Source organism: Pandoraea terrigena (assembly GCF_902459705.1).
GTDB classification, from domain to species: Bacteria; Pseudomonadota; Gammaproteobacteria; order Burkholderiales; family Burkholderiaceae; genus Pandoraea; species Pandoraea terrigena.
Window position 1 is genome coordinate 115,344 of the sequence record NZ_CABPRU010000013.1, and the last position, 43,456, is coordinate 158,799.

Consider the following 43,456-nt stretch of genomic DNA (forward strand, 5'->3'; position numbering starts at 1 on the left):
CTCGACGAAGTCCGTCTCGATGCGCAGCAGAAACACCGCCATGCCCGGGATCACGCACAAATACGACAGGAACACCGGCAGATCGTAGATCACCGATGCGCGCAGCGGGCCGATCACATCCTGCCCGGTCACCGGGTAGAACCAGAACATCAGCTTGTCGAGCCAGATGCCCAGGTTGAACAAGAGGCCCACGAACATCAACGACGGATACGAAAAGCGGCGCGCAAAGACCTGCCAGAGCAAGTAGTCATCCGTGCGGTAGTTCCGGTGAATCAGGCAGACCATGCCGAGCAGCAGGATCAGGTGACCGAAGACGAAACCGCCGAGCAGCCCTTCGAGCCCGTAGCGGTTGAGCAGCACCGCGCTCACCACCGTCACGCTGTAACCCACGAAGAAGATCGCCAGGACCGCACGATACTGCTTCACGCTGGTGAGAAACAGCACGCCGATCCAGATATTGCTCACGATCACGAAGCCCGTGAGCATCAACAGCCGATAGCCGGTCGACAAGCCGCGAAACACCGTCAACGCCAGGATCAACCCAATGACGCCCGTGCCGACTGTCGTCACCAGCGCCACCGCGTTGTAGTTCGGCAGCACCAGATCGGGACGCCGCTCGAACAGCCGGTCGCTCAGGAAGCGCGTAAACGAGAGCTGCAACACACCCGTCACGATCAGGCTGAACGCGATCAGATACGTTACCGAGACCTGGAACTGCACGATGAGGCCCGGCGGCTGCACCACCGCGAGGCTCATCAAGCCGATCAGCAGAATGCCGAGAATCGAGAGAATCAGCGGACCCGCGCTGATGACGCCCGCGTAGCCATAGGCCGCCAGCGTGCTGGTCAGCGTGTCGCGCCGGAGAATCTTGCGCAGTTCGAAGCCAATGCCAGCCATCAGTGGTCTCCCGCGATCGCCCCGGCAGCGGGACGCGCCAGCAGTGTCTCGTAAAGACTGCGGTAGGCGTCCTGCATCTGGGTGATCGTGTAATAGCGTTCGACACGCGCAATCGCCGCGCGCTGGGCTGCGTGCCAGGTGGCAGGCTCGAGCACGTCGAGCAGTGCCTGGGCGAATTGCTCCGGGTTGGCGATCTGCACGACCTTGCCGGCCGGCCCGAGGGCGCGATCCTCGTCGCCGAGTCCTTCGACCAGTTGGCGGCACGAGCCGACGTCGGTCGTCACCACGGGCACCCCGGCGGCATACGCCTCCAGCACCACCAGCGGCAACGCTTCGGAAATCGACGACAGCGCCATCACGCCGATCTGCGGCAGGATGTCCGGCACCTTCTGGAAACCCATGAACCGCAGGCTGTCTTCCATGCCCAGGCTCGCGGCAATGTCACGACACTCCTGTGCGTAGGCCGGATCTTCTTCCTCGGGGCCGACCACCCACCCTTGCAGCCCCGGCATCTGGCGGCTGGCGATGAAGATCGCACGAATGAAGGTCTTGATGTCCTTGATGGGCACCACCCGGCCGATCAACGCCACCACCGGCGGGATGCCCGCTGGACGCATCTCGCGCAGCGGTGCGAACGCGTCGACCGAAATGCCGTTGGGCGTGTTGCGGGTCTTGTGCTCGGGCGCGCCGTCGGCGATCTGGCGCAGACGATTGCCCTCGAAAAGCGCGGTGATCTCGTCGGCTGCCTCGTAGCACACGCGTCCCATCGCCTCGAAGAAGCGCACCCACAGGTTTTGGAAATAGCCGACCTGCGAGATGTCGCGCTCGAACAGCCCGCGGTTGTCGCGAATCCACTGGCTCTGCAGCAGATCTATCTTGCGCTCCTTGGTGTAGATGCCATGCTCGGAGACCAGCAGCGGACGCTGGTGCTTGAAGCGCAGCAACGCCCCCAGGAAGCCCGCGTATCCCGTGGAAACGGTGTGGTACACCTTGGCCGGAATCAACTGATCGCAAATGCGCGCGAGTTGCCACAGCGGCTTGTGCATGATCCGGACCGTCCAGAAATAGTCCGTGAACGATGGGTCCAGGCAATACGTCTTGTAGCGATCGGTGATCATGTCCCACGAGCGCCGGCTGTGCAGGAAGTTGGCCTCGCTGATCTCGCCGTCGTCGGCGAGCATCGGAATCACGTCGTGAATCAGCTTGCCAATGCCTTGCAGGTCGTCGCGGCGGCGCAGCATGTCATGCATCTTCTCCATCTTCTCGAACGCCTGTGCATCGCCCTCGGCGCTACGCACGGGCGCAGGCACGTCGAACTCATACAGATAATGCGCCTCGAAATGCACGATGTTGTCGTGCAGCGGATAGACCATGTCGCCGTAGTCCTCGCGACGGCTACCGATGAACACGACGGCAAACGTCAGGTCCGGGAACGCACGGATCATTTGATCCACCCACGACGACACTCCGCCCCGCACATACGGGTAAGTGCCTTCGAGCAGCAAAGCGATGTCGGCCGAGGCAGCGCGACGTTCGTTGGTACGCATTAGCGGGTCCAGAAACGCATGACGGGTTGCAGCATCGGGGTGGCCGTGCCATTCCCCAGGCCGGCGAGCATCTGCCCCACCCGTGCATATTGATGTTTGAGGAACGCGACTTCGGCAAGCCAGGGCACGAGCCGGTCCGCAGGAAATTGATGCAACTCGGCACGCTGCAGACAGTGTTCCGCTTGCTCCGGATCGTGACGCAGCAGCGCGCAACGGCCCAGCAGGTACCACATCACCGCGTCGTTCTCGCGATGCGCGAGCGCCTCGCGGGCAAAGCGCTCCACGCGCTCCATCGTGAACTGGTACACCTCGCCGCGCACGAGATCCTGGTAAATCAGTTCCCAGTACAACTCGGCGAGGCGGTGGCTCGCGTCGGCACGCTCATCGTCGTTGGCGGCACGCTCGTGCTGTGTGCGGGCCTCGAAAATACGATGCATGATCTGCTTTTCAATGCCGTCGACGATGCCGTACGCGAGCAACCGGATCTCTTCCACCGGATCGGCCAGCAAATCCCGCATGATCTCGCCGGTGGCGCGCGACGGCAGGGCCTGCACCGACACCAGCGCGGCTACGCGGTCTTCGCTGCTGCCCTGTGTGTTGCGCAAGCGCGCCCGCAGGCGCGCACCAGCGCCGTGCGTGACGCGCGAAACGAGGTAGGTCACGAACTCCGGCAGGTCGACCGCCCCGGCGCGCGCCATTTCTTTCGGTGCCGGGAACAGAACACTGATCGCCATCACGCCGAGAAACAGCAACAAGCCGCCCACCGGCATGAACAGGCTGATCGCCAAGCTGTGCCAGAACGCCCCGGTACGCCCGTGGTAATGCTCCGGCAGCACCGAACGTACGAACGTCGCCGTGAGCACTGCCGTGAGCAATTGCCATCCGAAGAAGACCACCAGCGGGTCGATCCGCCCGGCCGGCTCGAAGAGCGTGCGCACCGCCTGGGCCTGCGCGAGCAGGGCCAGGACACCAAGCGCGAGTGCCAGCAGTTTCTTAAGCATGATTGCGGCAGCGCTCCAGCAGTTTGCCCAGCCCTTCGCCCGGGGCGCGCTCGTCCACACTCGCCGAATGCACTGCCACGTGTCCGGACTGGAAATCCAGGCCGTATTGCTGACGCAGCGCATTCTCGATGCGGATCAGATATCCGTCGATGCCGTTATCGTCGGTGATCGGCATCAGCGCGATGGCGATCTGCTGACGCGGCGTCGACTGAATCCACAAGGCGTCGAGCGCCCGGCGCGAACGCACCGTCTGCTCGAACAGCGAGTCGCCGCTCGCGCCGCGCGGGAACACGAGCGCCACGAGCGAGGACTGGATGCCGCTCTGACGCTTCATGCGGGCAAGGCGTCCCAGCTCCAGCGCGAAGTCGTAAGGCACGCTCGGCACCTCGTCGCGCACGCTGGCCACCACGCCTTGCTGTGCCACCCCGTCGGCGTAATAGGCCAGCAGCACCAGCAACAATTGCAGGTTGTCGTGATTGAGCGCGAGGAACGACATACGGCGCACGATCAGCATGCCATTGAGGTTGCCCTCCGTGTCGGTGAGCGGCGCGCACACGATATACGCACTGCCCTCGCCCGCCGTCACGTCGTCACGCACGTGCGCGAGCGTGCGTTCGCGCAGACAGGTCTGAACGAGGGGATCACTCTCCACCGGGCTGAAGGCTTCGCCCACGCAGGCCACCGCCGTCGGCACCAGCCGCCCGAGGCGTACCGGGAACACAGACGCCACTTCGATCTGGCACGTCAGTGCGGCGAATTCGAGCATCGGCTGAGCGTTGGGCAACGGCTCGCCCGCAGCACTCGCCTCGTCCGAGGCCGTCAGTTCGCGCAGTCGCGTGATGGCGTCGCGCATCGTGCTCGGCTTGGTGAGCAGATCGCGCTCGAGCCGTTCGTGCGAGACACGCAACAGGTAATGGTTGTTCGTGATGGCGACGAGGCGATCGTTCAGATAGGTATTGATGCCCCGAGCCCGCGTGGCGCGGTTGCCCCAGATGTCGCAGAAGTGCCCGCCAACGACGATCATCGTGAAGCCGCCGACAAAGAACATCGCCGGGAACGGCTCGCCGTGCTGGCCGTACAGGCCGTACCAGACGCCGGCAAGCACGAGGCCCGCCACCACGCCGAGCAGCGCGCCGTAGCGCAGCGCCATGACCAGGGCGACCACCCACATCCACGGAAAGCCCAGCCCGATGAGCAGCGGATCGCCGGGGCGCAGCAGCCAGGCGATCGCCACGGCGAGCGCCATGCCGGTGATCACCTCGAAGACCGCTACCGGGCGCGTCACGGCTGGCGCGAGCAGGCGGCCATAGGTGCTCACATTGCCGAACGGCTCCGAGCGTCGCACCTGCTCCGGGCCACCGGGCTTCGCGTCAATTGCAGCGTCCTGTTGAGTCGCGGTTTTCACGATGCGCCCGTTACCGTTGCGCCAGCGGAGCCAGCAGATTGCGAATCAACGTCTGACCGACGCCGGCCAGGCTCGAGCGGCTCCAGCCGCTGCGGCTGCCGGTCGCGCTCCAGACAATGCTGCCGTTCGAGACATCGATGACGTCGAACGTCACCCCGGCCACCGGTTCGCCGTCGACACCGACCTTGTAGCGCCATTCGGTCACGGCCCCCGAGAGCGCATACTTCGCCCCGGTCTTGCGTGCCCATTCCAGCGCGCGCATGCGCGCCTGTGCGTTGTTGCCGCCGACGAGCGAATCACCGCCGTCCGGATCGCCGACATAGCGATGCAGATCGGTGAAGCCGTTCTGGATCAGAATACTTTGCGCAATGCTCTCGGCGCGCTGGCCGGCATCCGGCGTTTCCGTCGTGTTGGCGATCGGCAGGATCGCCCAGGCGGCCGTCTTCGGCAGATTCGGGGCGTCGCCGACATTCATCGTCGAACAGCCCGCCACCAGCGCAGTCAGGACGGCAGCGCCGGCCAAACGACGCCACAGCTTACTCACGATTGTCTTCATGGTCTTGCTCTCCCTTGCGGATGCGAAATTTCAGTAGAACAGCCGGTACGCGACGCCGACCTGCGTCGTGGCAACACCGGTGCCGTTGGTGATGTCGTGCGAGTAATACACGCGCGCGTGATCGTTGCCGAGGACCGACCCCGCCATGCCCACGTTGACCTGCGGTCCCCAGCCTTGCTGACTGTCGTGGATGTAGCCCACGTCAAGATACGGCCGCCATGCACGCCGGTATGCATTCTGGTAATCCTGCCCGAAGCCTGTCATGACGCCGTATTGAGTGGTCGTGATCGGCATGAACTCCGAGGCCACCGGCACCGTGCCGGCCGGCAGCAGCACGGCGAGCGACGGGATAGTGGCCGTGCCCGGCGTATAAATGCCCCGCTCGACCACGAGCCTGACGTTCACGTCCGGGTAGTCGATGCGCAACTTGTACCCCAATTCGCCGCCGAAACGCCAGCCGCGCCCCAGGTACGTGCGGTCCTGCGCATGGAAACGGTCGTACTCGGCGGTTGCCTGACCGTACCAGCGGCCATCGCCCGCCCACAGCATCTGCATACTGCCGAAGTCGCGCGTTCCGGCCACTTGCGTATTCGGCGCGATGTCGGTGAACTGGTTGTAGCCCGCCTGGAATGTCGTGGTCAGCGGCGTGTTGCGGTTGAACGCAGCCGACGCGAGCCCGGTGAAGAAGCTGTTCAACTCGCTGCGATGCCCCACCGTCAGCGCCAGATCCCGCTCGACGGTGCGATCGCGCACGGTGAAGTTGAAGATCCGGTCATGCGCCGGTACCCAGGCCAGCTGCGACGTGTCGATGGTCCGCTGATTGCGCTGGATCGCCTCGACCGTCACCCCGATGCGGCTGGTGAGGTTCAGGCTGCCGATCAGCGAACTTTCGAGATAGCTCAGCGGCGCCTGGCGCGAATAGAAAAGATCGAAGCCCGCATTCGAGCGATCGCGCAGGATCGTGTCCGTGAACGTCGTGTGCACGGCGTCGTTGTTCGGCGCGCCGTCGGCCGCGCGCCACGCGAGCGTCTCGGCCTGGGTCGAGCGTCCCAGTCGCTCGTTCGCTTCGACCTCGTTTTCGATCGGCATACGACCTTGCCGGTGGTCAAGCAGTTGCGCCATCTTGTCGCGGTCATTGGCCTCGAGCGCGAGGGCAATCTCGGCATCGGCCGGGCGCAGCAGGCGATTCGTGTACTCGCGCGCCAGCCACGCGCGGGCCAGATCGAAGTGTTCGCCGGACAGTGCCCATGCGAGCCCGACGTCGCGCGTGGTCGCGCTGATCACCGCTGGGCGCGAGAGCAACGCGGGATCGCGCGTCGCCGGCGTGTCGGTCGCGTCGCCAGCGGGCTTGAGCGGCGCCAGCTCGGCCGATTCGCCCAGCAACGAGTCGCCCACCTTGGCGCTGTCGGCCGAACGCCGGTCGTCGCGCAGCAGATTCGCCAACAGCCGGCGCGACGTGTCGCCGTTCGAGAACACCTGCGCGAGCGTGACGCGTGCGGCCTGGGCTTCGAGCACGCCGTCGTTATCCGACGTCTGCGCCGCGAGACGTTGCACCACCGCGCCCTGGCGCCGGCGCGGGGCGATGCGCAGTTTCCCGGTCTGCGCACGCGCCTGCAGGTCACGCCACGCGCCGCGACGAATGCGCCACGCCGTCTGGGCATCACCGGCGGCTTCTTCGGCGTCGGCAAGCGAGAGCATCCACAACGGGTCGTCGTCCGAGAGCGACGCCTGTTGGCGCAAATACGTCAACGCTTCGCGCGGATTGCCCAGGCGTAGCAGACCGGCACCGTACGCGCCCCAGTAATCGGCGTTCCCGGCCACGATCGGGCGATAGTCGTGCAACGCCATGGCGAGCGCGTCGTCGCTGCCGTAGTCGACCAGCGCCCAAAGGTAGGCGACGCGCACTTCATCACCGGCATTGCCGAGGCGGGACGCCGCACGCAGGTCGGCCAGCGCCGCATCCCAACGCTGGATCTGCTGATAGTAGGTTGCGCGCGTGGCGAGCAGTTCGCTCGACTTGGCGAAGCGATCGCGCTGCTCGGCGTCGAGACCGTCGAGCAGGGCCTGCACCCGATCGTAGGCGCGGGCCGTCGTGTAGTAGTAGATCGCCGACTGAAGCGCGAGGTCTGAATCGTTCTGCCGGAATTCCGCTTCGGCCGTGCGGCCGGCATCGAGCGGATACCCCTGGTAGAAGTACGTCATCGCATTCAGGTCGATCGCCTCGGCCTTGCCCGTGCGCAACAGGCGCGGATACGCATAGTTGGCGTCTTCATCGCTTTGTGCCAGGCGTGCCACTTCGGCGTACGTGCGCCAGTAACGCGCGTCGGCCGGCAGCGTACCGGCGATGTCGCGCACCTTGCGCAATTCGGCCAGCGCCGGCTTCACCTGGCCCTTCTGATACATCAGGCTGGCGATGCGCAGCGCGTAGTCCGGCGACGGACCGAATTCCTTTTGCAGTGTCTCGAACGTCGCCAGCGCCTCGGCGTCCTTCCCGACGCGCTGGGCGACGTCGCCCTCGCGCTCGAGCAACGCGCGGCGCTGACTGCCCGCGGCATGACGTTTGAGGTACGCCAGCCCGTCGTCGGGACGGCCAAGACGCTCGTACGTGTTGACGATATCGTCCTTGAGCTTGAGATCGTTCGGCTGGCGCTCGGCTTCGAATATCTGCGCGGCCAGATAGGCCTGGTCGTCATTGAGCTGCGGTGCGAGCTGATAGACGTTCTGCCACGCTTCGGCGTTGCCGGTGGCTTCGGCGTACTTACGCCAGTAGGTGAGCGCAACCGAGGGATGCCCGTTCCATTGCGCGACCTGCGCCAGACGGCGGGTCCAGATAAGCGGATCGAGCTTGCGTTGCAGGGCCTGCTGCGCGAGCCTCTCGGCGTCGTCGAGCTGACGCGCCTCGACGAAAGCCTTGAAGGCCACGTCGTAATCGCCGGCCGTCACGCTGTTGGCGTCGGCACCGGCCGTCGCCGGCTTCGCCGACGCTGCGCCGGCCTCCCAATCGAATTTGCCCGACGCTTCCGGCGTGGACGGCTTGGACGACTTGTCCGCGCTGGTCGACTTGGTCGATGTGTCCGACGCGGCATCCGCCGCACTCGCGCCGCGGGCCAGGCCTATGTCGGCGACGCGCACGATACGATATGCGCCCATCTGCTGGCGTGCGCGCACGCCGTCCGGGCCATCGAGATAGCGCAGGTGCGCACGGCCGGCGCCATCGAGCCCTCGACCGTCGGCGCTCACGCCCGGCAACCAGCCGGCGAGCTGCACGTGCGCCCCGCGAGCCGGCGGCACCAGGCTCGACAGTTGCGTGAGTGCCCGCGCGTATTTCGTCATGAGGTCGGGACGACCTGCCTGGCGGGCGACGTCGAGCAGATATCGCAGCGTGGCGGGATCATTGGCCAGGTCGCCTACGCGCTTCTCGCCTTCCGTGCATGCGCGCGCAATCTGGTTCGCGGAGACGAGCACGCGGATGCCCGCGAGGAACAGGCGACGACGATCGTCGCGCGTAGTGGCCGCGTCCTGCGCGGCGAAATAGGCGTTGGCGGCATCGTCGTACGCGGCGTGAGCGAAGGCGGCGTCCGCCAGCTTCTCCTGCCATTGCGCGGCGTTCTTGGCATCGGCGGCCGCCAGCAGGCGGTAGTCGCGCAGCATCAGATTCTGGGCGCCCGCCAGTCGGGCCTTTTCCGCAAGCATGCGCAGCGTCGGCACGTCCCACTGGTACTGCGACGTCGCGTCGAGCCATTCCACGTATCGCGCCATGCGTTCGGCACGACGCGGATCGTCGGCCGGCACTTCGTACGCCCGCTGCTCCGTGGCCGCCAGCGCAAGCAGAATGCCGCGACGGCGGTCTTGCTCGTCGGACATGCCGCGCAGCGTCTTCGCGATCGCCATCGCATCGTCCCAGCGGCCCAGTCCCAGATATTGCTGCCCGAGCAGATCGAGATAACGCGGCGCGCCGGGTTCGATGCGCAGCCACGCTTCGAGATAGGCCACCGAAAGTTCGCTAGGCGGTTGCGCGGCGAGCGCGCGCGTCTGGTCGTCGTCGCTCGGGTGAGCCGCGCCCAGCGCGAGCACGATGCCCGCACCGATCGCGATCGTCAGCCAGGGCGGACTCAGGCGTTCGCGCTTGTCGAACGGCTTTCCGCTGACGGCGTCGGCAATCTTGTCGGGATCCGGGCGAGCGGCATCACTCACAATCAACCCCCACGGTATGCATGACGACCGGCTTCGCGGCGACGCCGGAGACATCGGCGCGCAAGCGGCCGGCGCCATCCGCACGTCCCTTCGCCACACCGTCCACGCTGATGCGGCAACCGGCGGCATTGGCCACGCTCACGAACGGCTTGTAGTAGCCGCCAAAGCGGAACGACAGGTTGCGGCCGGTGCGTTGGAAGTCGCGGATGAACCCGGCGGCTTCGTCCACGTACGGCGTGCGCTCGGCGCGCTTCGGGGCGATCGAGAACTCTGCGGCGTCGCCCCCCATGTGGATATACAGTCCCCCCGGCCCCGGCAGATAGCCGGCGACGTCGTCGGACGTCTCCATCACGGGCACGCCCTCGCCTGGCCAGCGCATTTCACGCAAATCGGCACCGCTGCGCACGCGCCAGCGCGTGGCGCTCCCGTCGGCGCTCACCTCGCGCGCCACAGCCACGCGACGCCAGTCCAGCACGCGGCGGATGTATTCCGTGGTGAAGATCGGAAACACGGGCTGCTTGAGCACCGCGTTATAGACCTCCTTGAGCGCGTTCAGCGACGCGACCTTCGTGCCCGAGTACATGTGGTAGTACAGGTTCACCGCCTTGAAGCGGATGGGCTTGTCCGTCATGGCGAACGTCTCGAGCACGCGCGTATAGCCGTAGTAGGGGCCAAGCCAGTCGTTGGTGTAGACGTTTTCGTCCATGACGGCGGCATACACCTGGAACTCGGTCGGCAGGCGCCCCTTCTCCACGCCGTACGGCGCGATGTTGGTCCAGCTGTTGTTCGTTTTGGTAATGATCGTGTCGCCGCCGTTGATCGACAGCACGCCCGCGGCCCATGCCTTGCGAAGCGCAATCGCCGGGGCCTGGGCGTCGCCCGGCCATTGCAGCACGACGACTTTCTTGCCCGGAGGCGCAAGGCGCTCGTTGATGTAGTCGATCGACCCCTGGATCTCGCGATCGAGGTTGAACTTGTAGTTGGGGATGTCGAGCGAGAAGGCATCGTCCCCGCCCCACTCCTTGTTCGCCTTGCCGGTGATACGCTCGCCCGTGGTCTGGTTGATCTGCTCCAGGTTGAACGGGTGCGAGAAGGTATGCGTGCCGATCTCGACGTTCGGCAGCGCGAACATCTTGCGTGCGATCTCTTCGAGGCGCGGCGAAATCTGCGGATACAGCCCCTTCGCGCCGACCTCGCCCTCGATCACCGACAGCGTCGTGGGCACCGGATACTTGGTATAGATCTGCTCGTACAACGCCATCGAGCCGTAGTCGACGCCCGGGAATTCCGCGCGCGAGGCGAAACCGTCACCGTCGACATGCACGAACATCAGGCGGCGGCCATTTTCGGTGGTTACGTCAGGCACCGGCATCGGCGGCAATGCGAGCGCCTGGCGCAGGAAGTCGATCGGCTGGATCGCCCAGCGCTCCTGTTCGATGCCGGCAAGCGACGTCACGCCATAGGGATTGAGGGTATAACCGCCCCACGGCAGCATGCCGGCCATGTCATATGTGTAGGTGCCCGCCTTCAAGCGCAGCAGCGGCTGGCCGGTCGGGCCCACGCGTACGCCGAGGGCGTCGCGCACGTCGGGCGTCGGCATGATCTCGAAGCCGATCATCGGCGCCTTGCTCACCACGCTCGGCACCACCGAGCCGGGCACCGTGCCCGCCACGCGCTCGAGGCCGAGCACCTGTGCCGTCTGCTGATCGATCGGAAAGCCGAACTGCCCAATCACCGCCACGCGCATGCCGTCGTGAATTCGGGCCAGCAGCCAGCGACGCCACGCGCCCGCGTTGTTCACATTGCGGTCGATGGACACAACAATGCCCGCATAGCGATCGGTGCGCACATTGGCCGGCATCGGGCCCTTGTTGACGTCGACGTACTGCACGTCGTAACCGAGGTAGTTCAGCGGCATCGAAATATCGCGCGCGCCGGTCGTCAGATCGATCGGTTCGCCGTCGCCCGGCGCCTGCACCATCAGCACTTTGCGCGGCATCACTTCGATGCGGCCAACGCCGACCGTCTGTACGTCCGGATCGGTGACGAACGCGCGTACGCCTGACTGATCGAGCGCACGCGCCGTGTTGCGACGACAGGTCACGTCCGCGCTCGCACAGTAGTCCATCGCGAACGTCGGCAGATGGAATTGTTCGCGCAACGCCTTCAGTTGGTCGAGCGCGGACTGCTGCACGTCGGCCGGCGTGTCGACGAAGATCATCGCGCGCGCGTCGTATCGATGCCGCAGCCCGTCGGCGAGCACGCCGGCAAGTTCCGGGGCGAGCGAGGACGCCACGCCAAGGTGGTTGCGCAGCACGAGACGCGCGTCCGCATAGCGGGCGCGCACCGCTTTCACGCGCGCGACCATGCGCGCGTCGCTATCGGCATCGGCCACGAGCGGTGCACCGTCGTCGACCAGGAAATTGCGATAGCCTTGCGCCCAGAGCGGCGCCACGCGCGCATCGACAAACGCCTCAGGCGTTTGCACGGTGTCGCGCGCGTCCAGCCGGGCGAACCAGGTGGTATGCGGGGTTAGCGAGGCGTCGGGCAGCGAGGCTTGCGTCGGATCGACGACAACCCAGTCGAAGGACTGCAACGCGTTGACCGGTAGGTCTCGACCGTAGTACAACGCAATATCGGGCACGGTTGACGACGACGGCGCCATCGCAGCGATCGGGGTCGACGCCGCCGTGACGGATGGTGCCGGCGGTGCCGCAGCCAGGGCCAGGCCTGCCGGGCTCATTGCCGCCAGCATGACGAACGCCCGCAGCGAACCCGCTACGACGGCTTGCGTGCGGCGCACCCAATGGCCGAACACGCTGCCACTTCCCCGTTCCCCCGTGACACAGCGGAAATCCCGTGTCTCCGCCGCGAATGCTTGTCCCTTCGATGCCATTAGCGTCTGTGCAATCAATGTTTTGCGATCGACCGTACCACGCGTCTCACGCACTGATCAATCTTCGGAGTCTCCCCGCCGGATGGCGAACCCATCGGGCCGGAAAGTTCGTGGTGGTACGTTGGCCGCAGTTCCCCCCCCGGGGCAATGACCAATGTCGGACGTACGCGTCAATCGCGCAATCTACGACGGGATGATATCTGGCGCATGCGCTCAAGCACGATGCCTGGGATTGGGTCTGGACGATCGCCAGGCTCGAACGGAGCGACTGATTTCTAGATGACCCGATTCGCCCCGCCCGCGAAGGCTTGTGCGGATGCCGATTGTGGCATTTGGACTGCCCGACCCGGCGAATTCCTGTGTCATCTTCATCGCAGCCACAGACTCTAAAGGGCAACCGTCCCATAAGCGTCCCCCAGACATTTATAGGAGGATTGACAAAATCAAACGGCAGGGAGTGAAATTCGCCTGCAATGGCTGCCATCGGCGATCAGCCCGATTCGGTGACGGCTTGCCGTGCGCGCATATTCAAGCCGATGCGAGCCTTTCGGCGGCGCATCGCGACGTGTAACGAGGTAGGTTGCACTATCGTCGGTAATCGCGTCGAAATCAAGCACGACGAACCGATCGCGCATGTCCGGCGTCTCGATCAATGGCCAGGAAACAGCGGTCGGCATATCGGTCGAGCGCCCGGATGGCCGGCGCGGCGCGCTCCATCGACCGGCTTAGCAGCCAGTCGTAGATCGAACGGGCGTTTGCCCCCCCCGAATGCCCGGGGCGGCAGACAACGGCAAATGAATACTTATAGATCGGCCGGACATCGAGGGCACGTTCCTGGCCGGCGTCCGGCGTCGGGCCGAACGCAAAATCCAGATGGCCGTTGCGCACGGCAGGATAGTTTCCGCCCAGGTGCTCGGCGATGTCGATCTGTACGTCCGGACGCTGCTGCCGGAAGGCTCGCACGACCGCCGGAATCACCCCATGCATCAACCAGGGGGTGACAGCCATACGAACCGTACCCCCGCGCCTGGCGCCAGCCAGCACCACGTCTTCGCTCGCCCGGCGCAACTGGCCAAGGATCAGCCGGGCATCCTGATGACGGCCGGGCCGACCTCTTCAAACTACATTTTGCTGCACTACCTGACCAACTACGGCGTAGGCGTGCTCAAGTTGTCGCTGTCGAGCGGGCTGTGGCCATCGTCTACAGTCTGGGAGTGTCCATGTTCGGGGGATTCGCACAGTGCATCGCGACATGGCTCATTGGCGTGACCGGCTCCAAGCTCGCGCCGGCCGGCTACGTGGTCGCGGTCAGCGTGATCTCGATGGTAGCGGTGTTCATGCGCCGTGAAATGAAGGGGATGGCGCTGGAGTATGCGCCATCCCGAACCCGACAGACACCTTCAATTTCTCATCAATCGCCCGTCGCGCACGCGCCACAGCGCAAGCGGGTTATCGTCCCGCACCGACGCAGGCAGCAACTCGGCGGGCAGGTCCTGATAGCACACCGGACGTAGGAAGCGCTCCATCGCATTCGCGCCCACCGACGTCGTCCTTGAGTCCGATGTCGCCGGATATGGCCCGCCGTGCACCATCGCCTGGGAGACTTCGACGCCAGTCGGAAACCCGTTCGCCAGAATGCGGCCCGCTTTGCGCTCCAGAATGGGCATGAGCTTTCCTGCAAGCGCATAGTCGTCCGGCTCCATCTGCAACGTGCACGTCAGTTGCCCCTCCACGTGACGGGCCACGTCCGCCAACTGCGCTTCATCCATACAAAGGACGACCAGCGACGTCGGGCCGAAAATTTCCGCTCCCAGTTCATTTTTCGTCAGAAAGTCCGACGCCGACGTCACAAATAATGCGGGGCGCGCGCCGTTCTGTCCCCTCGCCTCGCTGCCCGTGGCTGCGAGCCGCACCCCCGACGCGCCCACGCGCTTCTCCACCGAGCGGCCATACTCAACGGCGATACCCGACGTGAGCATTGTTTGGCTTCCCTTCTTCGCCATTGCCTCGCCAACGATCTCGACAAATTGGCGCGCCTTCGCGCTGTCGATCATCACAACCAACCCGGGGTTCGTGCAGAACTGCCCGACACCCAACGTCACGGAATCGGCCAGCCCGACGGCCAGGGCTTCAGATCGGCGCTCGAGTGCACCCGGCAAGACAAAGAACGGATTGATGCTGCTCATCTCCGCATAGACCGGAATGGGCTCCCAACGTTTGGCAGCCATGTCGACGAGCGCGAGGCCCCCGCTGCGAGATCCGGTGAAGCCCACCGCCCGGATAGCCGGATGCGATACAAGTGCCGCGCCAGTCTCGTTGCCCGCGCCAATCAACAGCGAAAATACACCTTCGGGCAATCCGCATTCGTGTACGGCACGCTGGATCGCGCGCGCTACCAACTCGGACGTGCCGAGATGCGCAGGGTGGGCTTTCACGACGACGGGGCATCCGGCCGCCAGCGCGGAAGCCGTATCACCTCCCGCCACCGAAAACGCCAGCGGAAAATTGCTTGCCCCAAAAACCGCAACCGGCCCCAGCGGCACCTTCTGAAGCCGAAGATCGGGACGCGGGAGCGGTTTGCGCTCGGGCATCGCGCTGTCGAGCGTCGCGCCCAGCCAACCGCCCTCACGTACAAGTGACGCAAAAAATCGTAACTGCCCGACGGTTCGCCCACGCTCGCCCTCCAGCCGCGCCTTCGGCAACGCCGATTCCAGGTGCGCCCGCTCAATAAGCGCATCGCCCAACCCTAGAATGTTCTCCGCGATCTGTTCGAGAAACGCGGCGCGCACCTCGAGCGGCACGATTCGGTAAGCGTCGAAGGCACTCTCCGCCAATGCGCAGGCGAGATTGACCAGCCCGACGTCCGCCCCGCCGAACACCGGCTCAAGGTCGACACCGCGTACCGGATCGAAGGCGTACAACTGCCCAGCAGAACCGAATATCGCCCTTGCCCCGATCAGCATTTCTCCCGTCACTTTCACCATCGTACGCTCCCATGTCAGAGGTCATAGACCCTGGCTGTGTTGTCATAAAAAAGCCGTAGCCGATCTTCGACGGAATACGCTCGCGCGATGGCTTTGAAGCCGTCGAAGATATCGGCCATATCGTCCACCACCGTGTCGACCGGATAATTACTTGCGAATGAACAGCGCTGCGTACCGAAGACGTCGATCGCTGTGCGAACGACCGGGCCATTGGCCTCGACGCTCCACCGCTGTCCTGGCACGCAAATACCCGAAATCTTCAGATGCACATTCCGCTCGCGGGCGACCGTTTCCAGCGCCAGGCGCCAGGCGCGCAGCCCGTCGGCCGAGCGATCGGATGGCAGACCGGTGTGATTGATAACGATCAGCGTCTCCGGAAAATCGCGCGCAAGCTCAGCCGCCTCGCCGAAATGCCACCAACTCACCTGAAGCTCGAAAAGCAACGCGCGAGGTCCGAGTCCGGCGTAGCCGTCACGCCACGCCGGATCGCGCATCGATCCCGGTGCTGTGAAGCGAGACGAGTACTCGTGGCGCGAGACGGCCGTCGGCTTGTGACGGATTCCCTTGACAAGCGGATGGCGGGCGTACGTGTCGAGTACCTCGTTCACATCGGCCCTGTCGAGCCACGCCTGTGCGGACATGGCATGCGGAAAACCTTGCTCCTGTGCGAGTGCGTCCACCCACTGCAATTCACCCAGGGGGTCTTCCGGGTTCCACTCACCCTCGATAAGCACCGTTTTAACGACCCGATGACGCCCCGTCGCGCGAAAATAGTCGTCTGGCAGGAAGGTTCGCCGTATCTTTTCGTAGCTGCCATAGCGAAAGTTGTCGACCAGCTTGTCCGAGAGCCACGGGTAGTAACCCCGGTCGACATCAAAAAAATGCTGATGGGCATCTGCGATGGGCAAGTCATCGTCGGACCCCGTCTCGAGGAAGCGACGACGCAATGCGGACGCACTTAGCACCGAGTCCGGATCGTGAAAGTTGTCTGACATAGGCGGCGCTGTCCTAGAATGTCTCGTATGCGAAATCCGGCAGCGCGTGCCGCCGGATAATGTGGCGCGTCAAAACCATGCGGATAGATGAAGATCAGAGCAGATCGATCCGATAGAATCGCAACGCGTTGCGAAAGAAGATTTTCTCCTGGGCTTCGCGCCCCAGCGGTTCGAGCATGGCGCGCATGCTATCGACAAGCACGTCGTAGCGCACCCGCAGACCAGCCACTGGAAAATTGCTCGCGAACATGCATCGATCCACACCAAAAATCGACACGGCATCAAGCACGATTTGCCGGTTGTCCTCGTAGCGCCAAGGTGCGTCCCGGAGGCCAAACTCCGAGAGCTTCACGTGAACGTTCGGTTGCTTCGCAAGTTGCTCCATCCAACCACGCCAACGCGCCAACCCTTCAGGACTCCGATCCCACGGAAACCCGGTGTGGTTCAGGACGATCATTGTGTTCGGAAACTGACGCGCGACTTCCGCCGCGTCGGGCAGATGCCACGGCGGCACGCGTAAATCCCATGACAGGCCAAATCTCTCCAGCAAGGAAAAGCCGCGCAGCCACGCGGGATCCTGCATCGTGCCGGGCGCCCGCTTGATCGATTCGTTCGGCCGATGCGACGTCACTGGCTTGGAGCGAATACCTCGAACCAGCGAAAACTCGGCGTGTCGCGCGAGAATCTCTTCCGTGTCGGGCCGGTCGAACCACGCATGTGCGACGACTGCACTCGGGAACGTGTGCTTGGCGTGCACTTCGTGCAACCAGCGCGTCTCGGCAATCTGTTCGTCACGCGCGCGTTCCGCTTCGACATGGACCGTTGCGATAACCGGCTGTCTGTCAACGTTCGCCAAGAAGTGCCGCGGGAGAAAGTCGCGACAGATGCCGCGATAGTCACCGAGGAAAAAGTCGTCGTGATACGCGTCCTGCAACCAGGGATAGCGTCCCGAGGATAAATTCCACAGATGGTGATGTGCATCGACGATGGGTATCTCGTTCTCGCCGATTGGCGTTTTTGCGTCAATATGAATCATTGCCGAATACGCTCCGGGCGCGTGGCCGTCAGTCCGGCGACATTCATAAACCCATCATTCCCGCACGGCTTGCCTTCTCCGCTACCCGCGACTTGAGCTTCTCGACGTTCACGATGAATCGCGAATGGCTCCCAGCGCAGACTTGTTCAACGTCGTCGAATACCGCGATATCGAACTTGACGGCGCGTCCTTCGATTTTGGCAAGCGTCACGTCAATGCGCACGCGCATGTCGAGCAGCGTCGCTCCCGTGTGAGCGATATCGACGGCAATGCCAACCGAGTTCTCGCCGACGTCAATATAGTCGAGCAGGCTGTCAAGGCAAACCTGCTCGATATCGTTGACCAATTGTGGTGTGGCGTAGACGCGCAGCGCCTCGCCGAGAAACGAGATCGTGCGCGCGCGGTCGACGTTGAGCGTGCGCGAGAATACCGCGCCAACGCGCAGGGAGTCTTTAATCATCTGCGGAATCATCCAATCAGGCAGTCAATGGGAATGCATCGAATTTCATGTCGCGGACAGGAAGCCCGTCGATACCCAAGGTACGGCTACAAGCACCAGCAACGCCACTGCGAGCGCACCGAGATAAGGCCACACGCGCTTCATCGCACCGTCCGGATCGACTTTCGCGATCGCACACGCAGCGTAGAATCCGACGCCAAACGGAGGTGCGAACAACCCCAGGCCCATCGCGAAGATTGCGACCATGGCGTACTGCACCTCATTAATACCAAGCGTTCGTGCGACGGGGAACAACAAGGGACCGAAGAGCACAATGGCCGGAATGCCCTCTAGAAAACTGCCCAGCACGACGAATGCGACCGCCGAGATCAGCAGGAACCCGGTGGCGCCTCCGGGCGCGTTGGACATCAGATCGGTTAGTTGGCGAGAGAAGCCCGACTGGGTCAATGCCCACGCCATCGCCGTCGCACATCCGATGATGATGAGGATCGCCCCCGAGAGAGACGCCGTGCTTACGATGATCGGATAGAGACGCCTCCACTCGAACGACCGATAAAACGTCAGACCAACAACGAACGTGTAAGCCACGCCGACAGAGGCAACCTCCGTGGCCGTCGCAATTCCTTCGACGACCGCGGCGCGAATCACGAATGGCAGCGCAAGCGCAGGCAAGGCGATCAGGAATGCTTTCCCGACTTCACGCGGCCTGGAGCGCTCCACTTCCTTGAGATCGCGCTTGCGGTTCTTCAGCCAGATGACGACAATCATGGCGATCGCGCCAACGACGGCAGGCATGAATCCGCCGGTGAACAGCGCGGAAATCGACACCCCCGTGACCGAGCCGATGGTGATCAGCACGAGGCTGGGTGGGATGGTCTCCGACATGGCGCCGGACGCGCTCAGCATCGCGACCAACTCATTCTCGTCCTCTCCACGCGCCTTCATCTCGGGGAACAGCGCTGGAGCAACGGCCGCCATATCCGCCGCCTTCGACCCGGAAATCCCGCTCACCAGATATATCGCGCCGATCAGCACGTAGGACAGTCCGCCCTTGAAATGCCCGATCAGCGAGGCGAGGAAGCGGATCATCGCCTGCGCCATGCCCATCGCCTCGATCAGTGCGCCCAGGAACACGAAAAGCGGGATGGCGAGAAGGATGAGGCTCGACATGCCTTCGTCGATTCGCCCCATCACGACCAGCATGGGCGTAGACGTCACGGTGCAGAGATAAGCCACCGTAGACAGACCGAATGCGGCCATGATCGGCACGCCGATCACGATCATGAAAATGACGGCCGCCACGAAGAAGATAACAAGGTTCCAGTTGCCAAGCGCGACCATCTCCGCCTTCAAGGTCAAGAGCGCAAGCGCGACGCCGGCCGCGATCCCGGCCGACACGAAGAAGTGCAGCGCACGCGCCTGCTCCATGAGACGCGCCACTGAAATGGCGAGCATCAGCGTGAGCCCAATCGCCAGCGCCGCGACGCGAAAGCCGTTGGAGATTTCAAGCGCAGCACTTGTAATCGCCCACTCCTCCGAGACGTACTCCCACGCCGGCGAGAGCAGCGAGAGCATGAAGGCAATCACGATGACTGAGCCGAAGGTATCGACGAACGCGCGTCTCGAAGGAGGCAAGTGGGCAATGAACGTCGTCAATCGCATGTGTTCGTTGCGGCGCAACGCAATGACCGCTCCCAGCATTGCGAGCCAGATAAACAGCAGCGTCGCCAGTTCGTCGCCCCAGATAAGCGGATCATGCAGCGCGTACCGATAGAAGACATTTGCGAACAGCAGGACAACCTCGCCCACGACAAGCGCTGCCGCGGAAAGCTCGGTTGACCATCGGATGCACAGATCGAGGACATGCCCAGCCTTTCCCACTGGCCCCAAAGGCTTGCTCGCCCCCGTCAAAGGAAGGTTTCCCATAGAAATGTCGGTGCTCATGATCCGTCCCCCGTCAGGAAAGCTGCCCGGAGTACTTCTCCAGCAGGGCCCACGCCGCGTCGCCATACTTCTTCCTCCATTCCGCGTAGAAACCCTTTTTCTGCAATTCGGAACGGAATAGCTGTCGGTCGACTGTGTTGAATGTGATGCCCTTGGCACTCAGCGTGGGCTCCAGGCTGTGATTCAGTGCAATGACTTCTTCGCGTTGTTTCATGGCGGCGGCATTGATGTTCTTCGCGATGATCTCCTGCACGTCCTTCGGAAGCTTTGGCCAGGTCTTGCCACTCGCAAGCAGCCAGAATCCGTTCCAAATGTGTCCGGTCAACGAGCAGTATTTCTGGACCTCGTAAAGGCGCGTGGACTGCACAACCACGAGCGGATTCTCCTGCCCTTCGACCACCTTGGTCTGAAGGGCGGAATAGGTCTCATTGATGCTGATACCGGTCGGCGCCGCGCCGAACGCCTTGAACATCGATGTCCATAGCGGACTCACAAGCACGCGAATCTTGAAGCCCTTGAGGTCGGCCGGCGTCTTGATGGGACGCGTGGAACTGGTAATTTGGCGAAAGCCGTTGTTCCAAACCTTGTCCATCGCGATGAGACCTGTCTTCGCCACCTCGGCCCTCACGTGCGTGCCAAGTTCGCCGTCCATCGCGGCCCACACGGCGTCGTAGTTCTTGAATGCGAACGGAACGCTTTCGATCGAGGCGACAGGAATGAGCGTCGAGAGGATGGCCCCGGGCAGCGGAATGAAATCGACCCCGCCCGCACGAACCTGTGAAAGCATGTCGGTATCACCGCCCATCTGCGCGTTCGCGTAGATCTGTAGGTCGACCCGACCGTTCGTTTCTTTCTTGATTGCCACCGACGCGTCACGCATGTGTGCGTTCAGAGGATGGCTATCTGGCAGGCTGCTCGCGTACTTGAGTACGATGGGCGCCCCCTGTCCAAACGCGAAATTCGACTGCACCAAGCCGGTCGCCGTTGCGGCTACGGCCACGCCTGCCGTCGTCAGGAAATTCCGACGGGATATCGTTCCACTCATATTTGTCTCCTAAGCTTTTCGTCGTGCGTGATAGATCGCATCTTTGACCATCGGGGGCTCGTTTGCGCACACCCCCTTCACCTTTACTTTGTCAATGCAATAACTGCCTTCTCTTCGATCAGTCGGTCGACCTCATCGGCCGTATAGCCCGCCTCCCTCAGTACCTCCCGCGTGTGTTGGCCGAGCAGCGGCGCCGGCCGGCTGCCCGTGCGCTCCCCCTCGGAGAAATGGATGGGCAACCCGAGACCGCGGACCTTTCCCGCCACGGGGTGGTCCGTCTCGACGATCATGTCACGGGCAATCGTCTGCGGGTGCGCCAGCGCGGCAGCGATATCGAGCACGGGCCCGGCGGGCAAACCAATCTGATCGAAGCACGTCATCCAGTCCGCAGTGGTGCGTCGAACGAGGAGTTCGTTGAGGATTGCAACCAGTTCGTCTCGATGCGCGAGTCGTAGCGCGTTGGTCTCGAACCGAGAATCCGTTGCCAGTTGCGGTGCGTCCAACACTTCGAGCAAGCGCTCGTAATTGCTTTGGTTGGCAGCACCGATGTTGATCCAGCCATCACGGGTTTTGAACACCTGATAAGGCGCGCTCGTGGAATTCGCCGAGCCCATCTTTGGCAGCAGTGTGCCGTCAGCGAGATAGCTCGCTGCCGGCCAGTACATTTGCTGCAAGCCCGCCTCGAACAGGGACGTGTCAACCATCTGGCCTCGTCCCGTGCGAAGCTTCTGCGCATACGCTGCAGCGATACCGAGCGCGGCGAGAATGCCAGAGTTGATATCGGCGACAGGGGAGCCTGCCTTGATGGGTTCACGCCCTTCCTCGCCCGTCATGCTCATCATGCCGCTCATGCCCTGCGCGATCAAATCGAAGCCGCCCTTTTCGCCGAACGGGCCGGTACGCCCGAAGCCCGAAATTGCGCAATAGATGAGCCCCGGATTGACCGTTTTTAGCGTGTCGTAGCCGAGGCCAAACTTCTCCATCGTCCCCGCGCGATAGTTTTCGGTGACGACATCTGCATCAGCGAGCAAACGTTTAAGCACGGCTCGCCCACTCTCGCTTTTGAGATTGAGGCCGATTCCACGCTTGTTGCGATTGACAATCATGAACGACGCGGACTCACCACCTGGCAGGATGGGCGAGAAGCGCCGCGAGTCGTCCCCATCTGGCACCTTCTCGACCTTGACGACGTCCGCCCCCATGTCGGCCAGCATCATGCCGCACACCGGGCCGGACATGATGTGCGCCAGCTCGACAACTTTCATTCCACTCAGCGGACCCATTTCACTTTCCCTTGAAGATTGGTTTCTGTTTTGCGCTGAATGCCTCGGCGCCGATGCGAAAGTCCTCGGTGTCGAAGCAGTCGAGCGCGGATTCGATCTCGAACGACGACAGCTCGGGCGAACACATGAGCCGATTGGCCGCATGCTTGTGCCAACGGGCAACGAGCGGCGCACCATGCGCGATACGGCGAGCGGTCGATATGGCTTCGACTTCCACTTCGCTGTCGGCCACCACGCGCGAGACGATACCGTTGGCTAGCGACGCGGGCGCGTCGAAAATGCGCCCTTCGAGCACGATCTCCATCGCTACCGAGCGACCAGCCACTCGGATCAGCGCAGCGAGTTCGCCATAGGACATCGTCAGGCCAAGCCGGCCGACCGGGGCTCCGAACCGGCTTGATTCGCCGCAGATGCGAATGTCGCAGAGCGACGCAATTTCTAGCCCGCCACCCACGCATACGCCATGAATCATGGCCACGACCGGATGACGGCATTGCTCGATCGCCGTCATCGCCGCAGTTGTGACCTCGGCATAGGCGCGTGCTTGTTCCCTATTCGCGCGGCAGGTTGCGAATTCGTTGATGTCAGCGCCCGCCGCGAATGCCTGGGTCCCCGCGCCACGCAGGACCACGCAGCGAACGCTGCCTTCGTCCGAGAGCGCTTCCATGGCCACGCCGAGTTCGCGCCACATCGACAAGGTGAGCGCATTGAGCCGCTCCGGATTGTCGAGCGAAACGATCGCAATATCGCCGTCTCGCTCAACGCGTACTTTGTCACCCATGTTTTCCTCTGTGAGTTGCAACCGTATTGCGGAAAAGGTGCGGCAACGACGTGCGAATCGTTGATTCACGCCCCGCCACGAGGGCTTTCCGCGTAAGTGCTAGAACGACGCTTCCAGGAGATGCGCGTAATCGCGCTCCGACGCGATGCGTGGATTCGTCTTGTGGCTGTGATCTTTCAATGCGCCCTGCACGATCGCGGCAAACATGTCGCGCGTAACGCCAACATCGGCGAGCGTCGTTGGCAAGCCGAGCCGGCGCGTCATCTCACGGATCGATGCACCGACACTTGACGTGTCGACCAGTCCCATCGCCAGCGCGAGTCGATCCAACTTGCCCTCTTGCTGAACGGTCGGCGCGTTGCGATTGAAGTCAATCACCGCCGGCAGGAAAATCGCGTTTAACGTGCCGTGGTGCAGTCGTGGGTTGATGCCACCCAGCGAATGGCTCAGGCTGTGCACGCACCCCAGACCTTTCTGAAAGGCAAGTGCACCCTCCATCGAGGCACTCATCATGTTCATACGTGCGACTTTGTCGTCCGGGTGTGATGTGGCGCGCTCGATATGCCTCCATGCACGCCACAGCCCGTCGAGCGCGATGCCGTCGGCGGCCGGATTGAACGCCGGCGACATGAACGTTTCCACGCAGTGCGCTATGGCATCCATGCCTGTCGCTGCCGTCAATGCAGCAGGAAGTCCCATCGTCAGATTCGGGTCACAGATTGCCGAGCGCGGTACGACGAAAGGGGAAATGACGCCGACCTTTCGGCCGTCGTCGAGAATGAGGATCGCGCCCCGGCCGACTTCACTGCCGGTACCGGCGGTCGTCGGAATGGCGATGACGGGAGCGGTAGCCGACGTGATCCGCGTCGCCCCTCCCTCGATCACGGCAAAGCTTTGCAACGGACCGTCATGTGTGGCACAGACTGCCACCCCTTTCGCCAGATCGATCGATGACCCCCCGCCTACGGCGATGACACCGTCGCAATCGTTCTCGACGAATACCGCGACCGCCTCGCGCACGGCGCGCTCGTTCGGATTTGGGGGCGTGCCGTCGTATATGGGCACCTCGTCGTCGCTTGCCAGAGCCTCAAGAACCTGATCAACGATGCCTGCAACGCGGATGCCCTTGTCGGTCACGATCATCGGGCGGCGGACGCCGACTCGCTCACATTCACTTCGCAGCAGCCGAATGGCACCGAAGTCGAACTGAATCTGGGTGACGTAATTAATGAGCGACATTGACTTGCCTCGAAGTTATATTAAACATGTTTCCCCAGCCACTTCATCCCCGAATTCCCCGGGTTTACGTTACCGCCAATCCTTTGCCAACTGGGACTTCATGAGGCAGTATAGGCATCACTCCTTTCGTCCGAAACTGAGAGGATTTGATACTGATATAACTTTTCCTCATTCAAGAATGGCCCCGCCGCTTAACTCGATCATCTCTCGGCTGCACCTGAAACAGTTGCGTCTGCTCATTGCGCTGGCGGACCACGGCTCGTTACAAAGCGCCGCCAAGCAGGTCTCACTCACGCAGCCTGGGGCAAGCAAGGCACTACAGGAAATCGAAACAACGTTTGGCACGGCGCTCTTCAATCGCACCAATCGAGGGCTCGAGCCTAACGAAATCGGGCATTGCGTGATTCGTTACGCGCGATTGATCCATACCGATCTTGCGCATCTGCGCGAGGAAATCGTCGGCATCATGCGCGGGCATGGTGGACGCGTATCGGTAGGCGTCATCATGGGAGCGGTTCCGCGGGTTACGGACGCGGTATCGGCATTGATTGCCCAGCACTCGGAGATGTCGGTCGAGATTGTGGAGGACACAAGCGCGGCGCTGCTCAACCTCATCGATACAGGACGACTTGATCTTGCCGTGTGTAGAACGACGATCAGTCAGACCCCATCGCTGTATGACAGCGTCAAGCTTCAGGATGAGACGTTGGCCGTCATCGCCAACGTGAATCATCCGCTTTACACGCCCGAGCGAATCACGCTCAGGGAACTCGCCGATTACCGATGGGTCGTGTACCGCGCCAACATGCCGATGCGAATGCTGCTTGAGCGAGAATTCCGGGAAGCTGAAATCCGGTTCCCGTCGAATCTCCTGGAGACGACGTCAGCGTTCGCGACACTGTCGCTGCTACAAGGCAACCCATCGTTCGTTGCGCTCGTCTCTATCGACGTCGCGCAATTCTTTACTCGACACGGCATCACCCGCATTCTTCCCCTGACCTTGTCGTCAAGAAGCGAGCCCTATGAATTGGTTACGCGCAAGGGCGCACCCGCCTCACCAGGTGCGAAGCTGCTGATCGAGAAGCTCCTGAACCCGACGTCGGACGTCGACGCCGCCGCGCTGCGTTGATCGGGTGCGGCGTGCCCGGCGCATGAGCGTCGGTTATAACGCCAGTCTCAACTCTCAGTATTCATGCCGGTATGCGTTGACTACACTCCGAGCCAGCCGATTTGCCTTTCGGCCACAACATCAAACGGAGACACACCATGGACGAGACCCATCTGCGCCGGCACTTCTTCAAGAACATGGCCTTCCTCTCAGTTGGCGCCATCGCCACCTCGATCATGCCGACGGGGGCGCTCGCGCAAGCCAAATCGCCTGCCGAATGCGAAGCGGCGAGCATCGCGGCCGGCGGTCCTGACGTGCAGCGCAGATACATCAAGACCCCGACCGGCTATTTCATGGTGCTGCGAATGGGCGACAATGTGTTCGAGCAGTTGACGAAGTTCACCATCGCGGAGAACATTCCCGCCGCCAGTATCGCAGCCATCGGCTTCGGCCACGCGACATTCGGCTCCTGGAATGCGGCCAAGAAAGACTTCGATTCCAAGACATTTCGCAACGTAGAGATGGCAAGCATCATTGGATCGGTCGCATGGAAGGAAGGCAAGCCATCGATCCATCTTCACGGCATTGCGGGCGATAGCAGTTTCAGTGCTCACGGCGGGCATTTGCTGGATCTCGAGGTTGGGACCGGGTCGATGGAGATCACGCTGAACGTGCATCAGAAGCGCCTCGAACGCGCCATCGATCCCTGCATCGGCGCCAACGTCCTCGGGATCTAGACACGAAAGCGCTTGCCTATGGAATGCCGCGCCCGCCTCGCGTTTCGCGAACGGGCGCTCGACGTGCCTCGAGGGCGACGCTCCCGGCTTCGACTTGTCTCGACCCGCCTGCGCAAAGCCCAACGCGCTTCATGCCGGACGACCCGCCCGTTTAGCAAATGCGTCGCATTCGTGATACGATCCGGGCGAATTCCAGACTCGGCCGTCCCGGCGGACCGAAAATCGGCCTTTCACGACGATGCTCACTCGCTCCCGCCAACGTTTCAGCGCATGGCTTGGCTTGACCGCCATGTGCCTGGCGCTTTGCGTGCCGATCGTGAGCCAGTGGCTGGCCGCGCACCGCGCGAGCGTTTCGCCGATCGACGCGACGTTCTGTACTGCAGAAGGATTGACGCAATCGCTCGTGCAAACCATCGCGCACGACGATTCGCACTCGGATACGCATCACGCACAGGCCGCCGATCATGGCGCGCATGGTGACGCATGCGGCTACTGCTCGCTGCTCGCGAACCATCCGCCGCTGGCCATGCCGCCGCTGGCCAGTGCGGTGTCGTTTGTCTGGATCGCCCGGGCCGGCCCGACGTTGACCGTCTCGGTGCATCCCCGCCTGCTTGTCTACATTCCGCCCGCCCGGGCTCCGCCGCACATTTCCTGATTGAAGCCTTTTCGCGTCCGGCAGGCCATTGCAATGCAATGGCCTGCCGGTAGTCATTCGCTCATTGCAGTCAGGAAAATCTCATGTCCCCCCCCTTTACGCGCAAGACGCCGCTGGCGCTCGCGCTGGCCGCCATGCTGCCGGCCGCCGCGTACGCCGACGACACGGCTCAACTCGCCCCCGTCGAACTCGCCCCGACTTCAGTCGCCGTATCCGCCGAGCGCACGCCCAAGCGCGTGCTCGACCCGAACTTGCCCGCCGCGAGCGCCACGGTCACCGCGGATCAGTTGCAGTACCAGAACGTAGAGACGACGGAAGACGCCTTGCGATATGTGCCCGGCATGGCCGTTCGACGCCGTTTCATCGGCGACCTGAACTCAACCATCGCCGTGCGTGGCACGAGCAACTCGCAAACGGCCCGCGGCCTTGTCTATGCCGACGGCCTGCTGTTGAGCAACTTCCTTGGCAACAGTTGGACGTTCGCGCCGCGTTGGTCGATGGTGTTTCCGGAGGAGATCGAACAGGTCGATGTCATCTATGGGCCGTTCTCCGCGCTCTATCCAGGCAACGCCATCGGAGCAACGGTGCTCATCACGACCCGCATGCCCGACAAGTTCGTCACGGACGCAAAAGTTCAGGGATTCACCCAGCACTTTGACCTGTTCGGTGTGAACCGAAGTTTCAACGGCAGTCACGTGAGTGCGAGCGTTGGCGACAAGTTCGGCAACCTGTCGCTGCTGGTGGGCGTAGATCACATGGAGAACACGGGACAACCGCTCCAGTTCTACACGGCGTCGCAATCGACCACGCCTGCCACGGCAAGCGCCAAGGTCGTGAGCGGCGCATACAACTATCGCGACCAGAACGGCGCGCAAGGTGTCGTCATGGGAGTGAACGGCGAAGGGATCGAGCGTGTCACGCAAGACCAACTCAAGCTCAAGGCCACCTACGATTTCACACCGACGCTGCAAGGCGGCTTCAGCTTTGGCTACTGGCATCAGAATTACAACAGTCAGACCAGCACGTTCCTGCGCGACGCGAACGGCAACCCGGTGTATTCGGGGACGGTCAACATCAACGGTTACCAATACGTCATCCCGGCATCGGCATTTGCACCGAGTCGGGGCGCGAGCGAGAACCTGCTTTACGGTCTTTCGCTCAAGACTCGCCACAAATCCGGCTGGAATTGGGAAGCCATCGCGTCGTACTTCGATATTTCGCAAAGCGAGGCACGCACGGCCAGCGCCGGGACGCCTGGCAACGGACCGGGAACGGTGACGTACGGCGACGGTACTGGTTGGAAGTCGATTGACCTGCGCAGCACGTATACGCCCACCCAGGTAGGCGCGGGTGCGCATTGGCTGGCGTTCGGTTATCACTTCGACACGTACTTCCTCGATAACCGCACGTTCAATACGGCGGCATGGATCGACGGAAACGACACGTCGCTTGCCAACGCGTTCGGCGGCAGCACGCTCACGCAGGCACTCTATGCACAGGACACCTGGCAGTTCCTGCCGCGCTGGAAACTCACAACCGGCCTGCGCTACGAAGATTGGCGCGCTTATTCGGGCGCACGCACGCTCGGCGGCGTGACGGTGCCATATGCGGGATCGGCCGACAGCCACTTTTCGCCCAAGTTGTCGCTAGCGTTCGCCGCCACGCAAGACCTGACGCTGCGCGCGTCCATCGCACGCGCCTACCGGTTCCCAACAGTCTCGGAACTGTTCCAGGGCTCGATCACGGGGACGAACATCGTCAACAACAACCCGGGGCTGCGCCCCGAGGACGATCTCGCGAAGGAGTTGAGCGCCGAGTGGCAACTGGAGGTCGGCAAGGTACGCGTCTCTCTGTTCCAGGATGACGTGAAGAATACGATCTTCAGCCAGACCAATACGACGGTCTTCCCCAACGTCACGAACTTCCAGAACATCGACAAAGTGCGCTCGCGCGGTATCGACACTGCGTTCGACGGACAGGACGTGGTCTTCCGGGGACTCGATATCGCGGCAGGTGTGACGTACACACAGTCGAAGATCATGGCCAACACGAACAATCCGGCGTCCGTCGGCAAGTATTTTTATCGGATTCCGCTGTGGCGCGCGAATCTGGTGGCGACCTACCGTTTCGATGCGAAGACGGCCGTCACCGGTGCGATTCGATACTCTGGCCGTCAGTACAACACGCTGACCAATACCGACAACAATCCGAACACCTTTGGCGGCACGAGCACCTACACCGTCGTCGATGCGAAGCTCACCTATAAGCCTACGGCGCATACACAGATCGGTATCGGTGTGGACAACCTGTTCGACACGCGCTACTTCGTTTACCACCCGTACGCCGGCCGCACCTTCTTCATCGAAGGCAAGTTCGCCATCTGAATTGCTGGCCAAGGAGATCACGAATCATGGAGATACCTTTCACGTCGACGCGCGAAGCGCGGCCGAACCAAGCCGCCGGTCGCTATCGCACATTATGGCGCTGGCACTTCTACGCAGGGTTGTTCGTCATGCCCTGGCTGATGGTGTTGGCCGTCACGGGAACGATCTACGTATTTCAACCGCAGATTGAACCGTGGCTGTATCACGACCGCATGGTCGTTGCCGCGTCAGAGATGCCTCGCCTGCCCCAGCAAACGCTCATGGAACGTGCTGCGGCATCGTTGCCGCGGGGCGCCACGATCAGTTCGGTCGAGGTGAATCGCGATCCGGCGCGAAGCGCGGAATTCATTTTCCGCCTGCCGAGCGGCGAGCGCGAGAGTGTGTACGTCAACCCGTATTCTGGCGCGGTGCTGGGCACGCTCAGCGTCGAGCATCGGCTGATGAAGCAGGTGCGCCAGTTGCATCGCGCGATGATGCTCGGCAAACCGGGGGAACTGCTCATGGAGCTGGCCGGGTGCTGGACACTGGTCATGCTCGTCACCGGCATTGCCCTCTGGTGGCCTCGCGGCAATGCGACCTGGGTGAGTGCGCTCGTACCGCGCCTGTCGTTGCGCGGCCGGCCGTTGCTCCGCAATCTGCATGGCGTAGCGGGGCTTTGGCTGGCAGCCGGGGGGCTTGCCTTCGTTCTCACCGGGCTGCCCTGGTCCGGCTCATGGGGTAAGCAGTTCAAGGCCATCGCGACGCGAGCGGGCATGGGCTATCCTGCCGGCGCGTGGGGCGAGGCGCCGGTTCGATCGCGCGTGCCCTTGACGATGGACGATCTGCCGATTGCGCAAACGCCGTGGGCCGTCGGCGATACCACGGTGCCGAATTCAAAGATGCCACCGCACGCCATGCAAGACATGGCCGGCATGATGAACATGCCTGCCATGAGCGGCACGCAGAAGGCCGCAGCTTCGCGGTCGTCCGATGAACATGCGGGCCACGGCGGCGGTCCGAAAGGTCCGAAAGGACTGACGATTGCGCAGTTGAATGCGCAGGGGGCGCTCCCCGTCGACGCGGTCATCGAGATTGCGGCCCGCGAGGGGGTACGGAGCGACTACAGCCTGGTCGTGCCGTCACGTCCGGATGGCGTGTATACCGTCTCCTATTTCCCCGCCGATCCACGCGACGAACGCACGCTACACATCGACCAGTACAGCGGCAAGGTGCTGCGCGACATCGATTACGACGCCTACGGCAGCGTGGCGCAGGCGATCTCGTATGGCACGTCGTTGCACATGGGCCGATACTTCGGCGCCGTCAACCAATGGCTATGCGCGTTGATTTCGATGGGGCTCTTCGCAATGGCGGCGACAGGCGCCGCGATGTGGTGGATACGCCGCCCGTCCCGCTCGCTGGGTGCACCCGCGCGGATGCCGATGCGCGTTCCCATGCGCGGCTGGATCGTGTCCTTGGTCGCGTTGGGCGTCGTGTTTCCACTGATGGGAGCGACGATGCTCGCGGTCTGGGCACTTGACCGGATGTGGGTCAGGTGGGCAACGAAATCGCTTCGGCAGGCGACACAATGAATGCCGTTGATGACGGCCCGCTCGGCAGGGGCCGTCGCGCGACGCGCGCCACAATGCGGTTATAGCCCTGGTCTAGCGCAAGACAGGCGGCGGCCCGGGGAGGCATGTACTGTAAGCGCCATACATGCCCCCGACAGGACGAGCCACACCGAGTGAGACGAGAGAGAGCGTTTCATCACGAACTTCGGCAAACGCTTTCGCTCAGGTCATACCAAGCGACGGCGACGAATCCGCCCACCAGTCCGAGATGCTCGAAAAAGCCGTTGGCAAGCATCAGCCGCGCCTCGGGAGGCGCGGCCCAGAACCGGTTGGCGAGACACGACGCCGCCAGCGTAAATCCGGCCAACGCCAACGCCCCCAACCACCGCCACCGGCCCGTCAGGATCAACAGTGACGCGCCGACTTCAAGCACGATAACGGCCAGTGCCATCGGTGCGGCCGGCGACAAACCGAAGTGCCGCATCTCGGCGATGGCGCCCGGGAAATCCATCGCCTTGTCGATGCCGCCTTGCAGGTAAGCGCTACACAATAGCAACAGCGCGAGCCAGTAGATCCAGCTCGGTAGCGAGCACGTCTTGCGAGCAACGGCAGATGAAACATCCGGCGACGGCGGGACGGGAGCCATAGAGCACCTCGGTTAACACACGCTGATCAGAACGCCCAGCAAGCTCACTGGTTGATGAAGGCCAGCAGGTCGGCGTTGACCTGATCGGCGTTGATCACGCACATGCCGTGGGAAGCCCCCTTGTATACCTTGAGCTTGGCGTTGGGGGCGATCTTGACAGACAGTTCGGCGGCATTGCCGATCGGGACGATCTGATCGTCGTCGCCGTGCAGGATCAGCGTCGGGATCGTCATTTTCTTCAGATCTTCCGTGTAGTCGACTTCCGAGAATTCCTTGACGCACAGATACTGGCCCAGAATGCTACCCGTCATGCCTTGCGCCCAAAACGCGTCGACGGTACCTTGCGAAACTGTGGCCTCCGGACGGTTGAAACCGAAGAACGGCACCGCCAGGTCCTTGTAGAACTGCGAGCGGTTGTCTGCCACGCCCTTGCGGATGTTGTCGAACACCTCAAGCGGCAAGCCGTTCGGATAGGCTTCTGACTTGGCCATGATCGGCGGCACCGCGCCGATCAATGCCGCGCGCGCGACGCGCTGGGTGCCGTGGCGGCCGATGTAGCGCGCGACTTCGCCACCGCCGGTCGAGTGACCGACCAGCGTAGCGCCCTGAATGTCGAGCACGTCCAGCAGCGCGGCCAGATCGTCTGCGTAGGTGTCCATATTGTTACCATGCGCCGGCTGGCTGGAGCGCCCATGGCCCCGACGGTCGTGCGCGATGACACGACAGCCGTGCTGCACCAGGAAAAGCATCTGCGCGTCCCAAGCATCGGCATTGAGTGGCCAGCCGTGCGAGAAGACTACGGGCTTGCCGCTGCCCCAGTCTTTGTAGAAGATCTGCGTGCAGTCTTGGGTGGTGATCGTATTCATCGTCTGAGCTCCGTGAGAGGAATGGCGGACTGGCGAGAGCGACTTCAGGTGGAAACCGGCATATGTTGCACTTGGCACCGTGGGTCGCCAAAGTGGCGGCGGCACCAAGCGTGTCGGCGCCACTTTGGCGGCCTGCGACGCAAGGTGTCGACGGTACTGGCGGGCGTCGGGCGTTTTGCATCAACGTCTGACGGCCCATCGCAAAGAAGGCTAATGGCTTTGTGCCGGCACCACCATTGTCACTTGGTATTAACCGCCCGCGCCCGGCACCGTGGCGGATTCGCTAGAATGCGCCTTCGCCCGATTGAGCGTCAATCAGCCATTCACGGCCCGCGACACGCACTTCTATCGCACGCGCGCCGAGCACGACGTGTTGGCGCATCTCATGCGAGCGCGGCTGCCCGTGTCTGCGCAGCCCGCCGAAGCCAACCGGTCGCTCGTCACCCCGATCGGCCTGACGCTGGGCACCCACTTGGTGCGGAAATCAATGACAGTTGACACAACGCATTGCGAAAGCGCGCACCTTGCTGGCATCGATCGGAACGCCGCTCGTCGATAGGGCGAACGCATGCGTGGACCGTTCCCTGTGGAGCATCCCGCAGCGGCGCTCGGCGGCGCGCAGGCACGGCACACCTTTGTGCTATTGGTAAGTGCGCTCGACTGTGATCTGATGAACGCGTTCTCCACGTCACGCCCTGCGCGTTGCCCATCATGACCCGCGAGCCCAACGACATCGTCACGAGCATCATTACCCACGAGATCATTCCCGAAGCGATGAATCGCTACGAGCAGTGGCTCGCCGACATCCGCCAGGTGTGTGAGCGCTTCGAGGGTTATCTTTCCACCGATGTGATCCGGCCGCTCGGTAAGCAGCACACCTATGTGGTGATCATTCGTTTTGACGGTTTCGAAAACCTCACGCGCTGGATGGAGTCGGCCGAACGCCGGGATTTCCTGCAGCGTATGCAGCCCTTCCTGCCGAAGGGCGATCGCTACCAGATTCGCACGGGACTCGAATTCTGGTTCGAGCCTCCAGCGCACAAGCCTGCCACGCCGTGGAAGCAGTGGCTGGTGACGTGGTCTGCGATCTTTCCCTTGTCGGTCCTGGTGCCGTGGATACTGGGGCCGGTATTCGCCCTGTGGCCCTTCCCCGGCGAGTCGATCGTCGCCCGGATGGCCGGTAGCGCGGTGATCGTGTTGCTGATGGTCTACGTGGTGATGCCGCGCTACACCAAGGCTGTCGCCGGCTGGCTGTTCCGCTGAGGTGCCGGTGGACGCGGCTGCTCGACCAAACCTCGGCAACTGACACTTTCCTGCGGGTGGCTCTTGCTCACCAATCGGGAAAGCTGCCGCTATCGGAGGGCATTTGCCAGCCGCATTAGCGTGGTTGCGACAAGGTGCGGATCGAGCGGCGCTGCGGCGTCGACAAGGCGTTTTTCGGCATCGGCAACGATGGCGGAGGCTGCCTCCAGAGCCTGATCGCCTGCGGGCGTCAACTCGGTCTTCTGAACGCGCCCGTGGTCCGGATGAGGAGTCCGCCCGATGAAGCCAGACTTCTCGAGTGTGACGAGAATCGCCTGCATTGTCTGCGGCGTGACGAAGGCTTGACGCGCCAGTGCGGCGTTCGAAGCGCCTGGTTCGACCTTTAAGTAGGCGAGCACCGCATATTGCGGCGTCGTCAGACCGATCTGACGCAATTCCGCATCCATGCGCGTCCGAAGCGCGTGTTGGGCCTGCTTCAGCGCGAAGCCGATCGTCGCATAGGGGTCGTCCATCAGCAAACTCGCATTGACATATCAGGGCCCTTATATTATATAAGTGTCCTGATACTATCAAATCCAACAAGACAAGGAAACCCCGCCATGCCGCATCTGATCGGACCTGATTTCATTGGCATTCAAGTCAAAGACATTGAAGCCGCGCGCGCCTTCTACACCGACGTCGTCGGGCTTCGCCCCGCGGCGATGAGTCCGCCGGGAGCCGTCGTGTTCGATACCAAGCCGGTTCCATTTGCCGTCCGCACGCCTGCCATCGACCTGGAGGCGACCGATAAGCTGGGCTGGGGCATTGCCATCTGGTTCGGCTGTGACGACGCTGATGCACTGCACGACCATATCGTTGGTCAAGGCGTCGAAATCGAGTTCGCGCCGAAGGATGGGCCGTTCGGCCGATACTTCGCGTTCCGGGATCCGTTCGGCTACTCCATCACGGCCCACGCGGTCGTGAAGTCCTGATTTGGCGTCCAAGGAAAGCAACATGACGAACGTCAATCAGCCCCGGCTTTTTGTCACCGGCTCGACCGGCGAACTCGGACGCCTCGTGACTTCGAGATAGGTGACCGTATCGTCGGAACGGCACGTTCTCACGGCCAAGCATCTGCCTGGCGAACTCATCCGGAAGATTTGATGGCGTTGTTTGCAGCGGTGCCGCTTGGGCATCGAGCGCAAAGCTACGACTCAGAAGTCGGGCATGCCCTGAGCGGCCATAGTCGGTTCCCAGGCAATGATTTGGTAGCTGGCGACCCCGGCCTGATGAAAGGGGTCTTCGGAAATCCATTGTGTGACTTCGTCAAGCGCGTTCGCCCTGGCGAGAATCACGCCACCGGTTCGCGGCGCCTTCCTGCCCGAAAGCAGGAAGTGCCCCGCCGCGTAATGGCGATTCAGAAAGGCGCGATGGCCGTCCATGTGGACGTCCACTTCGGACAGGGGGCGCAGATAGTCGAGAAGGATTAGAAACAGCATGATGATCCTCGTTGCTTTTACTCAGGGACGCAGGAGAATGGCACCCACGGTTTGCCCGGCTTCCAGCCGGCGATGTGCCTCTGCCGCTTCGCTCAACGGGAGGATGTCGCCGATCGTCGGTCGCAGCCCGGCCTGCAGTTGCCGGATCGTGGCCAGTGCACCTTCGCGGTAACGTGCCGGATCCATCATGAAGCGGAAGACGCCGGGCCGGGAGAGCGCCACCGAACGCGCCGGCCCGAGCAGCGACAGATCGAGCAGTCCGGGGTCACCCGCCACCTGGCCGACATTGGCGACCATACCATAGGGACGTACGCAGCCCAGGGTATCGAGCAGGGTCTTTCCGCCGATGCCATCGATAGCGTAATCGACGCCCCGGCCATCAGTCAGCCGCATGACCTCTGCCACGAAGTCCTTATCGCGGTAATTGATGGCGTGGTCCAATCCGTGTGCGATTGCCAGTTCCGCCTTGGCCGGCGAACTGACGGTGCCGATGACGCGAGCGCCCATGGCCTTCGCCCACTGCACGAGCACCACCCCGAGACCTCCGGCCGCGGCGTGCACGAGCACAGTATCGCCAGCCTTCAGCGAATAGACGTAGGTCAGCAACATGTGAGTGGTGATGCCGCGCAGCAGCAGGCTGGCCACCGCATCGTCGGGCACGTCGTCGGGCAACGCGATGGCCCGGGCGGCCGGCAGGTTGCGGGCGCTGGCATAGCCGCCGGTGGGTGGGCCGGCGTAGGCAATACGCTGGCCCAGACGCACCGTGTCGACATCCGGGCCGAGGGCCTCGACGATTCCGGCGGCCTCGACGCCAAGCACTGCGGGAAGCGAGGGCAGCCGGTAGAGGCCGGTGCGGTGATAGATATCGACATAGTTGACACCGATGGCCGTGTGCCGGACGCGGATCTCGCCGGCCGCCGGCGGAGGCAGTGTTTCGTCTACGGTGGTCAGTGTCGACGCGTCGCCATATTGACCGATAACGATCTGGGACGCTGCTGATGAGTCGCGAAGCGATTCGCGCTTGGTCATGATGTTCTCCTGATGGCTGAGCTTGCAAGCGCAGCTTACGTCTAGCAAAATGACCCATCAATTCGCAAAAACTTGACATTTACTGTGCAAAAAAACACAGCCATCGCTGGCGTTGACAAGCGCAGTCTCCAGTGGGACGACATCCGTTATTTTCTGGAACTGGCGCGCACGGGCAGCCTGTCGGGCTCGGCTCGGCGGCTCGGAGTCGAGCACTCGACCGTGGCAAGGCGTGTCGAGGCACTGGAACAGTCGCTGGGGATCAGGCTCTTCGACCGCTTACCCAAAGCCTGGTCACTGACGGCGGAAGGCGAGACGCTGGTCGCCCAGGCCGGCCGACTTGACGACGAAGTCCAGGCATTTTCGCGGGTAGCGCTCGGCGTTTCATCCTTGCAGGGAACGGTCCGGCTTTCGGCCCCCCCGGCCTTGGCTGGCCATTTCCTGGTGCCTCGCCTGGCCGCCATGCGCTCCAGATGGCAGAACATCGATCTGGAGGTTATCGGTGAATCGCGGGATGCCAATCTGGCGCGGGGCGAGGCCGATCTGGCGATCAGAATGTCGCGGCCCACTGCGGCGGGCCTGGCGGCGCGTGGCATTGGGGACATGGGTTATGGACTTTACGCGGCCCATGGTTATACCCGCCGAGCGGCTGATGCCTGGGAGTTTCTGGGTTACGACGACAGTCTTGACCAGGTACCCCAGCAGCGCTGGCTGACTCAGGTTGCCGGCAATCGGCGCTTTGTCTTCAGGAGCAACGATCTCACTGCATTGCTCAACGCCACCCGAGTTGGTCTCGGAATCGCGGTACTCCCCCATTTCTTGGCTGCCAACGACGACGCATTGTCGTTGGTACCCGATCCCGTCTGCGCTACGGTACGAAAGATATGGCTGGTGATGCATCCCGATGTCAAACGGTCGCCACGTGTGCGGCTGCTTGCCGATCTGCTGGTGGAGCTGGTCGTCGAGGCGCAAGCGCTGTTGTCGGGAAATGTCCCCGGCTGATTCACCGAGGGCTTTTCCATCCTGCTGTCGCTGGTTTGATAGTGTCCGACGCATGCCGAACTCGGCCTATTGCAGCGAACATGACCACAATCCGTCGTCGACAAAGTCTTTCGGCATCGCTTCCTGTCAGGGCTTCAAATTTGCCAGAAATCTCCAGTTTTGGATGCTACGGTTTTTCGGGGGAGGTCAACAAATTCGCATGCAAACATCCCACACTCGGCGCCCTGGGCGTGCATGTGCCCTTTTGCCTGCCCATCGTCGTTCAAAGTACGGAACGCATGGGGAGCGTCTGTGGCGTTGGGTCCGCTCCTGGCCATAGAATTTTCTCGGCTGTGAAAAGAAAAAAAGCAGGATGAGACCAAGGAGGAATTGTGGACATGCAACTCAAAGATCGGCGCGTGCTGATCACTGGCGCATCGCAAGGCATTGGTGACGGGCTCGCCAGGGCCTTTGCCGAAGAAGGATGCTCGGTGTCGCTCGTCGCCCGATCCGCCGAAAAGCTGAACGCGCTTGCGAATGAACTACGCGCGGAATTCGGCGTAACGATAGACGTTCTCCCAATCGACTTGACGCAGTCTGGCGCCCTTGCCGAAGTCGTCGACTTCGCCGGTAGCATTGACATTCTGGTGAACAATGCCGGCGCCATTCCCGGAGGCACCCTCTGGGAGGTCGACGAGGAAGCGTGGCGTAGCGGTTGGGAGCTGAAAGTTTTCGGCTACATCAACCTGACGCGCACCGTATACGCCGGCATGAAGCAACGAGGCAGCGGCGTCATCCTCAACAACATCGGCAACGGCGGCCAGAATTTCGACTTCAACTACATCGCAGGAACGACAGGCAATGCCGCACTGATGGCATTCACCTGCGCTTTGGGCGGCCGCAGCCTTGACGATGGGATTCGCGTGGTTGGCGTCAACGCGGGCCCAGTGGCTACGGAGCGGATTACCAAGGTGTTGAAGAGCCATGCCGCACGCTCGCTAGGCGATGAGAATCGCTCCGGGGAACTGCTTTCAACTTACCCGCTCGGACGTGCCGCGACGGTAAAAGAAGTCGCGGACCTCTTCGTTTATCTGGCTTCCTCACGCTCGAGTTACACGTCCGGCACGATCGTCACCGTCGATGGCGGCATCACGTCGAAACGCTCGATTGCTTAATCGACTACAGCGCAGTCTCTGGAACAAGGAGAGGGAATGTATGCCCGCGTCCTGTCTCCGATCAAGATCGGATCGGTAGACATCCCCAATCGCATCGTGCGTACCGCACATGCCACCGCGTTTTCCCGCCAGTACATCACGGACGATTTGATCGCCTACCACCTGGAGCGCGCCAAAGGCGGCGCGGGCCTGTCGATCATCGAGGGAGCGTCAGTCCATCCGTCGTCCACGTTCGCGCTGAGCGTCCGTGACGACGATGCGATTCCCCACATGAAGCGCATGGTTGCCGCAATAGCGCCAATGGGCATGAAGCTTTTCCAACAGCTTTGGCATGGTGGCTATACCGACCCATCGGCAAGCGGCGGCTTGCCGTGGGCAGTCTCGCCACTACCCGGCCGGTACTCGGCGGCACCGCCCGTTCCCATGACGGCCGATCAGGTACAAGCGCTGGTTCAGGCGTATGCAAGCGCCGCAGTCCGGGTGCAGGAATCCGGTATGCAAGGCGTGGAGATTCTGGCGGGGAACGGCTATCTCTTCTCGCAGTTCTTCTCCCCGATCATCAACCAGCGGACCGACGAATACGGCGGTAACTTCGAGAATCGTATCCGTCCGCTGCTGGACACGTTGCGCGCCATTCGGCGAGCGACGTCGGCAGATTTCGCGGTCGGCATTCGTATCGGTGACAGTACCGATCAACGCATTCTGTGTGAGGATGACGTCAACACCATCGCCCTGCGCGCACAAGCCGAGGGACTGATCGACTTCGTCAACATCACGCACGGCGACTATTACTTTCACGTCGAACGATATGCAGGCATGGACCGGCCCGTGGGCTATCAATTGTCGTCCAGCGACGCGGTCGGCAAGGGCATCACCGTGCCACGGATCATCGTGGGCAGGTACGCCACGCTCGACGATGCGGAACAGGCACTCAAGGCCGGTCAGGCCGACATGATCAGTATCGTGCGCGGCATGATTGCCGATCCGATGCTGATAGTGAAGTCGCGAGACGGTCGCGGCACTGAGGTTCGGCCTTGCATCGCCTGTAACCAGGGCTGCATAGGCGGCGTATTCACTGGACGCATGGGCTGTGCCGTAAACCCTGCAGTCGGTCATGAGGCGACCCTGTCGGAGGACAGGATCATGAAGGCGTCCAACCCACGCAACGTCGTGGTCGTGGGAGGCGGCGTCGCGGGTCTGGAAGCGGCCCGCGTCGCGCTGCTCGGCGGGCATCGCGTAACACTGTTCGAAGCAACCTCGGGTCTGGGCGGCCTGTTGAACTACGCCCGCAAGATGCCTAAGCTTCATGCCATCGGGGACATCGCCATCTGGTTGGAGAACGAGGTTTACCGGCTGGGAGCGAATATCAGACTGTCAACGTATGCGGACACTGCGGATGTCCTTGCAGAACAACCTGATGTGGTCATTGTCGCAACAGGGTCGCAACCGGGAGATATCGCCGAGTTCGTGCAAACAGCCTCCCCCGCCGCGCGTATCGCCTTCGCGCCCGACGCCCGAGTGTTGACATCGCTGGATCTGATTGCGGCCAGTTCACGGGACTATGGCCGCACGGCCGTCGTCTTCGACGATGTGGGACATTACGAGGCGATCGGCTGCTGCGAATCCCTTGCCAATCTTGGCGTCGAAGTCACTTACGTAACCCGCCATCTCATGTTCTCGCCTGCCATGGAAGTCACAGGTCGCACACAAGCCGCTTTGCAGCGGCTGCATCGCGCGGGGAAGTTCCGGATCGTCACACAGTCGGAGATCGTCGCCATTGAGAAGGGCATCGCCTGGATCAAGCCGCTCTTCGGCAACGCCCCCGACCCTGTGCCCGCCGACACCGTGGTGCTGGTCGGCTATCGGAAATCGCAAAACGAACTGTGGCATGAGCTTCGCGGGCGCGTTGCACAACTTCATATCGTCGGCGACGCGCTATCCGCCCGTGACATCCAGCCTGCCATCAGGGAAGGACACCTTGCGGCAAGAGCCATCGAGTAATAGATAGACGGCATGCCATCTTCCACGTCTATATTTGGACTACGCATGAAATACGAAGACTTTCAGTTTCTATTATTCGCCCGCCAGCCCGACGGAGTACTTCTCGTGACGCTCAACCGCCCCGAGGCGATGAACGCGACGAACAAGCGCATGCATTGGGAGTTAACCAAGGTTTGGGGAGTCGCCAACGAAGACCCGGCGGTCAAGGTCATCGTGGTCACAGGGGCAGGCGAGCGTGCCTTCTCCGCAGGCGGCGATCTCGCCGTCGTCGAGGAAATGTCGAACAGCCATGAGGCGACCCTGCGAGTCATGAAGGAGGCTTCCGACATCGTCTACAACATGCTGACATGCGAAAAGCCAATCGTCTCGGCGATCAATGGCACGGCCGTCGGCGCTGGCCTCGTTGTCGCCCTGCTCGCCGACGTGAGCGTGATGGCTGAGGATGCCAGGATCACCGACGGACATGCCCGTCTTGGCGTCTCTGCGGGAGATCATGCCGCCATCGTCTGGCCACTGCTCTGCGGCATGGCCAAAGCAAAGTACTACCTGATGACTGCCGAGTTCGTCGACGGCAAGGAAGCGGAGCGCATCGGTCTCGTTACCTTCTGCGCCCCCCGCGCCGACGTGCTCGCCCGATCATTGGCGATTGCCGCCAGTCTCGCGCGTGGCAGTCAGACGGCAATCCGAGCCACCAAGTCATCGCTCAATAATTGGATGCGCCTTGCCGGGCCCGTCTTCGACAACTCGCTTGCCATGGAAATGCTGTGTTTCCTTGGGCCGGACGTCAAAGAAGGGTTAGCTGCGCTGCGCGCAAAACGTCAGGCGGACTTTCCGTCTGCACGCTTACCTGGGTGATGAAAAAACGCACCGGCGCAAAGATGCGGTTTGCCGGTGCGGCCACGCCGACGCTACGGGCGGTACTACCAACGCCCCCTGTCGCGTCGACCGCAATCATCCACGGCCTCTCGCGGCAATTGCCTCTGCCGCTCGTATCACTGGAAGATCGACCATACGTCCGTCCAGACTGAACGCTTCGCCGGCGTGACGAGTGGCCTCTTCCAGCACACGTTTCGCCCAGGCCCGTTCGACGTCGGTATCGCCTAGCGCTTCGTTCACGACGACCACCTGAGACGGATGAATGCACAGTTTCCCGCTAAAGCCAAAGGCGCGCGCACGTTGAGCGTCCGCCTTCAGACGCTGCGCGTCGCCAGTCTGCGTCGTCACACCATCTATCGGCGCGGGTAGTCCCGCGCGACGCGACGCCGCCACGAGCGCATTGCGGGCAAAGGCCAATTCCGGCTCTTCGACGCTCGCTCGCATACCCAGATCGAGCTGAAAATCCAGATGCCCGAAGGCCAGACGCACCACCTGCGGCGTTCGGGCCAACGCATCGGCGGCATCCATCCCCGCCAGCGACTCTACGAGCGCAACGATTGGCATGGTCTCTCCCAGCGAATTCGCCACCGCGCGCAGAACGCTCGCCTGCTCGGACTTGGGAAGCATTGCCGCAACGCCCTGCTCCGTCCACTGGCGCAGCAGGGCGAGGTCGGCGTCGTGCCACTGCGTGCCTGCGCCGTTCACACGTACCACGACGCGAGTCAGTGCTTCGGATGGCAACTTCGACAGGTGCCGGGCGAGTCCCTCACGTGCGTCGTTCTTGGCGGCTTCGGCAACGGCATCTTCGAGATCGATAACAACGGCATCAGCCCCTGAATCAAGCGCCTTGGCAAAGCGTTCGGGTCTCGTCGCTGGAACGAACAGGAAACTGCGCGCATGGCGCGCAACACAAGGGAGTATGGCCATCAGACGGTTCGGAAGATGTGCAATTTCAGGCGCGCTATTACTCAATTTCGGCGCGGGCCAGCATGGCCAACGTCCCTTCGGGACCACGCGCCCACAGCAGCGCCGTATTTCCCTCGAGCTTGCCATTCACCGTAAACGGTGCAGTATCGAACAGGGGACTCACGGCCTTGAATTCGAAGCTGCGAATCGTCTTACCGGGTTGCGGTCGGCGCAGCGCCTCGATCAATAGCGTGGCAATCAGCGGGCCGTGAACCACGAGCCCCGGATAGCCCTCCTCCTGCATCGCGTACGACCGGTCATAGTGGATGCGATGCCCGTTGAAAGTCAGCGCGGAATAACGCATCAGCAGCACGGGATCGGGCACGATGGTTCGCGAGAACTGCTCATCCGTGGGGGCGGGTGTCAGTTGCGACGCCGGTGCGCTGGCAACGGCTCTCGGAGACGCTTCCCGGTACACGATATCCCGCAACTCCCGGATCGCCACGCCTTGGGCATCGCCGATGTCGTGCCGCACAGTCACGAAAATCAGTTGACCACTGCGCCCCGACTTGGTCTGCACTCTCTCGACGGTGGAACGGCGCTGAATGCGTTCGCCGACCACGAGGGGACGAAGAAATTGCAACCGGCTACCCGCCCACATCCGGCGCGGCAGGGAGATGGGCGGCATAAATCCGCCGCGCTGCGGGTGCCCGTCGCTGCCGATCAGGCTATGGCGCTCGCCAGGAAGAAAGTACAGCCAATGCCATAGCGGCGGCAGCGTCGCAGGCAGGATGTCCGGTACCGCATCGTTCAGCGTGGCTTGCAACAGGCGGATGGGGGCTTGGGTGACTTGATCGTCGCGCACTTCGCTGCGACCGACCCAAGCTTCGAAAGATTCAGTATTTTCAAGGCTCATACCGTCTCACGCCTGATGAGGGAAGTGTCAATGCGAGCAAGCATTCGCAGGGCAAACGCTTGCGGCTCGTTCGTTCAAAGTGCCTTGACCAGCTCCGGGATCGCGGCGAACAGGTCAGCCTCCAGCGCGTAATCCGCCACCGAGAATATCGGCGCTTCCGGATCCTTGTTGATCGCCACGATCACCTTCGAATCCTTCATCCCCGCCAAGTGCTGGATCGCCCCAGAGATGCCCACCGCCACGTACAACTGCGGCGCCACGATCTTGCCCGTCTGGCCAACCTGGTAGTCGTTGGGCACATATCCGGCATCGACCGCCGCGCGCGAGGCGCCCAGTGCCGCTCCCAGCTTGTCCGCCAACGGCTCCAGCACCTTCGTGTAATTTTCGCCACTGCCCAGACCCCGGCCGCCCGAGACGATGATCTTCGCTGAGGTCAGCTCCGGGCGGTCCAGTTTCGTCGCTTCGCGACCCACGAAGTACGCGAGCTCGGAGTCCGGAACCGCCGGAACTGATTCCATGGACGCGGCACTGCCTTGTGTTTCCGCCGCGTCAAACCCCGTCGAGCGCACCGTGATCACCTTCACCTTGTCCGCGCTTTGCACCGTCGCGATCGCGTTGCCCGCAT

The 43,456-nt window shown here is 62.5% G+C and carries 38 protein-coding genes and 1 pseudogene (1 of these 39 running past the window's edge); 13 read left to right on the forward strand and 26 right to left on the reverse strand.

From position 1 onward, the window contains the following. The 9 genes from pelG to PTE31013_RS21190 form a co-directional block, all read right to left on the reverse strand. Positions 1 to 897 carry the 5' portion of an exopolysaccharide Pel transporter PelG gene (gene pelG, locus PTE31013_RS21155; protein WP_150614605.1) on the reverse strand. It extends 483 nt beyond the left edge of the window, so 897 of the gene's 1,380 nt are visible here — the first part of the coding sequence; its start codon is at positions 895 to 897; its stop codon lies beyond the left edge, outside the window. Further along, positions 897 to 2,444, reverse strand: coding sequence for a GT4 family glycosyltransferase PelF (gene pelF, locus PTE31013_RS21160; RefSeq protein ID WP_150614606.1), 1,548 nt, complete (start codon positions 2,442 to 2,444; stop codon positions 897 to 899). Before pelF ends, pelG begins: the two co-directional genes overlap by 1 nt. Further along, on the reverse strand, positions 2,444 to 3,445 hold the full coding sequence (locus tag PTE31013_RS21165) for a tetratricopeptide repeat protein (protein WP_150614607.1): 1,002 nt from the start codon (positions 3,443 to 3,445) through the stop codon (positions 2,444 to 2,446). Before PTE31013_RS21165 ends, pelF begins: the two co-directional genes overlap by 1 nt. Then, positions 3,438 to 4,850: a PelD GGDEF domain-containing protein gene (locus PTE31013_RS21170; protein WP_150614608.1), complete on the reverse strand. Its 1,413-nt coding sequence runs from the start codon at positions 4,848 to 4,850 to the stop codon at positions 3,438 to 3,440. Before PTE31013_RS21170 ends, PTE31013_RS21165 begins: the two co-directional genes overlap by 8 nt. A 10-nt stretch (positions 4,851 to 4,860) precedes the next feature. Further along, the gene (locus PTE31013_RS21175) at positions 4,861 to 5,406 is read right to left on the reverse strand and encodes a penicillin-binding protein activator LpoB (protein ID WP_150614609.1); all 546 of its coding nucleotides are present in this window, start codon (positions 5,404 to 5,406) and stop codon (positions 4,861 to 4,863) included. 30 nt (positions 5,407 to 5,436) lie between these two features. Further along, positions 5,437 to 9,600, reverse strand: a complete 4,164-nt coding sequence (locus PTE31013_RS21180; RefSeq protein WP_174978659.1) for a tetratricopeptide repeat protein — start codon at positions 9,598 to 9,600, stop codon at positions 5,437 to 5,439. Further along, the gene (locus PTE31013_RS24930; RefSeq protein ID WP_174978660.1) at positions 9,593 to 12,418 is read right to left on the reverse strand and encodes a bifunctional glycoside hydrolase/polysaccharide deacetylase family protein; all 2,826 of its coding nucleotides are present in this window, start codon (positions 12,416 to 12,418) and stop codon (positions 9,593 to 9,595) included. The genes PTE31013_RS21180 and PTE31013_RS24930 overlap by 8 nt, the downstream gene beginning before the upstream one ends. 521 nt (positions 12,419 to 12,939) lie before the next feature. Beyond that, a complete protein-coding gene (locus PTE31013_RS21185; RefSeq protein ID WP_150614611.1) occupies positions 12,940 to 13,131 on the reverse strand; it encodes a hypothetical protein in 192 nt (63 codons plus the stop codon). After that, entirely contained in the window at positions 13,106 to 13,504 is a 399-nt protein-coding gene (locus tag PTE31013_RS21190; protein WP_150614612.1) for a LysR substrate-binding domain-containing protein, read from the reverse strand. The genes PTE31013_RS21185 and PTE31013_RS21190 overlap by 26 nt, the downstream gene beginning before the upstream one ends. Here PTE31013_RS21190 and PTE31013_RS24935 point away from each other — a divergent pair. Together PTE31013_RS24935 and PTE31013_RS25200 are read left to right on the forward strand one after the other, a co-directional pair. Continuing rightward, the gene (locus PTE31013_RS24935; RefSeq protein WP_174978661.1) at positions 13,478 to 13,765 is read left to right on the forward strand and encodes a hypothetical protein; all 288 of its coding nucleotides are present in this window, start codon (positions 13,478 to 13,480) and stop codon (positions 13,763 to 13,765) included. The two genes, PTE31013_RS21190 and PTE31013_RS24935, sit on opposite strands and share 27 nt — an antisense overlap. Further along, positions 13,687 to 13,845: pseudogene (locus PTE31013_RS25200) on the forward strand (MFS transporter); the annotation flags it as partial. The gene PTE31013_RS24935 and the pseudogene PTE31013_RS25200, both read left to right, overlap by 79 nt. Before the next feature lie 51 nt (positions 13,846 to 13,896). Here the strand turns inward: PTE31013_RS25200 and PTE31013_RS21200 are convergent. The 9 genes from PTE31013_RS21200 to PTE31013_RS21240 all read right to left on the reverse strand — a co-directional run bounded on the left by PTE31013_RS21200 (position 13,897) and on the right by PTE31013_RS21240 (position 24,263). After that, on the reverse strand, positions 13,897 to 15,477 hold the full coding sequence (locus PTE31013_RS21200; RefSeq protein ID WP_150614647.1) for an aldehyde dehydrogenase (NADP(+)): 1,581 nt from the start codon (positions 15,475 to 15,477) through the stop codon (positions 13,897 to 13,899). 17 nt (positions 15,478 to 15,494) lie between these two features. Beyond that, positions 15,495 to 16,475: an amidohydrolase family protein gene (locus tag PTE31013_RS21205; RefSeq protein ID WP_150614613.1), complete on the reverse strand. Its 981-nt coding sequence runs from the start codon at positions 16,473 to 16,475 to the stop codon at positions 15,495 to 15,497. A gap of 94 nt (positions 16,476 to 16,569) precedes the next feature. Continuing rightward, positions 16,570 to 17,511, reverse strand: coding sequence for an amidohydrolase family protein (locus PTE31013_RS21210; RefSeq protein ID WP_150614614.1), 942 nt, complete (start codon positions 17,509 to 17,511; stop codon positions 16,570 to 16,572). A gap of 43 nt (positions 17,512 to 17,554) precedes the next feature. Continuing rightward, a complete protein-coding gene (locus PTE31013_RS21215; protein ID WP_150614615.1) occupies positions 17,555 to 17,971 on the reverse strand; it encodes a thioesterase family protein in 417 nt (138 codons plus the stop codon). 45 nt (positions 17,972 to 18,016) lie between these two features. Beyond that, on the reverse strand, positions 18,017 to 19,897 hold the full coding sequence (locus PTE31013_RS21220; RefSeq protein WP_246174790.1) for a TRAP transporter large permease: 1,881 nt from the start codon (positions 19,895 to 19,897) through the stop codon (positions 18,017 to 18,019). 31 nt (positions 19,898 to 19,928) lie between these two features. Continuing rightward, a complete protein-coding gene (locus tag PTE31013_RS21225) occupies positions 19,929 to 20,960 on the reverse strand; it encodes a TRAP transporter substrate-binding protein (RefSeq protein WP_150614616.1) in 1,032 nt (343 codons plus the stop codon). 83 nt (positions 20,961 to 21,043) lie between these two features. Beyond that, positions 21,044 to 22,225: a CaiB/BaiF CoA transferase family protein gene (locus PTE31013_RS21230; RefSeq protein WP_217426251.1), complete on the reverse strand. Its 1,182-nt coding sequence runs from the start codon at positions 22,223 to 22,225 to the stop codon at positions 21,044 to 21,046. 19 nt (positions 22,226 to 22,244) lie between these two features. Further along, the gene (locus PTE31013_RS21235) at positions 22,245 to 23,024 is read right to left on the reverse strand and encodes an enoyl-CoA hydratase/isomerase family protein (RefSeq protein ID WP_150614618.1); all 780 of its coding nucleotides are present in this window, start codon (positions 23,022 to 23,024) and stop codon (positions 22,245 to 22,247) included. Positions 23,025 to 23,123: 99 nt separating this feature from the next. After that, the gene (locus tag PTE31013_RS21240; RefSeq protein WP_150614619.1) at positions 23,124 to 24,263 is read right to left on the reverse strand and encodes an iron-containing alcohol dehydrogenase; all 1,140 of its coding nucleotides are present in this window, start codon (positions 24,261 to 24,263) and stop codon (positions 23,124 to 23,126) included. A 178-nt stretch (positions 24,264 to 24,441) separates the two neighbouring features. Here PTE31013_RS21240 and PTE31013_RS21245 point away from each other — a divergent pair, with 178 nt between their 5' ends. The 5 genes from PTE31013_RS21245 (at position 24,442) to PTE31013_RS21265 (ending at position 30,718) form a co-directional block, all read left to right on the forward strand. Further along, the gene (locus tag PTE31013_RS21245; protein ID WP_150614649.1) at positions 24,442 to 25,392 is read left to right on the forward strand and encodes a LysR family transcriptional regulator; all 951 of its coding nucleotides are present in this window, start codon (positions 24,442 to 24,444) and stop codon (positions 25,390 to 25,392) included. A 137-nt stretch (positions 25,393 to 25,529) separates the two neighbouring features. Continuing rightward, positions 25,530 to 26,108 carry a PPC domain-containing DNA-binding protein gene (locus PTE31013_RS21250; RefSeq protein ID WP_150614620.1) on the forward strand — a complete coding sequence of 193 codons (579 nt, stop codon included), beginning with the start codon at positions 25,530 to 25,532 and terminating at the stop codon, positions 26,106 to 26,108. Positions 26,109 to 26,346: 238 nt separating this feature from the next. Next, complete coding sequence (locus PTE31013_RS21255) at positions 26,347 to 26,763, forward strand: DUF2946 domain-containing protein (protein ID WP_150614621.1); 417 nt, start codon at positions 26,347 to 26,349, stop codon at positions 26,761 to 26,763. Between the two features lie 83 nt (positions 26,764 to 26,846). Then, positions 26,847 to 29,147, forward strand: a complete 2,301-nt coding sequence (locus tag PTE31013_RS21260; protein WP_150614622.1) for a TonB-dependent receptor — start codon at positions 26,847 to 26,849, stop codon at positions 29,145 to 29,147. Between the two features lie 26 nt (positions 29,148 to 29,173). Continuing rightward, positions 29,174 to 30,718, forward strand: coding sequence for a PepSY-associated TM helix domain-containing protein (locus PTE31013_RS21265; RefSeq protein ID WP_150614623.1), 1,545 nt, complete (start codon positions 29,174 to 29,176; stop codon positions 30,716 to 30,718). Positions 30,719 to 30,893: 175 nt separating this feature from the next. Here PTE31013_RS21265 and PTE31013_RS21270 read toward each other — a convergent pair whose 3' ends face one another. Together PTE31013_RS21270 and PTE31013_RS21275 are read right to left on the reverse strand one after the other, a co-directional pair. Continuing rightward, on the reverse strand, positions 30,894 to 31,343 hold the full coding sequence (locus PTE31013_RS21270) for a DoxX family protein (RefSeq protein WP_150614624.1): 450 nt from the start codon (positions 31,341 to 31,343) through the stop codon (positions 30,894 to 30,896). Between the two features lie 44 nt (positions 31,344 to 31,387). Further along, complete coding sequence (locus tag PTE31013_RS21275) at positions 31,388 to 32,209, reverse strand: alpha/beta fold hydrolase (RefSeq protein WP_150614625.1); 822 nt, start codon at positions 32,207 to 32,209, stop codon at positions 31,388 to 31,390. Positions 32,210 to 32,920: 711 nt separating this feature from the next. Between PTE31013_RS21275 and PTE31013_RS21280 the strand changes: the two genes are divergently transcribed. Then, complete coding sequence (locus PTE31013_RS21280; protein WP_150614626.1) at positions 32,921 to 33,472, forward strand: antibiotic biosynthesis monooxygenase; 552 nt, start codon at positions 32,921 to 32,923, stop codon at positions 33,470 to 33,472. An 89-nt stretch (positions 33,473 to 33,561) separates the two neighbouring features. Here the strand turns inward: PTE31013_RS21280 and PTE31013_RS21285 are convergent, their stop codons facing one another. Next, entirely contained in the window at positions 33,562 to 33,984 is a 423-nt protein-coding gene (locus PTE31013_RS21285; protein WP_150614627.1) for a MarR family winged helix-turn-helix transcriptional regulator, read from the reverse strand. 87 nt (positions 33,985 to 34,071) lie between these two features. Between PTE31013_RS21285 and PTE31013_RS21290 the strand changes: the two genes are divergently transcribed. After that, positions 34,072 to 34,443: a VOC family protein gene (locus tag PTE31013_RS21290; protein WP_150614628.1), complete on the forward strand. Its 372-nt coding sequence runs from the start codon at positions 34,072 to 34,074 to the stop codon at positions 34,441 to 34,443. Between the two features lie 222 nt (positions 34,444 to 34,665). On the opposite strand, the gene PTE31013_RS21295 is transcribed toward PTE31013_RS21290, so the two are convergent. Both PTE31013_RS21295 and PTE31013_RS21300 read right to left on the reverse strand, forming a co-directional pair. Then, positions 34,666 to 34,950 carry a YciI family protein gene (locus PTE31013_RS21295; protein ID WP_174978662.1) on the reverse strand — a complete coding sequence of 95 codons (285 nt, stop codon included), beginning with the start codon at positions 34,948 to 34,950 and terminating at the stop codon, positions 34,666 to 34,668. A gap of 21 nt (positions 34,951 to 34,971) precedes the next feature. Continuing rightward, the gene (locus PTE31013_RS21300) at positions 34,972 to 35,979 is read right to left on the reverse strand and encodes a quinone oxidoreductase family protein (protein WP_150614629.1); all 1,008 of its coding nucleotides are present in this window, start codon (positions 35,977 to 35,979) and stop codon (positions 34,972 to 34,974) included. 84 nt (positions 35,980 to 36,063) lie between these two features. Here PTE31013_RS21300 and PTE31013_RS21305 point away from each other — a divergent pair, with 84 nt between their 5' ends. The 4 genes from PTE31013_RS21305 (at position 36,064) to PTE31013_RS21320 (ending at position 40,988) form a co-directional block, all read left to right on the forward strand. Then, on the forward strand, positions 36,064 to 36,978 hold the full coding sequence (locus tag PTE31013_RS21305) for a LysR family transcriptional regulator (protein WP_150614630.1): 915 nt from the start codon (positions 36,064 to 36,066) through the stop codon (positions 36,976 to 36,978). 371 nt (positions 36,979 to 37,349) lie between these two features. Further along, positions 37,350 to 38,132 (forward strand): SDR family oxidoreductase, encoded by a 783-nt coding sequence (locus PTE31013_RS21310; RefSeq protein WP_150614631.1) that lies wholly within the window; start codon positions 37,350 to 37,352, stop codon positions 38,130 to 38,132. Between the two features lie 36 nt (positions 38,133 to 38,168). Continuing rightward, positions 38,169 to 40,133: an oxidoreductase gene (locus PTE31013_RS21315; protein WP_150614632.1), complete on the forward strand. Its 1,965-nt coding sequence runs from the start codon at positions 38,169 to 38,171 to the stop codon at positions 40,131 to 40,133. Positions 40,134 to 40,178: 45 nt separating this feature from the next. Continuing rightward, positions 40,179 to 40,988: an enoyl-CoA hydratase/isomerase family protein gene (locus tag PTE31013_RS21320; protein ID WP_150614633.1), complete on the forward strand. Its 810-nt coding sequence runs from the start codon at positions 40,179 to 40,181 to the stop codon at positions 40,986 to 40,988. Positions 40,989 to 41,084: 96 nt separating this feature from the next. Here PTE31013_RS21320 and PTE31013_RS21325 read toward each other — a convergent pair whose 3' ends face one another. From PTE31013_RS21325 to PTE31013_RS21335, 3 genes are all read right to left on the reverse strand, one after another. Next, positions 41,085 to 41,936, reverse strand: coding sequence for an HpcH/HpaI aldolase/citrate lyase family protein (locus PTE31013_RS21325; protein ID WP_150614634.1), 852 nt, complete (start codon positions 41,934 to 41,936; stop codon positions 41,085 to 41,087). Between the two features lie 37 nt (positions 41,937 to 41,973). Further along, the gene (locus tag PTE31013_RS21330; RefSeq protein ID WP_150614635.1) at positions 41,974 to 42,831 is read right to left on the reverse strand and encodes an HTD2 family dehydratase; all 858 of its coding nucleotides are present in this window, start codon (positions 42,829 to 42,831) and stop codon (positions 41,974 to 41,976) included. A gap of 74 nt (positions 42,832 to 42,905) precedes the next feature. Beyond that, positions 42,906 to 43,456, reverse strand: a 551-nt coding sequence (locus PTE31013_RS21335) for an electron transfer flavoprotein subunit alpha/FixB family protein (RefSeq protein WP_217426252.1), incomplete at its 5' end; no start/stop codon positions are given.

What these genes read in the sequence shown, in the direction of transcription:
- PTE31013_RS21240 (WP_150614619.1), bottom strand. Translation starts at nt 24,263, where the DNA reads ATGTCGCTCATTAATTACGTCACCCAGATTCAGTTCGACTTCGGTGCC.
- PTE31013_RS21175 (WP_150614609.1), bottom strand. Translation starts at nt 5,406, where the DNA reads ATGAAGACAATCGTGAGTAAGCTGTGGCGTCGTTTGGCCGGCGCTGCC.
- PTE31013_RS21290 (WP_150614628.1), top strand. Translation starts at nt 34,072, where the DNA reads ATGCCGCATCTGATCGGACCTGATTTCATTGGCATTCAAGTCAAAGAC.
- PTE31013_RS21210 (WP_150614614.1), bottom strand. Translation starts at nt 17,511, where the DNA reads ATGATTCATATTGACGCAAAAACGCCAATCGGCGAGAACGAGATACCC.
- PTE31013_RS21235 (WP_150614618.1), bottom strand. Translation starts at nt 23,024, where the DNA reads ATGGGTGACAAAGTACGCGTTGAGCGAGACGGCGATATTGCGATCGTT.
- PTE31013_RS21225 (WP_150614616.1), bottom strand. Translation starts at nt 20,960, where the DNA reads ATGAGTGGAACGATATCCCGTCGGAATTTCCTGACGACGGCAGGCGTG.
- PTE31013_RS21165 (WP_150614607.1), bottom strand. Translation starts at nt 3,445, where the DNA reads ATGCTTAAGAAACTGCTGGCACTCGCGCTTGGTGTCCTGGCCCTGCTC.
- PTE31013_RS21325 (WP_150614634.1), bottom strand. Translation starts at nt 41,936, where the DNA reads ATGGCCATACTCCCTTGTGTTGCGCGCCATGCGCGCAGTTTCCTGTTC.
- PTE31013_RS21260 (WP_150614622.1), top strand. Translation starts at nt 26,847, where the DNA reads ATGTCCCCCCCCTTTACGCGCAAGACGCCGCTGGCGCTCGCGCTGGCC.
- PTE31013_RS21275 (WP_150614625.1), bottom strand. Translation starts at nt 32,209, where the DNA reads ATGAATACGATCACCACCCAAGACTGCACGCAGATCTTCTACAAAGAC.
- PTE31013_RS24935 (WP_174978661.1), top strand. Translation starts at nt 13,478, where the DNA reads ATGCATCAACCAGGGGGTGACAGCCATACGAACCGTACCCCCGCGCCT.
- PTE31013_RS21215 (WP_150614615.1), bottom strand. Translation starts at nt 17,971, where the DNA reads ATGATTAAAGACTCCCTGCGCGTTGGCGCGGTATTCTCGCGCACGCTC.
- PTE31013_RS21230 (WP_217426251.1), bottom strand. Translation starts at nt 22,225, where the DNA reads ATGAAAGTTGTCGAGCTGGCGCACATCATGTCCGGCCCGGTGTGCGGC.
- PTE31013_RS21190 (WP_150614612.1), bottom strand. Translation starts at nt 13,504, where the DNA reads ATGGCTGTCACCCCCTGGTTGATGCATGGGGTGATTCCGGCGGTCGTG.
- PTE31013_RS21285 (WP_150614627.1), bottom strand. Translation starts at nt 33,984, where the DNA reads ATGGACGACCCCTATGCGACGATCGGCTTCGCGCTGAAGCAGGCCCAA.
- PTE31013_RS21185 (WP_150614611.1), bottom strand. Translation starts at nt 13,131, where the DNA reads ATGCGCGATCGGTTCGTCGTGCTTGATTTCGACGCGATTACCGACGAT.
- PTE31013_RS21330 (WP_150614635.1), bottom strand. Translation starts at nt 42,831, where the DNA reads ATGAGCCTTGAAAATACTGAATCTTTCGAAGCTTGGGTCGGTCGCAGC.
- PTE31013_RS21255 (WP_150614621.1), top strand. Translation starts at nt 26,347, where the DNA reads ATGCTCACTCGCTCCCGCCAACGTTTCAGCGCATGGCTTGGCTTGACC.
- PTE31013_RS21280 (WP_150614626.1), top strand. Translation starts at nt 32,921, where the DNA reads ATGACCCGCGAGCCCAACGACATCGTCACGAGCATCATTACCCACGAG.
- PTE31013_RS21315 (WP_150614632.1), top strand. Translation starts at nt 38,169, where the DNA reads ATGTATGCCCGCGTCCTGTCTCCGATCAAGATCGGATCGGTAGACATC.
- PTE31013_RS21265 (WP_150614623.1), top strand. Translation starts at nt 29,174, where the DNA reads ATGGAGATACCTTTCACGTCGACGCGCGAAGCGCGGCCGAACCAAGCC.
- PTE31013_RS21205 (WP_150614613.1), bottom strand. Translation starts at nt 16,475, where the DNA reads ATGTCAGACAACTTTCACGATCCGGACTCGGTGCTAAGTGCGTCCGCA.
- PTE31013_RS21250 (WP_150614620.1), top strand. Translation starts at nt 25,530, where the DNA reads ATGGACGAGACCCATCTGCGCCGGCACTTCTTCAAGAACATGGCCTTC.
- PTE31013_RS21220 (WP_246174790.1), bottom strand. Translation starts at nt 19,897, where the DNA reads ATGGGAAACCTTCCTTTGACGGGGGCGAGCAAGCCTTTGGGGCCAGTG.
- PTE31013_RS21295 (WP_174978662.1), bottom strand. Translation starts at nt 34,950, where the DNA reads ATGCTGTTTCTAATCCTTCTCGACTATCTGCGCCCCCTGTCCGAAGTG.
- PTE31013_RS21320 (WP_150614633.1), top strand. Translation starts at nt 40,179, where the DNA reads ATGAAATACGAAGACTTTCAGTTTCTATTATTCGCCCGCCAGCCCGAC.
- PTE31013_RS21270 (WP_150614624.1), bottom strand. Translation starts at nt 31,343, where the DNA reads ATGGCTCCCGTCCCGCCGTCGCCGGATGTTTCATCTGCCGTTGCTCGC.
- pelF (WP_150614606.1), bottom strand. Translation starts at nt 2,444, where the DNA reads ATGCGTACCAACGAACGTCGCGCTGCCTCGGCCGACATCGCTTTGCTG.
- PTE31013_RS21300 (WP_150614629.1), bottom strand. Translation starts at nt 35,979, where the DNA reads ATGACCAAGCGCGAATCGCTTCGCGACTCATCAGCAGCGTCCCAGATC.
- PTE31013_RS21245 (WP_150614649.1), top strand. Translation starts at nt 24,442, where the DNA reads ATGGCCCCGCCGCTTAACTCGATCATCTCTCGGCTGCACCTGAAACAG.